This is a genomic window from Paenibacillus glycanilyticus (genome assembly GCF_030161375.1).
Classification (GTDB): domain Bacteria; phylum Bacillota; class Bacilli; order Paenibacillales; family Paenibacillaceae; genus Pristimantibacillus; species Pristimantibacillus glycanilyticus_B.
The window spans coordinates 288,358-346,028 of sequence record NZ_BSSQ01000013.1; the positions used below are offsets into that span (position 1 = coordinate 288,358).

The 57,671-nt window shown below is 48.7% G+C and carries 52 protein-coding genes (2 of these 52 only partly in view); 48 read left to right on the forward strand and 4 right to left on the reverse strand.

The annotated features are described in order from the left end of the window. The 10 genes from pruA to QQK89_RS16045 all read left to right on the forward strand — a co-directional run. A protein-coding gene (gene pruA, locus QQK89_RS16000; RefSeq protein ID WP_284239627.1) for an L-glutamate gamma-semialdehyde dehydrogenase crosses the window boundary here: on the forward strand, positions 1-1,542 show its 3' portion. 6 nt of this gene lie to the left of the window's left edge; 1,542 of the gene's 1,548 nt are visible here — the last part of the coding sequence; the start codon falls outside the window, past its left edge; the stop codon is at positions 1,540-1,542. Between the two features lie 114 nt (positions 1,543-1,656). Continuing rightward, positions 1,657-3,153 carry a glycerol kinase GlpK gene (gene glpK / locus QQK89_RS16005; protein WP_284239628.1) on the forward strand — a complete coding sequence of 499 codons (1,497 nt, stop codon included), beginning with the start codon at positions 1,657-1,659 and terminating at the stop codon, positions 3,151-3,153. 105 nt (positions 3,154-3,258) lie between these two features. Further along, complete coding sequence (locus QQK89_RS16010; RefSeq protein WP_284239629.1) at positions 3,259-4,947, forward strand: glycerol-3-phosphate dehydrogenase/oxidase; 1,689 nt, start codon at positions 3,259-3,261, stop codon at positions 4,945-4,947. A gap of 134 nt (positions 4,948-5,081) precedes the next feature. Beyond that, entirely contained in the window at positions 5,082-6,701 is a 1,620-nt protein-coding gene (locus QQK89_RS16015) for a response regulator transcription factor (protein ID WP_284239630.1), read from the forward strand. A 9-nt stretch (positions 6,702-6,710) separates the two neighbouring features. Further along, entirely contained in the window at positions 6,711-8,501 is a 1,791-nt protein-coding gene (locus QQK89_RS16020; RefSeq protein WP_284239631.1) for a cache domain-containing sensor histidine kinase, read from the forward strand. Next, complete coding sequence (locus QQK89_RS16025; protein WP_284239632.1) at positions 8,498-9,496, forward strand: substrate-binding domain-containing protein; 999 nt, start codon at positions 8,498-8,500, stop codon at positions 9,494-9,496. The genes QQK89_RS16020 and QQK89_RS16025 overlap by 4 nt, the downstream gene beginning before the upstream one ends. A 123-nt stretch (positions 9,497-9,619) precedes the next feature. Then, positions 9,620-11,119 carry a sugar ABC transporter ATP-binding protein gene (locus QQK89_RS16030; RefSeq protein ID WP_284239633.1) on the forward strand — a complete coding sequence of 500 codons (1,500 nt, stop codon included), beginning with the start codon at positions 9,620-9,622 and terminating at the stop codon, positions 11,117-11,119. A gap of 108 nt (positions 11,120-11,227) precedes the next feature. Beyond that, positions 11,228-12,187 carry an ABC transporter permease gene (locus QQK89_RS16035; protein WP_284239688.1) on the forward strand — a complete coding sequence of 320 codons (960 nt, stop codon included), beginning with the start codon at positions 11,228-11,230 and terminating at the stop codon, positions 12,185-12,187. Between the two features lie 125 nt (positions 12,188-12,312). Next, positions 12,313-13,275: an ABC transporter substrate-binding protein gene (locus tag QQK89_RS16040; RefSeq protein WP_434481698.1), complete on the forward strand. Its 963-nt coding sequence runs from the start codon at positions 12,313-12,315 to the stop codon at positions 13,273-13,275. A 131-nt stretch (positions 13,276-13,406) separates the two neighbouring features. Further along, on the forward strand, positions 13,407-14,273 hold the full coding sequence (locus QQK89_RS16045; protein ID WP_284239636.1) for a YitT family protein: 867 nt from the start codon (positions 13,407-13,409) through the stop codon (positions 14,271-14,273). Between the two features lie 4 nt (positions 14,274-14,277). Here the strand turns inward: QQK89_RS16045 and QQK89_RS16050 are convergent, their stop codons facing one another. Further along, a complete protein-coding gene (locus tag QQK89_RS16050) occupies positions 14,278-15,009 on the reverse strand; it encodes a glycerophosphodiester phosphodiesterase (RefSeq protein WP_284239637.1) in 732 nt (243 codons plus the stop codon). A gap of 170 nt (positions 15,010-15,179) precedes the next feature. On the opposite strand from QQK89_RS16050, the gene QQK89_RS16055 reads away from it, so the two are divergent. The 11 genes from QQK89_RS16055 (at position 15,180) to QQK89_RS16105 (ending at position 28,131) form a co-directional block, all read left to right on the forward strand. After that, positions 15,180-15,518 (forward strand): metal-sensitive transcriptional regulator, encoded by a 339-nt coding sequence (locus tag QQK89_RS16055; RefSeq protein WP_284239638.1) that lies wholly within the window; start codon positions 15,180-15,182, stop codon positions 15,516-15,518. An 18-nt stretch (positions 15,519-15,536) separates the two neighbouring features. Then, a complete protein-coding gene (locus QQK89_RS16060; protein WP_284239639.1) occupies positions 15,537-15,737 on the forward strand; it encodes a copper ion binding protein in 201 nt (66 codons plus the stop codon). A gap of 378 nt (positions 15,738-16,115) precedes the next feature. After that, positions 16,116-17,003 (forward strand): hypothetical protein, encoded by an 888-nt coding sequence (locus QQK89_RS16065; RefSeq protein WP_284239640.1) that lies wholly within the window; start codon positions 16,116-16,118, stop codon positions 17,001-17,003. A 65-nt stretch (positions 17,004-17,068) separates the two neighbouring features. Beyond that, complete coding sequence (locus tag QQK89_RS16070) at positions 17,069-17,824, forward strand: GTP cyclohydrolase II (protein WP_284239641.1); 756 nt, start codon at positions 17,069-17,071, stop codon at positions 17,822-17,824. 67 nt (positions 17,825-17,891) lie between these two features. Beyond that, positions 17,892-19,265 (forward strand): AraC family transcriptional regulator, encoded by a 1,374-nt coding sequence (locus QQK89_RS16075; protein ID WP_284239642.1) that lies wholly within the window; start codon positions 17,892-17,894, stop codon positions 19,263-19,265. Between the two features lie 192 nt (positions 19,266-19,457). Continuing rightward, entirely contained in the window at positions 19,458-20,993 is a 1,536-nt protein-coding gene (locus QQK89_RS16080; protein ID WP_284239643.1) for a response regulator, read from the forward strand. Then, positions 20,990-22,780 (forward strand): sensor histidine kinase, encoded by a 1,791-nt coding sequence (locus tag QQK89_RS16085; RefSeq protein WP_284239644.1) that lies wholly within the window; start codon positions 20,990-20,992, stop codon positions 22,778-22,780. Before QQK89_RS16080 ends, QQK89_RS16085 begins: the two co-directional genes overlap by 4 nt. Positions 22,781-22,798: 18 nt before the next feature. Next, positions 22,799-24,352 carry a response regulator gene (locus tag QQK89_RS16090; RefSeq protein ID WP_284239645.1) on the forward strand — a complete coding sequence of 518 codons (1,554 nt, stop codon included), beginning with the start codon at positions 22,799-22,801 and terminating at the stop codon, positions 24,350-24,352. Between the two features lie 90 nt (positions 24,353-24,442). Further along, entirely contained in the window at positions 24,443-26,173 is a 1,731-nt protein-coding gene (locus tag QQK89_RS16095) for a sugar ABC transporter substrate-binding protein (protein WP_284239646.1), read from the forward strand. A 79-nt stretch (positions 26,174-26,252) separates the two neighbouring features. Then, positions 26,253-27,212 (forward strand): ABC transporter permease, encoded by a 960-nt coding sequence (locus QQK89_RS16100; RefSeq protein WP_284239647.1) that lies wholly within the window; start codon positions 26,253-26,255, stop codon positions 27,210-27,212. A 16-nt stretch (positions 27,213-27,228) separates the two neighbouring features. After that, positions 27,229-28,131, forward strand: coding sequence for a carbohydrate ABC transporter permease (locus tag QQK89_RS16105; RefSeq protein WP_284239648.1), 903 nt, complete (start codon positions 27,229-27,231; stop codon positions 28,129-28,131). Between the two features lie 285 nt (positions 28,132-28,416). On the opposite strand, the gene QQK89_RS16110 is transcribed toward QQK89_RS16105, so the two are convergent. After that, positions 28,417-28,539: a DUF6254 family protein gene (locus QQK89_RS16110; protein WP_284239649.1), complete on the reverse strand. Its 123-nt coding sequence runs from the start codon at positions 28,537-28,539 to the stop codon at positions 28,417-28,419. Positions 28,540-28,668: 129 nt separating this feature from the next. Here QQK89_RS16110 and QQK89_RS16115 point away from each other — a divergent pair, with 129 nt between their 5' ends. From QQK89_RS16115 to QQK89_RS16130, 4 genes are read left to right on the forward strand one after another with little or no spacing between them, the layout of a single operon-like run. Further along, entirely contained in the window at positions 28,669-30,201 is a 1,533-nt protein-coding gene (locus QQK89_RS16115) for a spore germination protein (protein ID WP_284239650.1), read from the forward strand. 20 nt (positions 30,202-30,221) lie between these two features. Continuing rightward, positions 30,222-31,400, forward strand: coding sequence for a Ger(x)C family spore germination protein (locus tag QQK89_RS16120; protein WP_284239651.1), 1,179 nt, complete (start codon positions 30,222-30,224; stop codon positions 31,398-31,400). Then, a complete protein-coding gene (locus tag QQK89_RS16125) occupies positions 31,401-31,628 on the forward strand; it encodes a hypothetical protein (RefSeq protein WP_284239652.1) in 228 nt (75 codons plus the stop codon). Between the two features lie 11 nt (positions 31,629-31,639). Continuing rightward, complete coding sequence (locus QQK89_RS16130; RefSeq protein ID WP_284239653.1) at positions 31,640-32,935, forward strand: GerAB/ArcD/ProY family transporter; 1,296 nt, start codon at positions 31,640-31,642, stop codon at positions 32,933-32,935. Positions 32,936-33,365: 430 nt separating this feature from the next. On the opposite strand, the gene QQK89_RS16135 is transcribed toward QQK89_RS16130, so the two are convergent. Then, entirely contained in the window at positions 33,366-33,698 is a 333-nt protein-coding gene (locus tag QQK89_RS16135; RefSeq protein ID WP_284239654.1) for a winged helix-turn-helix transcriptional regulator, read from the reverse strand. Between the two features lie 125 nt (positions 33,699-33,823). Here QQK89_RS16135 and QQK89_RS16140 point away from each other — a divergent pair, with 125 nt between their 5' ends. Then, a complete protein-coding gene (locus tag QQK89_RS16140; protein ID WP_284239655.1) occupies positions 33,824-34,978 on the forward strand; it encodes an MFS transporter in 1,155 nt (384 codons plus the stop codon). Positions 34,979-35,032: 54 nt separating this feature from the next. Here the strand turns inward: QQK89_RS16140 and QQK89_RS16145 are convergent, their stop codons facing one another. After that, complete coding sequence (locus tag QQK89_RS16145) at positions 35,033-35,782, reverse strand: hypothetical protein (protein WP_284239656.1); 750 nt, start codon at positions 35,780-35,782, stop codon at positions 35,033-35,035. A 370-nt stretch (positions 35,783-36,152) separates the two neighbouring features. On the opposite strand from QQK89_RS16145, the gene coxB reads away from it, so the two are divergent. From coxB to QQK89_RS16255, 22 genes are all read left to right on the forward strand, one after another. Then, positions 36,153-37,199, forward strand: a complete 1,047-nt coding sequence (gene coxB / locus QQK89_RS16150) for a cytochrome c oxidase subunit II (protein ID WP_434481697.1) — start codon at positions 36,153-36,155, stop codon at positions 37,197-37,199. 67 nt (positions 37,200-37,266) lie between these two features. Beyond that, on the forward strand, positions 37,267-39,111 hold the full coding sequence (gene ctaD, locus QQK89_RS16155) for a cytochrome c oxidase subunit I (RefSeq protein WP_284239689.1): 1,845 nt from the start codon (positions 37,267-37,269) through the stop codon (positions 39,109-39,111). Beyond that, positions 39,108-39,722, forward strand: coding sequence for a cytochrome (ubi)quinol oxidase subunit III (locus tag QQK89_RS16160; protein WP_284239658.1), 615 nt, complete (start codon positions 39,108-39,110; stop codon positions 39,720-39,722). The genes ctaD and QQK89_RS16160 overlap by 4 nt, the downstream gene beginning before the upstream one ends. A 3-nt stretch (positions 39,723-39,725) precedes the next feature. After that, on the forward strand, positions 39,726-40,046 hold the full coding sequence (locus tag QQK89_RS16165; protein ID WP_284239659.1) for a cytochrome C oxidase subunit IV family protein: 321 nt from the start codon (positions 39,726-39,728) through the stop codon (positions 40,044-40,046). A gap of 80 nt (positions 40,047-40,126) precedes the next feature. Beyond that, positions 40,127-41,056 (forward strand): cytochrome c oxidase assembly factor CtaG, encoded by a 930-nt coding sequence (gene ctaG, locus QQK89_RS16170; RefSeq protein WP_284239660.1) that lies wholly within the window; start codon positions 40,127-40,129, stop codon positions 41,054-41,056. A gap of 58 nt (positions 41,057-41,114) precedes the next feature. After that, entirely contained in the window at positions 41,115-41,579 is a 465-nt protein-coding gene (locus tag QQK89_RS16175; protein ID WP_284239661.1) for a DUF420 domain-containing protein, read from the forward strand. Between the two features lie 146 nt (positions 41,580-41,725). Continuing rightward, positions 41,726-42,271, forward strand: a complete 546-nt coding sequence (locus QQK89_RS16180) for a GrpB family protein (protein WP_284239662.1) — start codon at positions 41,726-41,728, stop codon at positions 42,269-42,271. Positions 42,272-42,411: 140 nt separating this feature from the next. After that, positions 42,412-43,137: a hypothetical protein gene (locus QQK89_RS16185; RefSeq protein ID WP_284239663.1), complete on the forward strand. Its 726-nt coding sequence runs from the start codon at positions 42,412-42,414 to the stop codon at positions 43,135-43,137. Between the two features lie 18 nt (positions 43,138-43,155). Next, complete coding sequence (locus QQK89_RS16190; protein ID WP_284239664.1) at positions 43,156-43,545, forward strand: GntR family transcriptional regulator; 390 nt, start codon at positions 43,156-43,158, stop codon at positions 43,543-43,545. Positions 43,546-43,548: 3 nt separating this feature from the next. Continuing rightward, complete coding sequence (locus QQK89_RS16195; RefSeq protein ID WP_284239665.1) at positions 43,549-44,457, forward strand: ABC transporter ATP-binding protein; 909 nt, start codon at positions 43,549-43,551, stop codon at positions 44,455-44,457. A 28-nt stretch (positions 44,458-44,485) separates the two neighbouring features. After that, positions 44,486-45,391: an ABC transporter ATP-binding protein gene (locus QQK89_RS16200; RefSeq protein ID WP_284239666.1), complete on the forward strand. Its 906-nt coding sequence runs from the start codon at positions 44,486-44,488 to the stop codon at positions 45,389-45,391. Then, positions 45,384-46,697: an ABC transporter permease gene (locus QQK89_RS16205; protein WP_284239667.1), complete on the forward strand. Its 1,314-nt coding sequence runs from the start codon at positions 45,384-45,386 to the stop codon at positions 46,695-46,697. The genes QQK89_RS16200 and QQK89_RS16205 overlap by 8 nt, the downstream gene beginning before the upstream one ends. Positions 46,698-47,085: 388 nt before the next feature. After that, positions 47,086-47,511, forward strand: coding sequence for a MarR family winged helix-turn-helix transcriptional regulator (locus QQK89_RS16210; RefSeq protein WP_284239668.1), 426 nt, complete (start codon positions 47,086-47,088; stop codon positions 47,509-47,511). A 139-nt stretch (positions 47,512-47,650) separates the two neighbouring features. After that, positions 47,651-48,766 carry a Gfo/Idh/MocA family protein gene (locus tag QQK89_RS16215; RefSeq protein ID WP_284239669.1) on the forward strand — a complete coding sequence of 372 codons (1,116 nt, stop codon included), beginning with the start codon at positions 47,651-47,653 and terminating at the stop codon, positions 48,764-48,766. 21 nt (positions 48,767-48,787) lie between these two features. Next, positions 48,788-49,822, forward strand: coding sequence for an LLM class flavin-dependent oxidoreductase (locus QQK89_RS16220; protein WP_284239670.1), 1,035 nt, complete (start codon positions 48,788-48,790; stop codon positions 49,820-49,822). Next, the gene (locus QQK89_RS16225) at positions 49,819-50,955 is read left to right on the forward strand and encodes an NtaA/DmoA family FMN-dependent monooxygenase (RefSeq protein WP_284239671.1); all 1,137 of its coding nucleotides are present in this window, start codon (positions 49,819-49,821) and stop codon (positions 50,953-50,955) included. The genes QQK89_RS16220 and QQK89_RS16225 overlap by 4 nt, the downstream gene beginning before the upstream one ends. Before the next feature lie 52 nt (positions 50,956-51,007). Next, positions 51,008-51,742, forward strand: coding sequence for an NADPH-dependent F420 reductase (locus QQK89_RS16230; RefSeq protein WP_284239672.1), 735 nt, complete (start codon positions 51,008-51,010; stop codon positions 51,740-51,742). Positions 51,743-52,089: 347 nt separating this feature from the next. Beyond that, positions 52,090-53,073 (forward strand): LacI family DNA-binding transcriptional regulator, encoded by a 984-nt coding sequence (locus tag QQK89_RS16235; protein ID WP_284239673.1) that lies wholly within the window; start codon positions 52,090-52,092, stop codon positions 53,071-53,073. A gap of 103 nt (positions 53,074-53,176) precedes the next feature. Then, positions 53,177-54,151 carry a LacI family DNA-binding transcriptional regulator gene (locus QQK89_RS16240; RefSeq protein ID WP_284239674.1) on the forward strand — a complete coding sequence of 325 codons (975 nt, stop codon included), beginning with the start codon at positions 53,177-53,179 and terminating at the stop codon, positions 54,149-54,151. 199 nt (positions 54,152-54,350) lie between these two features. Continuing rightward, positions 54,351-55,259 carry an ABC transporter permease gene (locus QQK89_RS16245; protein WP_284239675.1) on the forward strand — a complete coding sequence of 303 codons (909 nt, stop codon included), beginning with the start codon at positions 54,351-54,353 and terminating at the stop codon, positions 55,257-55,259. 13 nt (positions 55,260-55,272) lie between these two features. Beyond that, positions 55,273-56,178 (forward strand): carbohydrate ABC transporter permease, encoded by a 906-nt coding sequence (locus QQK89_RS16250; protein WP_284239676.1) that lies wholly within the window; start codon positions 55,273-55,275, stop codon positions 56,176-56,178. Between the two features lie 123 nt (positions 56,179-56,301). Then, positions 56,302-57,671: the 5' portion of an ABC transporter substrate-binding protein gene (locus tag QQK89_RS16255; RefSeq protein WP_284239677.1), read on the forward strand. The gene runs 250 nt beyond the window's last position; the window shows 1,370 of its 1,620 coding nt (coding positions 1-1,370); the start codon lies at positions 56,302-56,304; its stop codon lies off the right edge, out of view.

The following is a 57,671-nucleotide window of genomic DNA, read 5'->3' on the forward strand; positions in this document are numbered from 1 at the left end:
GCAGCATTCAGGAATGAACCGTTCACGAACTTTGGGGCGGAATCTAACAATAAGGCGTACGATGCGGCGTTGGAGCTAGTAAGATCGAAGCTGGGCCAGGAATATCCCCTTGTCATCGGCGGACGACGGATTTCAACGACGCGTACTTCGTTATCCATAAATCCGGCATCCAAAAACCAAGTCATTGGCGTGGTCTCTCAAGCTGATACCAAGCTTGCGGAGGAAGCCATTCAAACGGCCGCGCGCACCTTCGAGAGCTGGAGGTTTACCGAGCCGAATGAACGGGCCAGGTATTTATATAAAGCGGCGGCGCTGCTGCGCCTTCGAAAGCACGAATTCTCCGCATGGATGACGCTTGAAGCAGGCAAGACTCGCGCGGAGGCCGATGCGGATACGGCGGAAGCCATTGACTTTATGGAATTTTATGCGCGCGAGCTGCAGCGTATAAGCGAGCCGCAGCCGCTGACTCCGCTTGATGAAGAGGAGAATCAACTTTATTATATTCCGCTTGGCGTCGGTATTGTCATTCCGCCTTGGAATTTCCCTCTCGCTATTATGGCGGGCATGACTACGGCCGCGCTCGTGTGCGGGAATACGGTCGTTCTGAAGCCGGCGAGCCCGACCGCGGTCATTGCCGCGCAGTTCGCCCTGCTGCTGGAAGAAGCCGGCGTTCCTTCCGGCGTAGTTAATTATTTGCCGGGTCCGGGCGGCGAGGTTGGTGATTATCTAGTCGACCATCCGCTGACGAGATTCGTTAGCTTTACGGGTTCCCGCGAGGTTGGACTCCGTATCAACGAGCGGGCGGCGAAGACGAGGCCGGGGCAAAAATGGATCAAACGCGTCATTGCCGAAATGGGCGGAAAAGACGCGATTATCGTAGACGACGATGCGGATCTTGATCTGGCGGCGGATTCCATCGTCGCTGCCGCTTTTGGGTTTTCCGGGCAGAAATGTTCCGCCTGCTCTAGGGCGATCGTTCACGAGGCGGCGTACGACGAGGTGCTTGCAAAGGTGATTGAGCGGACTCACCGGCTAGCGGTCGGGGATCCTGCGGAGGCTACGACAAATGTCGGAGCCGTTATTGATGACAAGGCGTTTCGCAAAATCCAGGAATATATCGAGATCGGCAAAAGCGAAGGACAACTTGTCCTCGGCGGCGCTTCCGACGATTCGGTGGGATATTTTATCGAGCCAACGATATTTGCGGATGTCGACGAGAATGCCCGCATCTCGCTGGAGGAGATTTTTGGCCCCGTGCTTGCCTTTACGAAAGCCCCCTCGTTCGAGGAAGCTCTCCGCATGGCGAACAACACCGAATTTGGCCTGACGGGTGCGGTCATATCGAGGAACCGGGCGCATTTGGAGCAGGCGCGGCGCGAGTTTATGGCGGGCAATCTGTATTTGAACCGCAAATGCACGGGGGCGCTTGTGGGCGCTCATCCGTTTGGCGGCTTCAACATGTCGGGTACGGATTCCAAAGCTGGCGGGCGCGACTATTTGCTCCTGTTTACGCAAGCAAAAATCGTATCGGAACGCTACTAGTCCTTTGCAAAAAAACAAGCGAAGGGAGTTTGGCTCTGCGCAGCGAATAGAATACAATAGTGAAAGCGAGTACTTGGGAAATGCAGGATTTGTTGAAGAAGGGGATCGATGATCATGACGCAGCAGGAAACCTATATAATCGCGCTTGACCAAGGAACAACCAGCACGCGTGCGATTCTATTCGATAAAGCGGGAACTCCCCGCGCGGTTGCGCAGACGGCGGTAGATTGCTCGTTCCCGCATCCGGGCTGGGTAGAGCAGGATGCTGAGCAGCTTTGGGAGACTTCATTGAAGGTGATACGCGAGCTGCTTGAGAGAGAAGGCCTAAACGCTGAAAGCATCGCAGCCATCGGCATTTCGAATCAGCGGGAGACGACTATCATCTGGGACCAGGCAACGGGGAAGCCTGTCTATAACGCGGTCGTATGGCAATCGCGCCAGACGTCGGGTATTTGCGAAGCTTTGAAGACTTCCGGCCATGAACTTGCCATCCGGCAGAAAACGGGCCTCCTGATCGATCCGTACTTCTCCGGCACAAAAGCGAAGTGGGTGCTGGATGAGGTAGACGGAGCGCGGGAAAAAGCGGCAGCCGGCGAGCTGTTATTCGGCACGGTGGACACCTGGCTGATCTGGAAGCTGACAGGCGGAGCTGTCCACGTAACCGATTATTCGAACGCTTCGCGAACGCTGCTATACAACATTCACGAGCTGAAGTGGGATGCCGAGCTGCTCGAATGGCTGGATATTCCCGCAGCCATGCTGCCGGAGGTCCGCTCGTCTTCCGAAGTGTACGGAACAACGGAGCCGGCTTTGTTCGGCGGGCCAATCGCGATCGCGGGCGCCGCGGGCGATCAGCAAGCCGCTTTGTTCGGGCATGGATGCTTTGAGCGGGGCGAAGCGAAAAACACGTACGGCACCGGCTGCTTTATGCTTATGAATACAGGCACGGAGCCGATTCGTTCCGAGCATGGACTGCTGACGACGATTGCCTGGGGCATTGACGGGCAAGTGGAATATGCGCTTGAAGGAAGCGTCTTTGTTGCGGGATCGGCCGTGCAGTGGCTTCGCGACGGCATGGAGCTGATCGAAACCTCGGAAGAGAGCGAACGGCTTGCCTCATCCGTCGATTCCACGGAAGGCGTCTATGTGGTACCGGCTTTTGTTGGGCTTGGCACGCCTTATTGGGACAGCGAGGTCCGCGGCGCGGCATTTGGCATGACGCGCGGGACGCGGCGCGAGCATTTTGTCCGGGCAACGCTGGAGTCGATTGCGTATCAGACGAAAGACGTGCTGGACGCGATGGAACAGTCGGCGGGCATTCCGCTTCAGTCGCTTTGCGTGGATGGCGGCGCCATCCGCAACAATCTGCTCATGCAATTCCAAAGCGACCTGCTTGGCGTGCCGGTTGAACGGCCGGTCATCAGCGAGACAACCGCGCTTGGCGCCGCTTATTTGGCGGGACTAGCGGTTCAGTATTGGCAGGGCCGCGAGGAGATTGCGGAGCAGCGCTCCCTGGAGAGCATTTTTGAACCGTCCATGGCGGTGGAGAAAGTGGATGCGCTCTATGCCGGCTGGCAGAAAGCCGTGCAGGCAGCGATGGCTTTTCGATAAGCAGATATAAAGGACCGTGTCCGTTCTTCCTTGTGCTTAATAGCATAATGGAGAATGGTTCGCGGTTTTTTTCACATTGAGTATGAGCGATAGGAGCTGTTTCTAATGGCAAGCCGGAAGGAACACGGGGGAGAACCAAACTTATTTAACGCGTTAAAAAGAGAGGAGCAGTTCGCGAAGCTGCAGGCTGAGGAGTTCGATTTGCTCATTATCGGCGGGGGCATCACGGGGGCGGGCATTGCTCTTGATGCGGTTTCGCGGGGAGTGAAGACGGCGCTGGTGGAGATGCAGGACTTTGCGGCTGGTACGTCGAGCCGTTCCACGAAGCTGGTGCATGGCGGTCTGCGGTATTTGAAGCAGCTCGAGATTGGCGTTGTGGCTGAGGTAGGCAAAGAACGGGCTATCGTATACGAGAACGGGCCGCATGTAACGACGCCGGAATGGATGCTGTTGCCGATTTATAAAGGAGGCACTTTCGGGAAATTTAGCACTTCTCTCGGGCTGCGGTTGTATGATTTTCTAGCCGGGGTCAAACGCGCCGAGCGGCGGAAAATGGTAGATGCCAACGAGGCTATCCGGTTAGAGCCGCTGCTCAAGAAGCAAGGGCTGAAGGGCGGCGGTTATTACGTCGAGTACCGGACCGACGATGCCAGACTAACGATCGAAGTCATGAAAAAGGCCGTCGAGCTCGGAGCATGCGCTATTTCCTACGTCAAGGCGCAATCTTTGCTGTACGAGGATGGACGGGTAGCCGGAGCGGAGCTGCGCGATCAACTGACGGGCAAGATCGGACAAGTGAAAGCAAAGGTTACGATTAATGCAGCCGGGCCTTGGGTGGATACGATCCGGGAGATAGACGGCTCCAAGTCGGGCAAGACGCTTCATCATACGAAAGGTGTCCATCTCGTATTTGACCAGAGACGGTTCCCGCTTGGCCAAGCGATCTATTTCGATTCGGCGGACGGAAGGATGTTGTTTGCGATACCCCGCGACGGGAAGACATACATCGGCACGACCGATACGGATTATCGCTCCGATCTTGCCCATCCGCGAATGACGGCGGAAGATCGGCAATATATTCTGAAGGCGGCAAACGAGATGTTCCCCACCCTTGCGCTCAAGGCCGAGGATGTGGAATCCAGCTGGGCAGGCGTGCGGCCGCTTATCCATCAGGAGGGAAAAAGCCCTTCCGAAATTTCGCGTCGGGACGAGGTGTTGACCTCGCCATCGGGCTTGCTCTCCATGGCCGGCGGGAAGTTAACCGGTTACCGAAAGATGGCCGAGACCGCGATGGATCAGGCAGCGGCGCTGCTTGCGAAGATGGGGAAAGAAGGGATCGGAGAGAGCCAAACGTTGACATTGCCGATCTCTGGCGGCGACGTTGGCGGTTCGGATGGTTACCCCAGCTTCGTGGCGGAGCATACCTCCGCGGCCGTTGCCGCGGGACTTGCCAAGCTGGATGCGGAACGTCTTGTCCGAAGGTATGGGTCGAACATGGCTGCCGTTCTCCGTCTTATGCCGGAAGCGCAGGAAGAGGCGATCCGCAGGCAGCTGCCCGTTACGCTTCTCTTGGAGCTGCTCTACGCGATCCGTTATGAAATGGCCTGCAAGCCGGCCGACTTCTGGATCCGCCGGAGCGGCAGCCTCCTGTTCGACCGCAGCCGCGTAATCCGCTGGAAGGATGGCGTCCACCGCTATATGGCGGAGCTGTTCGGCTGGTCGGCCGGCCTCAGCGCTGCCTACAAGGAGGAGTTGGAGCGAGAGCTCCAGCTTGCGGTGACTCCTTCGGAGTGAGGATGACGCATAAGTGGTCCGTTAGAGTGGTTCCGGGTTGGAGCTGCTCTATTTCCCGTTGCCTGCGCTAGAGTCTCTGACTATAATAAAAGCGCATACAATTCCAATTCTCGTAAGTACTAGGGGGAACCGCCTTGTATACGATAGTGCTGGTGGATGATGAAGCGGTCGTGAGGGAAGGCATCAGGGAACGTATACCATGGGAGGAGCTTGGCTTTCAGTGCGTGGCGGATTGCGAGAACGGAGTGCAGGCACTGGAGGAGATTGAACGGCTGAAGCCGCATATTGTGCTGACGGATATTAACATGCCGTTTATGGACGGGTTGGCTTTGTCCCGGGAAGTGATGGAGGGATACCCGGATACAAAGGTCGTTATTCTGACGGGCTACGATGACTTCGAATATGCGCAGCAGGCGCTCAAGCTGAAGGTGAAGGATTTCATCCTGAAGCCGGTGACGGCCGCCGAGCTATCCGCGATGCTGCGCAAGCTCCGGCTGGAGCTCGATGAGGAGAAGAAAGAACGCGAGGATTTGGCCCGGCTGCAAAGCCAGCTGCATGAGAGCATGCCGCTGCTTAAGGAACGTTTCCTCGAACGGATGTCGACGATGGCTTTAAGCGAGAAGGAGATCACTTCGCGTCTTCGTTATTTCCAGATTCAACTGGCGGGACCTTGTTATGTTGGGCTGGCGATTGACGCCGACCGGCTGGAAGAGCAGGCCGGAGCGGATACGGATAGGGAGCTTCTGAGGTTTGCGGTGTACAATATCGCGCATGAAATAATAAGCGGCGAACCCTGGGATGCCGTTATATTTCGAAGCCGCGAGGAGCGGGTCATGGCGATTCTCGGCGGAGATCGCGAGGAGCCGCTGCAAGAGAAAGCGCAGGAGCTGGCAGAGCGGATCCGGCAGTCGTCGGTGCAGTTCCTGCGGCTAACCGTTTCGGTGGGGATCGGGATGAACGTTCACGGTTATACCCGGATCAGAGAAAGCTGCAAGGCTGCGGCGGCTGCTCTCGACTACCGGCTAGTGCTTGGCGACAACAGCGTTATCAGCATTCTGGACATGGAACAACGCCGAAGCGCCCCAGCAGGACACCCGGCAGAGTTCGACCGGGAACTAATTGCCGGCATTAAGACCGGAACGGCTGATGAAGCGGATCGTGCAATCGAAGCGCTGATTCGGCATAACAAAGCAGAGTTAACGAGCATCAACCATTGTTATTTGCGCATGCAAAGAACGATCCTTGCCGTCATGCAAGCGCTTGGCGATATCGGCTGCAAGGAGTCCGAAGTATTCGGAGAAGGCGTGAACCCGATGACCGAGATCTACCGGTTCAGGACGATGGACGAGATCGGGGAGTGGCTGAAGACGGCCTGCCGAAGGGCGGTTCACAGCGTTGCGGCAACCCGCCACGACCAGTGCCGTTCTCAGATCGAAGAAGCCGTCGCTTATCTCGAATCCCATTACGAGGATGAGAATCTATCCGTAAAAGGCGTCTGCAAGAGGGTTCATATGAGCGTCAGTTATTTCAGCGCGGCCTTTAAAGCCCATACCGGAAGGACGTTTATCGAATACGTCACCGCCGTTCGGATGGACAAAGCGAAGGAACTCTTGAAATTCACCGGCCTTAGAACCTATGAGATCGCGGCCAGAACCGGTTATGGGGACGCGCAATATTTCAGCGTGTTGTTCAAGAAGCATACCGGGGAATCGCCGACCGATTACCGTCACCGCACGGCAGCGGAACAGGCATGAGGCGCGCTTATGGAATTATTTAAATTCAAAAGCATTCAGACTAATATCGCTGCCGCCTCCGCTTGCCTCATTCTATTAACGGCTATTCTGCTTGGCGTGATTTCCTATCAGCTGTCAGCTTCCTCCGTCCGCGAGACGGCCCAGGATTATACGGCGGAACTGATTCAGCAAGTGAACGCCAACATTCAGACCTATATCACCAGCATGGAAAATATATCGGTGCTCGCGCTCAGCAACGACGATGTGCGCGAGCTGGCAAGCGAAGACGGCCAGGACGGGACAAGCGCGGTGGAGCTGGAGCGCGAGCAGCGGATCTCGGCGTATTTCCACACGATCATCGCTTCCCGCAAGGACATCGCTTCGATTAACGTCATTGGTTATAACGGCCGGTTCGTCTCGGACCGGGAGCATGCGGAGCTGAATCCCAGCATCAAGCTGGCGGATCAGCCCTGGTACAAAAGCGCGCAGGAGGCATCCGGCCGGATTGTTGTCTCTTCCTCCCACGTCCAGCATATGTTCAAGGACGAATACGACTGGGTCGTATCGCTTAGCCGGGAGCTGTGGAGCAAAGATCAGACGGAGCCGCGCGGCGTGCTGCTCGTCGACCTCAACTTTAGCGTCATTAACGATACGCTCAACAATATTGACCTGAGCAAACGAGGTTACGTGTTTATCGTCGACGAAGACGGCAATATCGTGTACCATCCGCAGCAGCAGCTGATCTACAGCAACTTGAAGTCGGAGAAGATCGACGAGGTCCTGGCGAAGGGCAGCGGCAGCTTTATGACCGACGAAGGGAAAACAAGCCGCATCTATACGATCCAGGACACCGGCTTTGGATGGAAAATCGTCGGCGTATCTTACGCGAACGAGCTGATCGGGAACAAACGCGAGATGCAGCTGTCGATGGTGGCGGCGGGGATCTTTTGCCTTATCGTGGGCTTATTGCTCGCGGTGTTTGTATCGCGCAACTTGTCCCGCCCGATTAAGCAGCTCCAGGAGCATATGAAGAAGGTGGAGAAAGGGAGCTTTCATATACGGGTGCCGATCGGCAATCCCCGCGAAATCGCATCGCTTGCCCGAACGTTTAACCTGATGGTCGTCAAAATCGAGGAGCTGATGAGCCAGGTCGTCCGGGAACAGGAGATTAAGCGGAAGAGCGAGCTGACGGCGCTGCAGGCGCAGATTAATCCGCATTTTTTGTACAATACGCTGGATTCGATTATTTGGATGGCCGAGGGGAAAAAGACGGACGAGGTTGTGCTCATGACCTCTGCTTTGGCACGGCTGTTCCGCTCATCGATTAGCAGAGGGCAGGAACTGGTCTCCATAAGGACGGAGATTGAACATGTCGCGAATTACCTTACGATTCAGAAGATCCGGTACAAGGACAAGCTGGATTTCCACATTGACGTCGACCCGGATATTTATGCTTACCGGACGCTGAAGGTTCTCTTGCAGCCGCTGCTTGAGAATGCGATTTATCATGGCATCAAGAATAGAATCGGAACGGGAACTATTCAGGTGACCGGAGGCAAACGTGACGGCTATATATGGCTTGAAGTGAGCGATAACGGCGTTGGGATGGAGGCGGAAGCGCTCCGGACGATCCTTGAGCCTAGACGGAGCGACCGGGACAGCAAAGGAGTTGGAGTGGTTAACGTTCACGAGCGGATCCAGCTTTACTTCGGGAAGGAGTATGGCTTGTCTTACCGGAGTTATCCCGATGAAGGAACAACCGTTACGGTTCGCATTGCGGCCATCCAGGGCGATGAATTTGGGGGAGGTGCTGGCGCATGAGCGAATACCGCCGCCGTTCGGCCTCTGCGGTCTTCGCCGCGATTGTTATTGTAATAGCGGCATTCGGCATTTACAAATGGGCTGCGAGCCAGCGGGCAGAACGGCCCGCCGATATCATTGTCACGGTAAAAGCAAAAGGACAAGTCATCGATTTCTGGAAGGTGCTGATCACCGGCGTGGAGGATGCGGCGCGGGAATACGGCGCGAACGTAACCGTTATTGGCCCTCCCACCGAGAGGGAGATTGATCTGCAGATCGAGCAGCTGGAGCAGGCGATTCGGGACAAGCCGGATGCCATTGTAATGGCGGCAACGGACTATAACCGGCTTGTTCCGGTTGCGAAACAAATCCGAAAAGCCGGCATCAAGCTTATAACCGTAGATTCCGGCATTAACAGCCGCGATTCGCTTAGCTTTATCGCAACGGATAATGTCGAGGCCGGGCAAAAAGCGGCCGCACAAATGGCGGGGCTGCTCCCGAGCGCGGATACGGCCAAAATCGCCATAGTAAGCTTTGTATACGGCACTTCCTCGCAAATGGAACGGGAACAGGGAGTCCGCGAATGGCTGAACGGCCATACGAATATTAAGGTCGCAAGCACGTTATACAGCGAAGGTCTGCCGGACAAAGCCTATGAGCTGACAAAGGAACTTCTGTCTTCCGATCCTGGCATAAAAGGAATTGTGGGATTAAACGAGCCTTCAACGGTAGGCGCAGGCCGGGCTATTGAGGAATTGGGGCTTAGCGGCCAAGTCAAGCTGGTTGGCTTCGACAGCTCGGTTGACGAAGTGAAGCTGATCGAAGGCGGCGTCCTTCAGGCAACGGTCGTTCAGAAGCCGTACAACATGGGTTATCTGAGCGTGAAGACGGCCATCGAAGCGGTCCGGGGCAAGAAGATTCCGGAGCGGATCGATACGGAATCGGTCATTATCAACAAGGACAATATGTACACGGAACAAAATCAGAAGCTGCTCTTCCCGTTTGTGGGAGAGTAGCTTCTTTTTTCGTCGTATTCGGAATCAGATGTTTTTCAACTATTCAAATACATTATTCCATTCTGGCCAATCGGAAAGCGCTTTACAATTAGCTTAGTTATAGCGGGATGGAGTGATGCCGGCGTGGAAGAACTACTCGTTCAGATGGAAGGGATCGACAAATATTTTCCTGGCGTTCAAGCGTTGCAGGGCTGCCGGTTTGAGCTAAAGCGGGGAGAGGTGCACGCGCTGGTTGGCGAGAACGGGGCCGGCAAATCCACCTTGATGAAGGTGCTGACGGGCGTATATCAGAAGGATGCGGGAACGATTGTTTATGACGGCGCGGAGGTGGAGATGCTCAGCGCAAAAGCGGCCCAGAAGCTTGGTATTTCCATCATTCATCAGGAGCTGAATTTGGCGCCGGATCTAACGGTTGCGCAGAACATTTATATCGGACGCGAGCCAAGAAGGGGATTTCGGCTGTTCCTGAACGAGCGGGAGCTGAAGCGGAAGGTGGAGCGGTTGTTCGAGCGGCTGAACATGGATCTGGATCCGGATGAACCGGTCTCCCAGATGACGGTTGCGAAGCAGCAAATGGTTGAGATCGCAAAGGCTCTTTCTTACGACGCCAAGGTTCTGATCATGGATGAACCAACCGCGGCGTTAAGCGATTCCGAGATCGATGATCTGTTTGTCATTATTCATCAGCTCCGCAGCAGCGGGGTTGGCATTGTCTACATTTCGCACCGGATGGATGAGCTGAAGCGAATCACCGACCGGATTACGGTTATGCGGGACGGACGGTATATCGATACCGTGCCGACGGCTTCCGTGACGAACGAGCAGATTATCGCGATGATGGTCGGGCGGGAGATATATGACAACACGAAGCAAATCCGGATAGCGGAGAGCAGCGAGACGGTGCTTGAGGTGAAGGGGCTTTGCCGCAAGGGGGCCTTGGACAATATCAGCTTCAAACTCCGCAAAGGAGAGATCGTAGGTTTCGCCGGTCTAATTGGAGCGGGCCGGACGGAGGTGGCGAGAGCTATCTTTGGCGCCGATCCCATCGATGCGGGAGAAATAACGGTCCATGGCCGCAAGGTTACGCTGAAGCAGCCTTATGACGCGGTGCAGGCGGGAATCGGCTATTTGTCGGAGGACCGCAAACGGTATGGCTGTATCGTCGAGATGGATGTAAAGACGAATGTGGCGGTCGCCTCCTTAAGGCAATACGCGAATCGGGTAGGATGGATGAACAGCGGCCAAATCGCGAAGGCGGCCGATCGTATTGTTGAGCTCCTGAAGGTGAAGACGCCCCACATTAACCAGAACGTCAAATTCCTGTCCGGAGGCAATCAGCAGAAGGTGGTCATCGGCAAATGGCTAACCCAGGGCTGCGACATTCTTATCTTCGACGAACCGACGCGGGGAATCGACGTGGGAGCCAAAAGCGAGATCTACAAGCTGCTGAACGATCTTGCCGACAGGGGGAAATCGATCATTATGATCTCCTCGGAGCTGCCCGAGATTATGCGGATGAGCCATCGCATCATCGTTATGTGCGAAGGACGCATTACCGGCGAGCTGGACCGCGAAGAAGCGACGCAGGAGCAAATTATGCGCTATGCCACGCTGCGGGCTTGACGAAGACAAGACCGTTTCAATAAAAGTTCTTACTCTTAGGAGGTAACTTCCATGAAAATGCAGCCAAAAGCCGAAATCGCGCAGCTTGGCGGCAAGCAGGCGGCCCTTATGCTGAAGCCGGGCGTTCTGCAGCAGGTGCTTGCTTTTGCCAGCTTAATCGTCCTGATTCTCGTCTTCTCGATCGCATCGAGCAACTTCTTTCAGTTCACCAATATCGTAGGCATTCTGCTCTCCACCGCGGTGACCGGCGTATTGGCGCTAGGCTCCACGTTTGTGATCATTACGGGCGGCATTGACCTGTCGGTTGGGACGGTCATGACCTTAAGCGCGGTTATGACCGGGGTATTCATAACGTATTGGGGGCTTCCGGTACCGCTTGGCATAATCGGCGGAATTCTGACGGGCGGAATATGCGGTCTGCTGTCCGGCGTTATGGTCGCCAAGCTCAAAATCCCGCCTTTTATCGCGACTCTCGCCATGATGATGATCGCCAAAGGACTCGCGCTTGTCATCTCCGGCACGAAACCGATCTACTTCAATGATCATCCGGTGTTCAGCGAGGTGTCGCAAGGTTCATTCTTTGACGAGATCATCCCGGGTTTTGCGATTCCGAACGCGGTTGTTATTTTCTTTATTGCCGCCATTATAGGAAGCATTCTATTGTCGAGAACAATCGTTGGCCGTTATAACTTCGCGCTTGGCAGCAATGAGGAAGCAACAAGGCTGTCGGGCGTTAACGTGAACTACTGGAAAATCGCGATCTACACCATTACCGGTATTTTCACCGGACTCGCGGGCATTCTGATTGCTTCGCGTCTTAATTCCGCGCAACCTGCGCTTGGTGCCGGCTACGAGCTTGAAGCGATTGCCGCCGTTGTTATTGGAGGTACTTCGTTGAGCGGCGGGAAAGGCACAATCGTGGGCACCGTTATCGGGGCTCTCATTATGAGCGTGCTTACGAATGGACTTCGCATCTTGTCCGTTCCGCAAGAGTGGCAGACGGTTGTGGTCGGAATTGTCATTCTGCTGGCCGTTTACGCGGATATCTTGCGCCGCCGGACTCGTTAGAAACCTTGGGCGCGGAGTTTCTTAGGCAAATCTCGCGACCCAAGCTTCTATATAGGATGGAACGAATTCATATCAAAGGGGAGATTTCGGTGAAAAAGTTTACGGCGGTCGTATTGGCTGTACTGATGACGGTTGTGATGCTCAGCGCCTGCGGTTCGAACAACGACGGCGGCAGCCAATCAAGCGGCGACAACGGAGGAACAAAAGCAAGCGGAGACAAGATTTATATTCCGATCATCTCGAAGGGATTCCAGCATCAATTCTGGCAGGCGGTGAAAGCCGGAGCGGAAAAAGCCGCCACGGAGTTCAACGTCGAAATTACCTTCGAAGGGCCGGAGACCGAAGCGCAGGTGGATAAACAGATCGAAATGCTGCAAGCGGCTCTCGACAAGAAGCCTAGCGCGATTGGGTTTGCCGCTCTCGACAGCCAGGCATCCATTCCGCTTCTGCAAAAAGCAAAAGACGCCAATATCCCGGTTATTGCTTTTGACTCCGGCGTCGACAGCGACATCCCGATCACAACGGCTTCAACCGACAACAAAGCCGCTGCCGCTCTTGCCGCAGACAAAATGGCGGAGCTAATCGGCGGGGAAGGCGAAGTTGGCGTCATCGTGCATGACCAGACTTCCGTCACCGGCGTTGACCGGCGCGACGGCTTCGTGAACCGGATCAAAGAGAAATATCCCAATATTAAGATTGTCGACATTCAATACGGCGGGGGCGACCACCTCAAATCAACCGACCTGGCGAAAGCGATGATGCAGGCGCATCCGAACCTGAAGGGCTTTTTTGGCTCCAATGAAGGCTCCGCGGTTGGCGTTATTAATGCCGTAACCGAGCTGAAGAAGGAAGGCCAAATTACCGTTATCGGCTTCGATTCGGGCAAAGCGCAGATTGATGCCATCAAGAGCGGAGTCATGGCGGGCGCGATTACCCAGAATCCGGTTGGCATCGGGTATGAAACGGTCAAAGCGGCGGTGGAAGCGATCCGCGGCGAGAAGGTCGAATCGACTATTGATACGGGGTTCTATTACTACGATAAGACCAATATCGACAGCGACGAAATAAAAGCGGTGTTGTACGAATAATTCATTCGCAAGAGGATAAAAATAGCAGCCGGGTGTCATTTATAGTGACATAGGCTGCTATTTTTTGGTCCCGTAATTTTGAACAAATCTTAGTATTGTGTTAGGCTTATAAGAAAAGGCTGGAGGTCACGATGGCAAAAGAGCACAAAAAACTATCCGCGCTAGAAATTTTTAAACGCATCATTTTCATTACAATAGGGTCCGTACTAATGGGGGTGTCCCTAGAACTATTCCTCGTACCTAATGACGTCATTGACGGCGGCATCACCGGTATTTCCATTATGGTATCGGAATTAACCCACTTGCCCCTTGGTCTATTCATATTCCTCTTGAACATTCCGTTTCTGTTCATCGGCTTTAAGCAAATCGGCAAAACCTTCGCCATGTCTACCTTATATGGCATCGTGGTCATGTCGATCACCACTCAACTACTCCACCATGTGGATGCGTTTACGGAAGAAAAGCTGCTTGCCGTCTTGTTCGGCGGCATTATTCTCGGTGGCGGCGTAGGTCTCGTTATTCGGTTCGGCGGTTCGCTCGACGGCACGGAGATTGTGGCGATTCTTGCTTCCAAGCGATTCCATATGCCGGTCGGCCAGATCATTATGATCGTCAACGTCTTTATCTTTATTCTCGCCGGATTTGTGTTCGAGTGGGATTCCGCGATGTATTCGATGGTCACCTATTATCTCGCGACAAAAGTCATGGACATTGTGGTGGAAGGGATCGAGGAATCGAAGTCCGTCACCATCATCTCGAGCGCTTACGAAGAGATTGCCGAGACTATCATGACCCGTCTTGGCCGCAGCACCACCTATATTCAAGCACGCGGCGGTTATTCCAGAGAAGAGACCCAGATGGTCTATTGCGTAGTCAGCCGTCTGGAAGTCGCTAAGTTAAGGGCCATTGTGCAGGATATTGATGCGCAAGCTTTTATCGCGATCGAGAACGTAGCCGACGTGCAAGGCGGCGGTTTCACGAAAAAAAGCATCCACTAAATATTTATTGGCCTCGAAGGATGGCGGCAAGGCGTTCCGGGTAATCCGTAATGATACCCGCAACGCCTGCTTGCATAAGGCGCTTCATCTCCGCGGGATCGTTTACGGTGAAGACGTTGTAGATCACGTCATGTTGAGCCGCTTCCGCCACCCATTCCGGCAATACCGCGTAACGGGAAGCATGCAGGGCGGAAGCTCCAACCGACTTGGCATACTTCCAAGGACGGTATAAACCTTCCATATACAAAATGCCGGTCGGAATTTCCGGCGCAATCCGATTGCATTCGATTAAGGAATAATGATTAAAGCTGGATATAATCACTTGATCCGACATGCGGTAGGATTGAACGGTTTCAATCACTTTGCGTTCGAGACCCGGGTATTCGACAATGCCGTTTTTCAACTCGATATTTACGATGGTATGCGTCCGTTTCGCCAGTTCAAGCAGTTGTTCCAGAGTAGGAATCCGCGCATCCTTGAATTCCGGGGAGAACCAACTGCCGGCGTCAAGCTGAAGCACCTCGTCTGCCAACGTTTCCGCTACAAGCGCGTTTACGCCTGTCGTTCTCCGCAACTTCTCATCATGGATCAGTACCAATCTTCCGTCCTTCGTCATCTGCACATCCGTCTCAATTCCCGTTGCGCCAAGCGTGATTGCCTGTTCGAAAGCGATCATCGTGTTCTCCGGATAATTGCCGGAAGCCCCCCGGTGCGCATAATTAACGACTGTTGTCATAACCGTTCTCCCACTCCCATCTCCATCATAAAATTGAATCAATATCACTTTACTTCCGATTTGTTTGCGTTGTATTAAGTTATATTATCCTTATGCTGCATTTACCGATTGAATACCCCTAGGGGGTATGATATGATGAACGTAAGCCATACCCCCTGGAGGTATTCACGATGATCGAACAAGAGAAAACCGAGCATTGCCATACAGCTCAGCCGGACCAGCAGGGCGCCGAGCGCAAGAGCCATCATTCCGACAAGATGAAGTCCAACCTCGTATCGCGCCTCAACCGCATTGAAGGTCAAATTCGCGGCGTGAAGGCGATGATCGAGAAGGATACGTATTGCGATGATGTGCTGAATCAGATTGCGGCGGTGCAATCGGCTCTGAACGGCGTTGGGAAGCTTCTGCTGGAAGGCCACATGAAAAGCTGTATCATCGAACGCATTCAGGCGGGTGAAAGCGAAGTTATTGACGAACTGCTCGTTACTGTAAATAAATTAATGAAATAAGACCGGGAGGGAATTATTATGACAAACGTTACGTTGAAGGTAGAAGGCATGTCCTGCGGACATTGCGTAAGCGCGGTTGAGAAGGCGGTTACCGGTGCGGGCGCAAACGGATCGGTAGATCTGGCGGCGGGTAAAGTTACCGTGTCGTACGATGAGAAAAAGGTATCGCTTGATACGATCAAACAAGCGATTGAAGAGCAAGGCTACGATATCGCATAAGAAAAAAGTAGTAGTACAAACAGCATTTACACATAGAACTCTTAGGACTTTAGTGCTATATTATATGGAACCGGCAAATGGCAATGCAAACAGTTGTCTAACCCTATGAAGACGCTGATCACGTCACTAGACGACTGTGAGCGCCCTGTGGGGGTGAGAGTCCACAGCGTATAGGTTTGTCGGTCTATGCAAGAAAAGCTTTTTTTCATAACGCTTTTTTTCTTGCTTCGGTTGTACACGGTAGCCTTCCTCTACCGTGTCTTACATAACGCCTCCAATCCGTTTCACTATACGGATTTGGAGGCTTTTTTGCGGTTTCCGCCTGTTTAGCCTATACCGCCTAAGGGTATATTGTTAGGGACAATGGAGGGAATCAACATGCAACGAACCATACAACGAAACCGAAAAAATCGCCATCGCAAATTGCAAATTGGATTAATGGCCGTGTTATTATCGGCTGCTTATACAACGAGTCAGACAAGCTGGGCTTCCACAGCTTCGGCTGCTGCTTCCAGCTCCGCTTCCGCGTACGCGCCTGGCCATCACCATATCCATGATGACCATACGGCAAGCGCCTCCGCATCCGTGCAATGGAGCTACATGCCGCTGAAGCCGTTAGCCGGCGAAAGTACGAATATCAGGCTCTCCATTACGGATGAGCATGGGCGTCCGGTTCGTAACTTCTCGCTGAACCACGAGAAGGAACTGCATCTGATCGCGGTACGCAGCGATCTGAGCGAGTTTCAGCATCTCCATCCGGTGGATGAAGGAGCCGGCCGATTTTCCGTGGATACCCGCTTTATGAAGGGTGGATCCTACAAGCTATTTGCCGACTTTACGCCTGCGGGAGAAGGGAATCAAGTGGCTCAGACCATCGTTGAAGTTGGGGGCAAAGCCGCTGCCGCCGAGACGCTGGTGCCGGATAAACAACTGCTGCAGAACGTAGGAGGCACCGAGGTGTCCCTTGTGGCCGATCAGCTGCGGGCAGGCCAAGAAACCTCGCTCCGCTTCTCTTTCAAGGACGGTAAGACCGGCAAACCGGCAGAGGATATGGAGCCTTATCTTGGCGCAGCCGGGCATGTCGTTATCATTAGCGACAACCTTGCCCATTACCTGCATGTCCATCCGAAGGAAGGGCAGACAATTGGGCCGGAAGCGGCTTTTGAAACGACGTTTCCGGCGCCGGGCATATATAAAATATGGGGCCAATTCCAACGGCATGGCGATAATTTCATTGCTTCCTACACGATAAAAGTCGGGGAATAAGCATAGCTGCCGCCACCCTTGCGCAACCTAGTCAATAATGGAAATGAAGGGATGGTTTGTGAGCCATGGATGAGAAGGTTATCTCGATTCTGGAAGGCAAGATCCGGCACGTGGAGAGCGAAGACGGGGAGATTTATTTAGTAGGTCCGATCAAGCTGCCGGTTAATTTGGATGACGAAACGGTTATTTTTCATTGGTATTGCTGGCTATTGTGCAAAGAGGAAGTAGATCGCCTCGAAGATATTGTACATAAGTTGTCCGGTGCTAATCTGGCGGAAATGCAGCAGTCCAGCGTATTGGTATACGGGGATTTCGAGCATGCGGACGAAGCGTTTATCCGGATGCACAGCATCTGCCATACGGGCGATATATTCGGCAGCAAACGGTGCGACTGCGGGTACCAGCTTCATCAATCGATGAAAATGATTGTAGCTAACGGCGCGGGAGCGCTTTTTTATCTGGCCAACCACGAGGGACGGGGCATCGGGCTGTTCAGCAAAGCGATGGCTTATCTGTTGCAGGAGCAAGGTTATGATACCGTCGAGGCGAACCTTAATCTCGGCTTTGTGGACGATGCCCGCAATTACGGGGATGCGATTCGGGTGCTGCGGTTATTACGGCCCAAAAGCAAGCCGGTTACGCTGATTACGAATAATCCGCGCAAGCTGGAGGCGCTGCGTTCCGCCGGGCTAGATGTAGCCGACCGGATTCCGCTCTGGGGCGATGTATCGGAGTACAACGAGAAATATTTGCAGACCAAAATCAACCGTTCGGGCCATCTCGGTGAGGAACATTTCGTCAGCGGCTGTCCGGATCAATAGGGATCGTCCCATTCGCCAATGCCTATGATATAATCCAAGGTAAAAGGGCTGGAAGCGGGGCGGGGACGTGACCTGGCAGAACAATCGGGATGGGGAAGTGCCGGAAGTAAAGCGTGAAATTATACTTGAGAACTTTCGTTTGGCTTTTCAACTCGTTGGGTCGCATTGGCGGACCGTGGATAATGGCTGGACTTACAATGAACATCAGCATCCTTTGCTGGAGCTCAATATCGTGCTGCAAGGCACGCAATTCACCGTTGTTTCGGGACAAGAGTATGTCCAACATGCGGGAGATTTGCTGCTTATCCGGCCGGATGAATCTCATCACAGCCGTCAGGGGTCTGAGGAGCCGATGACCTATTTCGCTCTCCATCTGGATGTGGACGATCCGGATTTGTACGATTTGCTTGGCCGGGTGGATCAGCATTTGTTCCGGGCGGATTCGGCGATTGTTCAGCAGTTAAGACCGCATATCGACGAGTTGATGGACATTTGCTCGGCCGCCGATACGGACAATGACAGGGGAAGACGGCTGGATATCCGGGTAAAGACGATGCAAATTTTGCTCGTTTTGACGATGGAAGCAAGAAGCTTAACCCAGCGGGAGCTAGGCCAAGGCAAGAGACCGCAGGGCGAATATTCGGTTCCCTTATTGCGCCACCGCGAACGGATTTCACTAGAGAAGAGAGTACACGCGTTATTCTTCGAGCCTTATATGCGGGATGTTCAGATGGATGAGGCGACGTTGCCGAGTTTTCGCTGGGCGGGCGTCTTCACGTTTAGAATCGAGGACAAAGCTTTCTGGCAATCGACGGACCGATTTTGGATGAAAGAGCAGCTGACGGCAAATACGGATGAACTAGGTACCGTTGCCGTTATTGAAGACGAACCGTTCATGAGCGCTGCCGTATTAACGACCAAACATGCTGTTCCTAATATGGAAGAGATCGTGCTGAAGAAAAAAAGAATACTCGAGGAGCGGCTTGGAATCCCGATTAAACTTGGAATTGGCGGCATTACCGCATCGGTATCGGAGCTCCGTTCCCTATATCGGAACAGTCTGAGGCAACTTGGCCATGCGGAGGCCGAAGATGATCAAAGTTATGAATTCGTCAGCCGCATTATCCGATCGGCAATGTTGATTATAGAGACCGAGTACGGGAATAAGGAGCTTTCCCTGACCACGCTTGCGAAGCGGCTTGGAGTAACCCCGAACTATTTGAGCGGTTTGTTCAGCTCTCAGACCGGAGCAACCTTTACGCATCATTTGACAAGCATTCGAATACGCCAGGCGATTCGGCTCATGCGGGAGACGAATATGAAAATTTATCAGGTTGGCGAGCGGGTCGGGTACGCGGATCACGCCTACTTCAGCCGTCTATTTAAAATGACGGTAGGCGTAAGCCCGGCCAAGTATCGGAAGTCCGAGCAATTATCGTAATAGAGGTTTATGAAATCTGAAGCAGCTTTCGGGGGATTGATCCGGAGGCTGCTTTTATTGTTTGAAATTCCGTAAACGCTTACATTCTATCGTAAAATAATCCAACAAATCATATTTCCGTCACATTGCTGATGAGTGCACCCTATGTGAAACTGGGGGTAGATGGGAGATGACGTCCAGGGGGGACTGTCCGTGTACAAAGTATTGGTCGTAGATGACGAACCGTTTATGTTGGAGGGCTGGAGGTCGATGGTCGATTGGGAGACGCATGGCTTCCTGCTATGCGGGGCTGTCTCCGATGGCAAAGAAGCGATGGAGTTTATGGAGCAGGAATTGCCCGATCTCGTATTTACGGATCTTCAAATGCCGGTTATGGATGGACTTGAACTAATCGGGCAGATGAAACAAAGCAGCCGGCTTGAGCATATAGCAACGGTTATCGTCAGCGGTTATTCGCGGTTTGATGCCGCCCAATTCGCGATTCGCCACCAGATTGAGCAGTATCTGCTCAAGCCGCTTATTGAAGAGGAGATTCACGAATTGCTCGATCAGCTTCGTGCCGCTTTGGATCAGCGTGAAGAAGCGGAATATCTGGCAGCCGAATCCGAAGCCGCGTCGGCCGCATTTGCAAGAGCGATTCAGGAAGAAAGCGAGGAGACCCGTTCCGCTCTGCTAGAGCGGATACAATGCGCGCCGGATTCTCCGGGGAGATTGATTTTGCTGGATAAGAACAACGGGAAGTTGACCCCGGGGAAAGAGGAATTGGAGATCATGGCGAGCGGGCTGCCGATAGGCTATGCCTGCATCGAAGATCCGGCAGGTTCGATTGGGCTTATGGTCTGGTCCGGGCAGCCGGATGCTTTGGCCTCGGGACTGGATTCCGATATTCGCATTCTTGCGGGAAGACTAGCGGGCGAATGGCCGGCTTGCTCGATTTATATCAGCGGCACAACGCGCGGCTGGCGGCATTTGCGGCAATTGCATAAGCAATTGCTGGAGCTTCGAAGCCGGAGCTTGTACAAAGGGCAGTCCGGCGTCTATTGGCATGAGGCTGTAAGCGAGCAGGCTAGCCGGCGATGGGAAGATGCGGCCGTTCGGGCATCCGTATTATTGCAAGCCGTAGAACGCAATGATGCCACCGCTATTGGCAACTCTGCCCGGGAGCTTGCGGAATATATCGCCGGGAGTGCCGATCCGGCTGACAGTATGGCGGCATGCCTGTCCTATCTCCAGGGCGGACTGCTTCGCGCTTATCATCAAGCCGGCGGTGATCCGCTGCAGCCGCCGGAGTGGCTGCTTCCGCAATACGGGCCGCAAGCTGTTGCCAGGGAGCAGTTGATGGGCGTATGCCTGAAGGCTGCCGGGCAGATTGACGAACTAAATAACAAACGTCCGGAAGGGCGGTTGCAAGAGGCGGTTGCTTACGTGACGGCCCATTACCGGGAGAAGCTGCAGCTTAAGGATCTGGCCGAGCTGTTCCGGTTGAATCCCGTTTATCTCGGCCAGCAGTTCAAACGGGTGACCGGTTATTGTTTCAACGACTATATGCATCTGCTCCGAATCAAAGAGGCGAAGAAGCTATTGCTTCGTACCGATCTGAAAGTATCGGCAATCGCCAATGATCTTGGCTATCACAGCACGGAATATTTTGGCTCCGTCTTCAAGTCCCTTACGAAGATTTCGCCTTCGGCTTATAAATCGACTCAAAAAGGGGATCCGCCAGGATGAGATTTTTTAATAAAATCAATGATATTCCCCTCAACCAAAAGTTGCTTCTGATCTACGTGTTATGCATCCTCATTCCGATTATCGGGATCAACGTTTTTTTCTACCAGCAGAACTCGGACAATATTCGCATACGCGAGCAGGAAAACTTGCGCAAATCGATGGACCGCGCAGCGGCAGAGCTGCACAGCATGATCGACGAAAGCGTGGCGGTCAGCCATTCGATCGAAGGAGACGATTCTCTTAACGAGGTATTGGATAAGACGTATGACAGCCCGGTCTCTTCCTACGACAGTTATGACAGCGTGCTAAGAAACAAATTGAAGCGTTACATGCCCGTCTATCCGAACATTCTTGAAATCCGCATTTATACGTACAACCACTCGATTCAGACCGGAAGCAATTATTACGTCATTAACGGAGCGGAGGAAAAGAGCGCATGGCTCGGGCCGCTATTGACGCAGCCGGGTCACGCCTTCCGCGTTGTTGCTTATACCGAGTCGTCTCTCTCCACGGGTCCTTCAAAAAAAATTAGCGTGATCAGCGATATGGATCAGGGCTTCAGCATCGTAAAGCCGAAATACCGGAAGTTCCTCCGGATCGACCTGAACGCGGACAAAGTTTACGATATTTTGAGCCGGGAAAGCGGCAGTTTGCAGCTCGAGCTTGTGAACGAAGCTAACCAGGTTGTGGCGGAAACCGGGGACGAAGGCAAAGCTTTATACGATGCGGATACATCGGATTGGGACTCGGATAATGTGTTTGTATCCAAACTAGGCACGGTTAGTTATGTACAAGGCTGGAAGCTCGTCGGCCGGGCTAACAATGAACGCATTGCGGGACTGCTGGACGAAGCGCGGAGGTCGATTTTGTGGCTAGCGGTGATCAGCACGTTAATTCCGTCTTTGCTTATTTACATCATACTCCGCTCTTATCATTATCGAATCAAAAAGCTGGCCCGTCATATGGACCGGCTGCGAAGCGAACGGTTCGACCAAATTAATCTGCCTGGCGGCAAGGACGAGATCGGTGGTCTGATTGATGCTTATAACGTGATGACGATGAAAATAAATACGCTTATTAATGATGTCTATAAACTCGAGATTCATCAGAAGAGTCTGGAGGTCGAGCGCGTGCGAATGGAAATGAACATGCTGCAGAGCCAGATGAATCCGCATTTTCTCTTTAATACGCTAAACGCGCTGCTTGTTGTGGCAACCAAAAACGGCTACAAGGACGTTACCGAAATTATAAAAAGCTTGTCGCTCCTTCTCCGAAGGCTGCTAAGGCGCGCGGATGATCTGGTGCCGCTGAAGGAAGAGCTGCAGTTCACGCTCATGTATTTGCAAATCGAGAAGTTCCGGTTTGGCGACCGGTTTGACTATGTCGTCGATATCGATCCGCTGGCTAATGACGTGCGGGTACCGATCATGAGCATTCAGCCGCTTGCCGAGAATGCCTGCAAACATGGGCTGCAAGCGATTAAAGGTGGGGGAGTCGTCCGCATTGAAGCGCGGTTGTCGGAGCGGGGCTTAACGGTCTCCGTAACGGATAACGGAATTGGCATGGAGCAGGCAACGCTTGAACGGATCCAGCAGGCCGTCCGTTCGGAGCAGGCGATGGAAGGCCATGTCGGACTGCGCAATGTGTACCGCAGGCTGGAGCTTTTTTACCACGAGAGCGTTCAATTCCGAATGATGAGCGGCTCTGAAGGCGGCTTGACCGTCAGTTACCAAATTCCGCTCCAACAGCTTGAACTTGCGCAAGCGAAGCCGGGAGCTGCTTCATAATTCGAGAGGGGGAGCAGAATGTATCGCGTGCTGCTTGTTGACGATGAACCGTTTGCAATTGAAGGTCTGCAGTTATTAATCGATTGGGAGAAAAACGGCTTCGAGATTGAAGCGGTATGCGGGGACGGCGAAGAAGCCGCCAGAGTCATTCGCGAGTCGAAGCCCGACCTCGTTGTGACGGATATCCGCATGCCTTCCATGGACGGATTGGAACTCATTGCGCAAATGAGGCTAGAGGGCAATAAACAGACCAAATTTGTGGTGATGAGCGGATACAGCGATTTCGAATATGCAAGAAAAGCGCTTCAGCTCGGCGTATCCCACTATTTGACAAAGCCGATTATGAGCGAAGAAGCCGATGAGGTGCTGGAAAATTTAAACAGCGTGCTGGAAGAAGAGAAGCGGAAAAAACAGGCCATTCATTATACGCAGCGTTTTGCGGTTCGCCGGGCTTTGTCTGCGCTTATACGGAGCGAGGAGTTATCCGCTGCTGATCAGACTGCGGTTGACCGTTTGGCTGAGGAAGCAAGGGAGTGGGCGTACATCCGGGTGGAGCTGGAGGAGGCAGAGCTGGCGGCGGCTGTTGAATCGGCGATAGACCTGCTTGAGGATGGCAAGGGAGGGCGATCCGGTTATGTAGTTGAACAAGGGCCGGCCTCCTTTGGCTTGGTTTATCCGCTTGGGGATGAGGGCAAGCTCGCGCTGCGGGAAACCGCGGAGTTTGTATATGGGCAAATTCAGAGCCGAATTGGCGGCAGCTTCAATATGGCCGTCGGCGGTATTGCCGATGAGCTGTTTTCATTATCCGATTCCTATCGCGAGGCTATGGATGCAACCTCTTATTTCTTTTTCGAGCGGAGGAAGAAACCTCTCTATTACGAGGAGATCAAGGAACAGGTATTCGGGTACGAATCGCAGCTGTGGGAGGCGGCGGAGAAAATAGTCGAGGCCGTTGAAACCAATGACGAGCGTGAAGTAATCGAACGGCTGCAGAAGATCTTTAACCATTTTGCCAAACAGATGACGATGCCGTCTTTGGTCTCTGCTTTCGCGACTTACATTATGGTGCAATGCTCCGGCATTTATAAGGAGCTTGGCGGCGATGCGGATCAATTGCTCGAACGAACCGGTTCTCCGCTTGTGGGCGCTTCCGGCCATTCGCTGCTTAAGCTGCAGGCGTTTATGATGTCCTTTTGCCTGATGTGCCGAGAGGAGTTGTCGTTACTTCGCGGCAGGCAGCAGGGCGGAACCCTTGCCAAGGTTGAAGCTTACTTGCGCGAGCATTACCGCGAATCGGTAACGGTGAAGGAAGTAGCGGAGCTCTATTACATGAATCCGGTCTATCTCGGTCAAGCTTTCTCGCGGAAATACGGAGCAAGCATCCATGAGTATACGCATCGGTTGCGAATGAACGAGGCGAAGGAATTGCTTCATAAGCAGGATATTTCCGGGGCAGCGCTTGCGGAAAGGCTTGGTTATTGCAGCTATCAACATTTCTTGAAGCAGTTCGAGAAGCGTTACGGGATGAAACTCGCCGAATACAAGAAATCGATCATAGACCTTAAATCGTAGGGGGATAGTACTTAATTCTGATTATGATGTAAACGCATACAACTGTTCCATAATGAATAAGCAAGCACACCATTCGTAGGGGGAAAGCAAATGGGGGTTAACGCAAAAAAACCATTATGGACATCCATGGCCGTCGCGGTTGCTCTGAGTTTGACGGTAGCAGCCTGCAGTAACGGCAATAATGGAGGCAATAACAACAGCAACTCATCGACGGCACCATCTTCCAATGCAACGGCCACAAACAGCGGGAACGCGGCAAGTCCGGGGGCGACGGAAGAAGCACTGAAGCCAATCGAGATTTCTGCCTTTATCGGTGCACCGGGACAACAGCCTACACCTGACAACAAGCTGTTCAAGACGATTAAAAACGACCTAGGCATTACGTTTAAACCGGAGTTTCTGGTAGGCGATCTGGAGCAAAAGCTAGGCGTTATGATTGCCGGCGGCGACTATCCGGACCTGATTACGGCGAATCCGAAGCTCGTTACGGCAGGCGCGGTTATTCCGCTTGAAGATCTGATCGAGAAATATGCTCCCAAGCTGAAAGAACATTACGCGAAATATTGGAACCGCATGAAAGATCCTTCCGACGGGCATATCTACTGGCTGCCGAACTACGGCGCATATCAAGGCGACGTGAATGAAACTTATTACAGCGGTCCTGCATTCTGGATTCAAAAAGCGGTCCTGAAGGAGTTCGGCTATCCGAAGCTGCAAACGCTTGACGAATACATGAAGCTGATCCGCGATTACCAGGCGAAATATCCGGAAATCGACGGACAGAAAACGATTGGCTTCACAACGCTTGCTTCCGACTGGCGGACCTTTGGCCTCTTGAATGCTCCTGAGCATTTGACAGGTCATCCGAATGACGGCGGCGTAGTGGTAGACAATGGTGTAGCCAGCGTGTTTGCGACAGCTGACTTCTCGAAAACCTACTATAAAGAATTGAACAGCCTGTATAACGAAGGGCTAATGGATAAAGAGGCATTTACGCAAAACTATGACCAATACCTGGCGAAGCTGACTACCGGCAGCGTACTCGGTATGTTCGACCAGCATTGGAACTTCCAAACGGCGGAAGACTCCTTGAATACGCAAGGCAAGTCGGACCGCACGTACGTAGGTTTCCCGCTGGTGTATGATACAAGCACGAAAGACTACTACCGTGACCGCGCGGTTATCAACCTGAACAATGGCTTTGGCATTTCGGTTGACGCGAAGGATCCACAGCGTATTATCCAGGCGCTTGAGCAACTGATGGACGAGAAATACCAGAAGATGTTCACATGGGGCGAAGAAGGCGTTGACTACCAAGTTGGCGCAGACGGCAAATTTACGCGTACTCCTGAGCAACGCAAAAATTATGAAGACCCGGCTTGGAAGCTTGCAAACCTGGGAGACGGCATTTTCGGGTACCTTCCTAAGCTTGAAGGTACGCTGAGCGACGGCAACGCTACAACGCCAGGCGGTGACCCGCAAGAGTTCTATGACAGCTTGAAGGATGTAGACAAGGAAGTTCTGAACGCTTACGGACATAAAACATGGACCGAATTCTTCTCGATGCCGCAGGATAACCCGGTTTATTACCCGGCTTGGCAAATCGACTTGATTGACGGTTCGGATGCTTCGATCGCCAACAAGAAAATGACGGATGCCTCGCTCAAGTTCCTGCCTAGAGCGATTATGTCGAAACCGGATCAATTCGATAAAGTATGGCAGGACTATGTGAACGAATATAAGAAAATCAACGTGAAAGCATACGAAGACCGCATTAACGATCAAATTCAATGGCGTATTCAAAACTGGGCTAGCCAGTAATACAGACAGCAGAAAGCGGGAGGGATGAAGCAGACTGCCTCACCCCTCCCGCTTTTACTTATGGAGCGGAGGAAGAGAAATGGCCAAACCTGTCGATGCATTAGCTGTAAAGGCTACTGTCCAGGCGAAAAAGACTCGCCGCAAATTTTTTAAAAATCAGAGTCAACTTATGTGGATGTCCCTGCCCGTCCTCCTTTACGTCATGGTCTTCTCGTATTACCCGATTTGGGGCTGGACGATGGCCTTCCAGAATTACCGGCCGGCCAAAACGTTCGCCCAGCAGGAATGGGTAGGATTAAAGCAATTCAAGTTTCTGTTCACCGACGACGGCTTTCTGCGCGTACTTCGCAACACGATTGGCATGAGCGCCATTAATATGGTGCTAGGATTCGTAACCGCTATTATTTTCGCGATCTTGCTCAATGAAGTGAAGAACAAGCTGTTCAAGCGTTCGATTCAGACCATTTCGTATTTGCCGCATTTTCTCTCGTGGATTATTGTGACGGGCATTGTAGCGAGTTCGCTTTCCGTAGACGGCGGTATCGTTAATGAGGTGTTAATGAAGCTTGGCATTATCAACGAGCCTATCCTATGGCTTAGCGAGCCTAAATATTTCTGGGGCATAGTTGGCGCATCGCATGTGTGGAAAGAAGTCGGTTGGAATGCAATCATCTATTTGGCGGCGATTACCTCTATCGATCCTTCGCTGTATGAGGCGGCTGAGATCGACGGAGCTAACCGGTACCATAAGATGTGGTATATAACGCTGCCGGGTATCAAGTCTATCGTTATTATTTTGCTCATCATGAACTTGGGCTGGATTCTCGAAGCGGGCTTTGAAGTGCAATATTTGCTTGGCAACGGGGTTGTTGTGGACTGGTCCGAGACGATTGATATATTCGTGCTGAAATACGGCCTTAAGCAGGGCAATTATTCGCTTGCAACGGCGGCAGGCATATTCAAGACGGTCGTCAGTATTACGCTGATTTATGCCGCGAATACGATTGCGAAACGATTCGGCGAAGAAAGACTAATCTGATCAGGAGGGGATACACATGAGAAAAAGAACAGTCCAGATGGAGCCGGTAGTGTTTGGCACAGTGAATGCCATCATCATGTTATTGCTGGCCGTCGTTACGCTCTACCCCTTCTTGAACACGCTTGCCGTATCGTTTAACGCGGGGCTTGATACGATCCGGGGCGGCATTTACGTATGGCCGAGGATTTGGACGCTTCAAAACTATAAGGCCGTGTTTATTACGGGGACGGTATTTAACGCTTTTTACATTTCGATAGCTCGTACGATTATAGCGACGCTATTAAGCTTGTTCCTTACCACGATGCTGGCTTATACGGTCAGCCGGAAGGAATACGTGTTCCGCAAGCCGATTACGATTATTATCGTTATGACCATGTATTTCAATGCGGGCCTCATTCCGTACTACTTCCTGATCAAGGACCTGCATCTGCTGAATAACTTCCTGGTTTATGTTGTTCCGGGTCTAATTAGCGCCTTCAACATGATTGTTATCCGTACCTACATCGGAACGTTGTCGGAGAGCTTGATCGAGTCGGCCAAGGTAGACGGGGCAGGCGACTTCCGCATCTTCATGCAAGTCATTCTCCCGCTATGCCAGCCGGTTCTCGCGACGGTTGCGTTGTTCGTAGCGGTAGGGCAGTGGAATTCCTGGTTTGATACGTTCCTGTTCGCCTCGTCGAAGCAAGAGCTCAGCACGCTCCAATACGAGCTAATGAAGCTGCTCTCGTCGGCGATGAACTCGAACTCCAATCCGGCCCTTCAGAACGGCGGAGACCCGAACGCGGCCAAAGCGATGGTTACTCCTCTCTCGATCCGCGCGGCTATTACGATCGTCGCATCCGTACCGATCCTGATCGTCTATCCGTTCCTGCAGAAATATTTCGTTGTAGGTATGCAGCTCGGCAGCGTAAAAGAATAGTTGAAATCGTTAGTTTAGTTGTCCCTAAAAAGAACCACCTTCCCATGAGGTGGTTCTTTTTGTATGTAAAAACGCGGCAGTCAGGGTCATCTGACTGCCAATAACGGTCCAAAAAAAATCAGGTGAGGAGCGGAGCGAAAATAACGTACTGGAGAAGCGTTAGCGCTTGCCTTTGCCCGTCAAATTTCATCCGCTGAGCGGATAATAATGAAGAAATTTGAGGGCAACAGCAATCGGAAGGACGTTATTTTTGTGCAGCGGCAGTTCACTTATTAGATCAGTAAATTAAGAATCAGTCCGGCCAACCTTGCTTAGCTCCTCAAATGATTTCACCTTCCCATGACTAGGATGCTGCGTATGCTTACGCTGCTTCCACGCATTCTCGCGACGGTTTTTAGGCGATGACATGATCATTCCCTCCCTTCATAACCAATAGGTTGGCGCTTTCGGAACCGAAACATGCAGCTGAAAGCAGCCATCATAATTTAGGCGATTTAGGAAATGATAACCTCTAATACGAAAGCGGTGGTGACAATAATGCCAACGAAGACAAAAGCGAAAAGCTTGCCCGATGGGCAATTGGATCATCACGCCATTAACGAGTTCAAGGACGTTCCGATCCGGGCAACCATTGAAGAGAATAAGAAGATCATGGAGGAGTTGTTCAAAGACAGCTCCGACATTGTTCTCCGGGAATTCGATATCGAGAATGGTCCTAAGGCAATGCTTTGTTACGTGGATGGAATGGTCACGACAAGCGCCGTTGATGACGCGCTCAAAGCGCTGATGATTCTTGAAGGCAACGCTTTTAGCATAGACCGCATTACCGAACAGACGTTACCCGTAACCCAGGCGTCCAAAATTCAATTCTACAAAGAACTGCTGACCAACCTCTTGTCCGGAGACAGCGTGTTGTTCGTTGACGAGCAAGATACAGCAGTCTGCCTGGGGCTTCGCGGGGGGATTCGCCGCAGCGTTTCCGAGCCGGAGACGGAGACCGTTGTACGCGGTCCAAGGGAAGGTTTCAATGAACATCTTCGCACGAATACGTCCCTGCTGCGTAGCAAAATCAAGTCTCCCCGCTTAAAGCTGAAATCGTTTGTGATCGGGACGGAAACGAATACCAATGTCGTGCTTGCCTACATGGCAGGCATCGTTAACCCGAAACTGCTGGAGGAAGCGGAAAAACGCATAAGCCGTATCCATATCGACGGGGTGCTAGAGAGCGGATATATCGAAGAATTTATACAGGACCAAGGCTATTCGCCATTTCCGCAGGTTCAAACGACGGAGCGGCCGGATACGGTAGCGGCGGGACTCTTGGAAGGCCGTATTGCGATTATGGTAGACGGGACCCCGTTTGCGCTCCTCGCTCCGTTTGGTTTCTGGCAATGGCTGCAGGCAAGCGAGGACTATTACGAGCGGTTTATGGCAACTACTCTATTGCGGTGGCTGCGGCTGGGAAGTTTGTTCGTTGCTTTGCTGGCACCGGCTATTTATATTGCCGTATCCACCTTTCATCCGGAGATGATCCCTACCAATCTTCTGCTCAGCATCGCGGCTTCCCGCGAAGCGATACCATTCCCCGCGGTCGTAGAAGCGCTTATTATGGAACTCTCCTTCGAGGCTTTGCGAGAAGCGGGTGTCCGGCTCCCTAAGATCGTAGGACAAGCAGTCAGTATTCTTGGCGCGCTTGTGGTAGGCCAGGCTGCTGTACAAGCCGGAATTGTATCGGCGGCGATGGTTATCGTCGTGTCCATGACGGGCATCGCTTCCTTTACACTGCCCCGGTATAACGCGGCTATTGCTATCCGGATGCTGAGGTTTCCGATCATGATTTTGGCGTCCATCTTTGGATTGCTTGGCATTATAATCGGCGTCATGGTGGTGGTGGGGCATTTGGCGAAGCTGACGACATTCGGCATTCCGTATCTTGCTCCCGTAACGCCGGTTGATATGTCCGATATGAAAGATGTCATGGTACGGGCGCCATGGTGGAAGATGAAAAAAAGACCCAAATACATGGGGACAAGCAACGTTCGCCGGCAACGACCGGAGCCTGAACAATAGAAAGGAGGCCCTGTACCGATATGAGAATGATCAGCTTGTGGCGAGTGCTTTCATTAAGCGTCTGTGCAGGGATGCTTCTGCTCCTAACTACCGGATGCTGGGATCGCAGAGAAATCAATGACGTGGCGTTTGTCTTGGCCAGCGCCATTGACAGAGAAGGAGACCATATCCGCGTGAGTGTTCTTATTCCGCTCCCAGGCAATATGGGCAGTTCGGGCGGCGGGGGTGGTTCCGGCGGACAAAAGCCATTCTCAATTAAGACGGAGACGGGGCAAACGATCCGTGAAGCCGTCTCGAAACTTCAGTTTCGCTTGCCTAGACATTTGTTCTTTGGCCATCGCCGCGTCATCATCATTGGCGAAGAGTTGGCTAGAACGGAAGGGGTATCCTCCGTAATCGACGCGATTACCCGTACGCCCGAGAACCGGCTAACCGCCTTTATCGCGATTTCCAAAGGCAAAGCGCTGGATGTGCTTAATGCCGATACGCGTCTCGAACGCTTCTCCGCGGAATCTATGAGGGAGCTTCTACAATCCGAAGCTAGCGTCCGCGTTTCCGTAAAGGATGTTACGAGCCAAATCATTGCGGTCGGGGAAGACGCTTTTTTTCCTTATGTCGAGAAAGTGAAGACCAAAATTAAAGGCGTGGAAGCGGAGGATGTACTGATTGAAGGTTTTGTGCTTACTCACGACGGCAAAATGACGGGAGTTGCAAAAGGGGATTCGGCAATTGGGATCCGGCTGCTGAACCAACATTTCCGGAAGTACGACGAGACCATTAACGATGAAGGAAATTATATTACCGTTGCGATTAATCAAGCGACTGTTGATATTAAGCCGGAAATCAGAAACGGACAAATTACTTTTCGCATTCACTCCATGGTCAAAGCGAGCGTTAACGAAGACCGCAACTTGGAGAGAAACTACGATGATTATGCACAAAGGAAGCAGATCGAGGATATGGTAGCTACCCGGGTCGTCCAGAATATCAATAAGGCGCTTGATAATATGCAACGTTCGAACAGTGATGCCGCAGGATTTGGACTCCGCATTTACCGGGCTTACCCGCAAGTTTGGACCAAGCAATACCGCAAAGATTGGGTTACGATTTTTCCTCAGGTCAAATTCGAAGTTACCGCAACGGCGAATTTGTTCAGACTTGGCATGAGCAGCGAAAATCTAGGAAGGAAGGATGATTAGATGGTAGATATCGGCTTCATAGTTGTTGTGCTCTTTCTCATGATCGGATCAGGAATGGTTAAGTGGAAAAATATGAAGAACAATTCGAGCAAGGCGATGTTTTTCACAGTGGCGGGTGTCATTGCTGTATTAATCGTCGTTTGCATAAACCGTAAAAACTACTCCATTATGAATCTCCCCTTCATGCGGGGTATGGTGATGAGTATGTATCATTTGATGAAAGGATAGGTGAGCCTCCCATGCAAGACCGTATGAAAGTATCCTCATTGCAAATGTCGCTGCTTGTCGGCTCGCTGTTAATTGCCTCCAATATGAACACCATGCCAACCGCTATAACGATGGCTGCGCAGCAGGACGCCTGGTATGCTTATCTATTCCCGATCCCTTACGGAATTGGAATGGCTTATTTGATGTGGCGGCTGGCGCGATACAGTCCGGAGAAAAACATGTATGAAATTATGCAGCAGGCTTGCGGCAAATGGATTGGCGGACTGATGAACGGGATATTGATTGCTTACTTGTCCGTGGATTTAATCAGCCAGCTTCGGATTTATAGCGATTTCTTCAACTCCTCGATCCTACTCAGGACACCGCTAATTTACATATTGCTCATGACGATGCTGCTGCTCGCGTATTACGCAGGTGGCTCCATGGAGCATCTGTTTCGGACCAATGTCGTATTTATTACGCTGTTTCTGAGCTTCTATATGTTTATGCCTCTGTTCCTTCTTAACGAGATTGATCTGAACAAGTTGAAGCCTTCGCTTAGCAGCGGTATATTTCAACCCGTAAAAGGCGGCGTGCTTGCTCTAGGATCCTTTACGGATCTGATTATATTCGGTGCATTTCTTCATCATGTACGCAAACCGCGCGATATCTACATGGCGATGAAAATGGGCGTCATCTACTCCGCGTTTATGCTTACCATTTGGCTGTTTTGCGTGGTTAGCGTGGTGAGCCCGATTCTATCTTCGAGACTCATATATATCGGTTGGATTCTTGTTCAGCAGATCCATATTACAGACTTTTTGGATCGAATCGACTTGTTCTTGATTTCCTTGTATGTGCCCGTACTATTGATCAAGTTCGCCGCATTGTATATCGCGATCTTGACGGGAGTTGCTTCTTTTACGAAGCAGAAAAAATTCGATTTCATCAATTTGCCGCTCGGAATCGTATTCACCATTCTGGCCGCGATTACGTTTGACAATACCGATGAAGTATCTTTGTTTTATGCCTTTGGCATATTTCCCATTTCGGTCGTCGTACAAGTCTTGTTTCTTGCGGCTTTGTTTATCGGGATGGCGGCACGCAAGAAAAAGAGCATGCCTGCCGATATGGGGATTACCGGTTACAGCATAGGGGTATGGCTGACGGTGGCAGGGGCGATTGTTACGGTCCTTGCAGGTTCAACTGTTGGCAATATGCATGGATATTACGGTACAATCTGTGCCAGCTTGTTCGTCATTTTGGTTGTTCTATGCGTCTATTTGAGCATTAGAGACTATGGTACGGGGGTGCGGAGAAATGGATAGAGGCACCCGGAAATCCGGATGCCTCTGCAAATGTGTACCTTATATTTAACCTCAGCGGTTTATTATTGATCCAGCATAATGCCGGGCCGCATGGTTCATATCCCTTGTGTTAATTGCAGCAAGATAAGTGTGAGATGGTCATCTTGCGCATACTCTGGGTTGCTTTGTGTAACGGACAAAGCAGCTTGTAAGTCTCTTTAAAACAACGAAAGCCCTGCCTCTCTTCCGTCCTTGCGGCTCCTAGACCGCGCCAGTGTGAATCAAAGTTCTTACTGTTCGTAAGGATTGGAATTAACAGAAAAAGAAAAATCTAAATTCGAGGAAATTGCGAATTTTTCTGTTTTTGGAGGGATATACAGGGGTTAAATATAATACAACTTTTATAGTATAACCGCATTGACCAGAAAAAGCAAGGAAAAGTAAGAAATTACTAGGTCCATTTAGCTGCCCACAGCTTCATTTGCTTCAAAATCGCATGCAAGTCTTCGCCTTTAGGGGTAAGCGTATATTCAACGGTTACGGGTACAGTCGGATAAACCTGACGCTCGAGTACTCCTTTTTCCTCCAAATGGCGGAGGGTGCTTGTTAATGCGCGAGGGCTGACGGCTGGAATCAGGCGTTGCAGTTCTCCAAATCTTTTGGTGCCGCAAAACAGCTCCCGAATGACAAGAAACGCCCACTTGCCGCCGATGACGTCCAATGTTTTCTCAATATTGCATTCAATGGTTTCAGGGTCTTTCGGAATATAGTTATTTGCGTTCATGATCCTTATTACTCCCTTCATGCCTTACTTTACTTACGATCCCAAGTTACTTTCAGTATAGTATATATAATAGAAATAATAAATACGGTATGATGGGTTCAGGCTTTAGCGAGAGGATGTAAACAATGAAGTTGGTTTTGCTTAGAGGTTATAACTTTTTCTATTTTTCGACGTTCGCTATGTTTTTGTCTTTCCTTCCGTTATATTTTGCGGAGAAAGGGTTTAGCGCATCGAAGATTGGACTGATTCTGGGGACGGGGAGTATTGTCGGCGTCTTCTCCCAGCCGTTATGGGGGATGATCAGCGATCGGTTCAAAACCGTCAAGGTCGTTCTGCTTCTATTATTAGCGGCATCATTAGGACTTGGCGTTTGGTTATTCTCGAATTCGTATATGCCTGCAGCTTTTGTGCTGACGGCAGCAATGTATTTCGTCTTGATGCCCGCTGATCCGCTAACGGAAAGCATGAATTACCGGCTTGCGGAGAAAACGGGCGTCAGCTTTGGTTCCATTCGGATGTACGGCGCGCTGGGTTACGCTGTTGCTTCCTATATAATAGGTTATGTTGGCGATCATTACGGGATGGGCAGTTTTATGTATATGTACGCTGCTTATGCCGCCGTTACTTTTTTACTGTGCGTCTTGCTGCCGGAAACGCCGGCAACCGGCAAACCGGTAGCTTTGCGGGATATGTTGCCGTTCTTGAAGGACAAGCGAACCGTTCAGTTTCTTCTGCTTGTGCTGCTCATTGCGATTCCTCATCGAATGAACGACGGTTACGTAGGGTTATATGTCAAAAGTCTCGGCGGCGGGGTAGGCATGGTTGGACAAGCGTGGTTTGTCATGACACTGGCTGAAGTCGCAGCCTTTGCCTTGATCCACCGGTTTATCAAACCGGGCAGAGAGCTTAAGGTAATCTCGATTGCTTCCGGGTTTTATGTGCTTCGGTTTGCTTTGTCGGCCTGGTGGGATACCCCTGCTGCCGTTGTAGGGTTGCAGTTGTTTCAAGGCTTGTCTTTCGTATTGTTTTACGCGGCATCGATCCAATATCTATACACGTTAATACCGGAGCAGTGGAAAGCAACCGGACAAACCATTCTTGCCATGCTGTTGTTCGGAATCTCGAGCATCATTTCCTCCGCGTTAGGAGGATGGCTGTTTGACTGGATAGGGGGACAAGCTCTATATGCATGCATGGCGGTTCTATCCTTGATCGGAATGTGCTGCAGTCTGTTCGTCCAGGGGACTGTCAATCAAATGAAAAGGATCCGACCATCCTAAAGATGGTTGGATCCTTTTTGTATATATAATAGAAGAGATTTTTTTGGAAATGAATTATAGGTTAGGGATAATCGATTGTCCGCCGCGGTTTTTGGCACGGATCTGATCGTAATCCTTAATCTTCTGCGGCATAATCTTGCCGCCTGCGAACTGATACTTCACCAACGTATTAAAGTCTTTCAGCCATGGGGTTAAGGAATGGTTCATCCACGCTTCTTTGGCATATTCATTTAATTCGTTCACGAAATCCATGTTCGCCGAAATATGCACTTCTTGAACGGCTGGCGCAAGCTCTCTTACTTTTACCGCGACGGTCTGCTTCAGTTCATCGGACAACATGCTGTGATCGTTAACCGTAAATAGGGAGTTGTAAGGCGTCACCAACTGGCGGTTATCCCAGCGTTGGCTGCCCGTATCGTGATTGTATACGCCTTCGCTCGATCCGCTGCGGTCCTGTTCATCGGTATGGCCCGCGCTTTTGGTGCCGACTGCCGTCCAATCAAGAGCCAAGCCAACATAAGCATTCTTGTCGGTAAGCATAACGATCGCGGAACCTACTCCGCCAAGCTTGGATACTTCATTAGAAATCGTATTGCTGTATTCGAAAAAGTTGTTGTCGTGCTGGTGAGGATTGTTGGCGGAAGAGGTCCCGTACATTTTGCCGCCAAGCATCTTGGCATCGCCGGTTTTCCTGCTGCCGTAATCATGATCGCTGCTCTGGATCTTCTTCTCATAACCGCAAGCCGCAGTCATGCTTATTAATAAACAAGAAATCATCAGTAATCCGGATACGCGTTTGTTCAAGGTAATCAGCCTCCATTCGGGCAGTTATAGGAATAGGGTTTGTAGGGAACGATGAAATATACGCTTCGGCCTCCATACATAATTGACCATGGGTTTGGTGCACAATGTAGGGTAGGGAAACCATGTTCTGAAGCATGTTTAGAACGGCTTTGTCAAAGCCGGGAAACCGTGAAAAACCTGAGTTTTTGACAGCTTTGAGAACAATTTGTGAACTCTCTGTGGAACATTGACAAATAAGTACAGCAACTTTATATTTAATTAAGTGATTTAGTTCCAGTAGTTGTCATAACATCTGTGAAACACGCAGTTTGCGCATTATTTACAAAGATGTATGCATCTGCGAAAACGTCAAAAGTGGGGTTGATTATTGATGAATCGGTGGCAGTTTTTTAGAAAGCTTGCGCCGCTTCTGGCCTTGATGGTGCTCGTGCTGTCGGCATGCGGACGGAGTGACTTGTCCACGCTGAGGCCCCAAGGTCCTGTAGCGGAAGAGCAATTCGGACTGATGAAGCTGGCGATCTCAATCATGCTCATCGTGATTGTTGTCGTGTTTGCGATTTCTTTCTATGTAATTATTCGTTTCCGCAGACGTCCTGGCGACAAAACGATTCCGAAACAAGTGGAAGGTAACCATAAGCTGGAGATTATCTGGACGGTCATTCCGATTATCCTGCTGATCATCCTGGGTGTACCAACTATTCAATCGGTATTTAACCTCTCAAAGGATCACACAAAAGATCCGGAGGCGGTTAAAGTTGTCGTTACGGCTCACCAATATTGGTGGGAATTCGAATATCCTGAGCTTGGTATCAAGACTGCGCAGGAATTGGTTATCCCGAAAGGCAAGACGATTTCCATCGAAGCAAAATCCGCAGACGTTATTCACTCGTTCTGGATTCCGTCTCTGGCCGGTAAAACCGATGCAAACCCTGGAGCTAACGAAAACATCATGTATTTCTCAGCTCCAAAAGAAGGCGTTTACTTAGGTAAATGCGCCGAGCTTTGCGGCCCTTCGCACGGCCTTATGGACTTTAAAGTAAAATCGGTGGACGAAGCTTCGTTTGACCGCTGGACTGCAGCATTGAAAGCGCCAACTTCGCTTCCGAGCGACCCAGCTATCAAAGAAGCCTTTGTAAGCAAATGCTTGACTTGCCACGCTGTAGGCGATCAAGGCGGTCCTGCATTCCCTAACCTGACTGGTATCGGCAGCCGTGAGACTGTTGGTGGTATCCTCGTGAACACTGATGATCCGAAATATTCCAATGAGGGCTCGACTTACGATAACCTTCATCGCTGGATTAAAGATCCGCAGGCTGTTAAACCGGGCACGCTTATGCCTCAGGTTGACTTGACTGAGCAGGAGCTTGACGGAATCGCGAAATATTTATCGGAACTTAAACTCGACTACGAACAATAATCATCGGTGATTAGAGGAGGTACCTACCTTGGCTCATGGACATGCGGTTAAACGTTATTCCGGCCTGATGGATTGGCTGACAACGGTTGACCACAAAAAAATCGGTATTTTATATTTAATCGCCGGAGGTTTTTTCTTCCTTGTCGGCGGTTTGGAAGCACTTCTTATTCGGATTCAGCTTTGGAAGCCGCTTAATGATTTCGTTAGTGCGGATACATATAATGAGCTGCTTACGATGCACGGTACTACGATGATCTTCCTTGCGGCGATGCCTGTCATCTTCGCTTTGATGAACGCAATCGTACCGTTGCAGATTGGCGCACGCGACGTAGCGTACCCATTCGTCAATGCAATCGGTTTCTGGACATTCTTCGCAGGCGCAGTACTGCTGAATGTCAGCTGGTTTACAGGCTCAGCACCAGACGGTGGTTGGACCGCCTATGCACCGTTCTCGGGTTCGACCTTTAACGGGGACCACGGTTTTGACTACTATGTACTTGGCCTTCAGATTGCCGGTATCGGTACGCTGGTCGGCGGTATCAACTTCCTGGTTACCATCATTAATATGCGCGCTCCGGGAATGACCTTCATGCGCATGCCGATGTTCACATGGTCCGTATTCATTACTTCGGCATTGATCCTGTTCGCATTCCCAGCGCTGACAGTTGGCCTTGCGGCTATGATGTTTGACCGTATATTCGATGCGAACTTCTTCGATCCATCGGGCGGCGGCAACACCGTACTCTGGGAGCATATCTTCTGGATCTTCGGGCATCCTGAGGTATATATCCTGATCTTGCCGGCATTCGGCGTTATTTCCGAAGTTGTCAGCACATTCTCGCGTAAACGCCTGTTTGGTTACAGCTCGATGGTATTTGCTACCATCCTGATCGGCTTCTTGGGCTTCATGGTTTGGGCGCATCACATGTTCACGACTGGTCTTGGACCGGTAGCGAACGGTTTGTTCTCCATCGCTACGATGTTGATCGCCGTACCAACAGGTATTAAGATCTTCAACTGGCTGTTCACCTTGTGGGGCGGCTCGATTACATTCACGTCAGCGAACTTGTTCGCCGTAGGTTTTATCCCAACGTTCGTAATGGGCGGCGTAACCGGCGTCATGCTTGCAGCGGCTCCAGCCGACTTCCAGTATCATGACTCGTATTTCGTCGTAGCGCATTTCCACTACGTAATCGTTGGCGGTCTTGTACTGGGTCTCTTCTCGGGTCTTCATTACTGGTGGCCTAAGATGTTCGGACGCATGCTGAATGAAGGACTTGGCAAGCTGACGTTCTGGACATTCTTTATCGGCTTCCACCTGACGTTCTTCGTACAGCATTTCCTTGGTCTGATGGGCATGCCTCGACGGATCTGGACTTATCTGGACGGCCTGGGCTTCAACGAAATGAACTTGATCAGTACAATCGGCGCAATGCTGATGGGACTGGGTACTATCTTCTTCCTTCTGAACATTGTCATTACGGCTTTCAAACCTAAAACAGCCGCGAATGACCCTTGGGAAGACGGACGTACGCTGGAGTGGACAATCCCCTCGCCGGCACCTGAGTACAACTTCAAACAAACTCCGCTTGTACGCGGTTATGATGCATTCTGGAAAGAAAAGATGGAAGGCCATACCGAGATGACGCCGGCTGAACCAATTGGTTCGATTCATATGCCATCTCCATCCATTCTGCCAATGATCATGGCGATCGGCTTGTTCATAACAGGTCTTGGTCTCATGTATTCGCATGGCGAATGGGGTAAAATCGCAGGTATTGAAGCAGGCTATGTGGTAGGCGGTATTGGTTTGATTATTACGTTCACTTGTATGATCATCCGCTCCCTGGTCGATGACCATGGCTTCCATATCGAACCGGAAGAACTGCAAGATAAGGGGGTAAAAGCATGAGTGCACATTCCCATGACGGCCATTTGCCTCATGAGCCTGAAAAAGCAACCCTCGAGGGTCGCAATAAGATTCTTGGTTTCTGGTTATTCCTTGGTGCGGAAACGGTCCTGTTCGGAACGCTCTTCTCGGCGTTCCTGGCACTTCGCGATCAAGTGCTTGACGGTCCTACATCGCAAGAGCTGTTCGAGCTTCCGCTCGTTGCTCTTGCAACCGGCTTGCTCCTGACTTCGTCGCTTACGAGCGTATTTGCAACTCAAGCCCTTCATATGCATAAAGTAAAGGCCATGATTGGGTGGCTGCTCGTAACGATTATTTTGGGTCTTGGTTTCCTTGGCCTCGAGATCTACGAGTTCACGCATTACGTTCATGAAGGCCACGGCTTTACGACGAGCGCATTCAGCTCCTCGTTCTATACGCTGGTTGGCTTCCACGGTGCTCACGTAGCGTTTGGTATTGGTTGGATTTCGCTTCTGATCGGACAATTAATGAAGAAAGGCCTGACGGTGACAACTGCACCTAAAGCCTATGTTGCCGGTATCTACTGGCATTTCATCGACGTTGTCTGGGTATTTATCTTCACCGTCGTTTACCTGATGGGAAAGGTGGGCTAGTCCATGGCAAGCAATCATCATTCCGCTGAAAATGAGCGTCCGGTTCGGCACAGAGTTGAAGGACCTAAGAAGCACATCGTTGCTTTTATCTTCTCGATCCTGCTGACACTGATCGCGTTCGCGGCAGTTGCCGGCGGTGAGATTAACACCGACTTCATCTACATCATTCTTATCGGCTGCGCAATCTTGCAAGTATTTGTACAGATGGCGTTCTGGATGCACATGAAGGATCGCGGCCATACTTGGGCGATCATCGGTATTCTGTTCGGCGTATTCGTCGTCTTCACATGTGTTATCATGGCTGAATATTGGGCTTGGTGGTAACATTACCGCATAATTGAAAAGAGGAGGGTTCCCTAATACGGACCCTCCTCTTTTGCAGATATTTGAAAGGAGCTGCATCCATGCTAGGCTTACAGTATTTCAGCTTTGAAGAGTTGTGGACCCCATGGCTTTTGTTCTCTATGATCGCCGTTGTGATTCTTTATTTCTATTTGATTGGACCATGGCGGGAGAAGCATGAGCCACAGGCAGATAAGGCAAACATTTGGCAGAAAATCATGTTCGTGTCCGCAACGATTATGTTCTACCTCGTACAGGGAGGACCTTTCAGTTTGCTTGGCCACATGATGTTCACGTTCCATATGATCGATATGTCCGTCTCTTATTTGATTGTGCCGCCTATGCTGCTGCTCTCGGTTCCCAGCTTCATTTGGAGGCGAATGTTCGCGGCCCAAAGCTGGAAGAAGCTAAGATTTCTGACGCATCCGATTGCAGCGATTTTGTTGTTTAATGTGTTGTTCTCGCTTTATCATATCCCGCTTATCAATGATTATGTGATGACCCATTATTGGTTGCACCGGTTAGTGTATGTGATTCTGCTTATTGCTGCTATGTTGATGTGGGCACAAATCGCGAATCCGGTTCCGGAATGGAACCGTTTGACCGATCTGAAGAAGATGGCGTATGTATTTGCCAACGGTGTGCTACTGACGCCTGCCTGCGCATTTATTATCTTCGCTACTACTCCGATGTATGCGGTTTATAGCGATCCCGCCGTATGGGTGAAGGCGATGGGGTATTGCGTGAGCGATCCGTCGCAGCTTCTTGTCTTGTTTGATGGTCCTCAGTTCTTCAATCTTCTCTCCAGTCCGGAAGAGGATCAGCAACTTGGCGGTATTGTGATGAAGCTGCTGCAAGAGTTCATGTACGGCGTCATTTTGGCTTATATCTTCTTCCATTGGTTCAAACGCGAGCATAAGGACGATGATGTAACAAATGTGACAAATGAAGCGCCAAATGAGTTGTCCAATATGAATAAAGGCACGGTATAATAGAGCAGAAGAAAGCTAGACGGCAACACTCATATAAATCTTTTAGGTGGGATAAGCATTGGACAAGTACACACTTTTTCCTACGATCAGTACGAGCTTTATCGTCATAAGCGCGATTCTGGTCGCGATCGGCTGGAATCTGGCTATTAAGCGGAAGCTCGATCAGCATAAGAAAGTAATGATTGCAGCGGCTATTGCTGCGCTCATCTTTTTCATCATCTACTCGTCCCGTACCGTTCTTGTCGGCAATACGGAGTGGGGCGGACCGGACAGCCTTAAGCCTTATTACTTGACGTTCCTGTTATTCCACATCGTGCTGGCTACGGTCGCAGCGGCATTTGGCATAACGACGCTGGTGCTTGGCTTTAAAGAGAAATACTCGAAACACAGAAAATGGGGACGGGTCACTTCGATGATTTGGTTTTTTACCGCGATCACGGGTGTTGCCGTATATATTCTGTTGTACGTGATGTATCCGGGCGGCCATACCAAACCGGTTATTGATGCGATTTTTGGTTGGTAACCACAAAGCGTAGATCTCAAGGGAGATATTATCCCGCGGGCTCTACGCTTTTTTTTAGGCTATGTTAAACCGTGATTTTTGTTGAAACAGGAATTGATATATTGATCTGGAATGTTATTACTAAGTAAATTATAAAGGAGCCAGTTATGAATAAAGATGAGCTTGGGAGATTATATCCGATCACAGTTGTTCCTTACGATGCCAATTGGACATCACAGTTTAAAAATGAAAAACAAATCTTAATGAACATGCTCAGTTCTGAAATAGCTTTAAGAATAGAACATATCGGCAGTACGGCGGTACCTAATTTATCAGCAAAGCCGACAATTGATATCTTTGTGGAGATTCCAAAGGAAAATAAAGTACGTGAATTGATAATTAGTAAGATGACCCAAAATAATTATATACACATGACAGAGCAAAACAATTATCTAATGTTTGTTAAAGGATATTCTCCAAAAGGATTAGAAAAAGAGTCTTTCCATATACACATGGATACAAAAGATTCAGACTTTTTTTCGGATAGAGCGTATTTCCGGGATTATCTACGGGCGAATCCTACTGTTGCCAAACAGTATGAAGAACTAAAGTTTAATTTAGCGGAAATCTATAAGTATGATAGGGAAGCCTATACTGATAATAAGGCGGATTTCGTTAGTAAAATAACCAAACTGGCGAAAGAGAAATTATAAAAGTTTATCGACATAAGTATTTAACAGAGGCTTACTTTAAATAAAAAATGGTAAAACTGTTGACTCTCGGTTATGCTGTGTATATACTGTGCTTATGAATATACACAGTATAATGACTGTGCTTGAAGGGAGAGGGGCTTTTGAATATAAGGCAAGGTGCCTGGCATATTGCCAAACATGAGCTGTCGCGCGATTGGCTTGGAATTGTGTTTACCGTATTGTTTAGTCTTTATCTCGCTTTTATTACGATTGCCGTGTACAACGATACGGAACAAACGACTTCATGGCTGCTCGATCTGCTTTTTATGGTTGCTTTTCCGAGTCTAGCGTTTGTCATGAACAAGACTACGTTGCATTTCTGGCGAGAGGATAACTTCACGGGCAAACTAGCTGAATGGCGGACGCTGCCGATTCCATTATCGCATCTCGTAATAGGAAGAATGATTCAGCTTGTTATCGTACTGACTTTGGTACTAACGATATTTTTTACGATCCAATACGTATTAGTTGACCGGTTGCATGAGCACTTATCCGTTGGCGCGTATCTCTTATACGTTGTATTCTGGTACTTCTACGCACTGTCAATGGCGGTGCTGTATGCATACTTCGAAATCGGGCATTCCGGCAAAACATACGCGGTATTCTGTTTCATATATGTCGCTGTATTTGTTCTCATCTGCGTGGGATTTGGTCTCACCCATGTTGGCATAGTGGATGGCTTGCTTGATGAAGCGGAGAAGGGGCATTGGTGGTATTCAGCAGCGGCGTTAGTTGTATGTATATTAACGATGTATACGGGCTACTGGATAATTAAACGACGTCTGAAGCAACGCCATTATACTAAAAAAATGCCGGTTAGCTCCTGATTGGAAGAAGGTGAAGTTGTGTGGCTGCCAATACAAATTAACGAACAAAGCGCGGAACCGCTCTATTATCAGATTGAAGTGCAATTAAGAGCGCTGATCGTAAGCGGGCAGCTGGAAGAAGGAACCTTATTACCTTCGATCCGGGAATTTGCGCAACTGCTGAAGTGCAGTGTCATTACGGTGCGCCGGGTCTATCAGGATTTGGAGAATGAAGGACTGCTTCGGACGAAACAAGGAACGGGTACTTATGTAGCCCGCATCGAACAAAATGCGATGGAAAGTTATCGGCTGGATGCCGTTACGGAAGCGCTTGAGGCGGCCGTTGATGCCGGGAAGCTGGTCCAATGCACAAGGGAAGAGCTGGCGCAGCTGTTCCAGGACGTATTAGAGCGGAAATTTGGAGGGTGAAGGATGACCGATACTGCAGTAAGTTTGGCGGATGTTGAGCTGCGGCGGCCGCATTTTCAACTGGGACCCATCGATCTTGAAGTGCCAAAAGGTTATGTAACGGCCATCGTAGGGCCAAACGGCTCGGGTAAAAGCTCAACCTTCCGGCTAGTTCTGGACTTGATCAAACCGGACAAGGGTGAAATTAACCTCCTAGGGCAGAGCACGACTCAGGAGGAAGATTGGAGAGTCAAAAGCAAAGTCGGTTATTTGCCGGAGCTGTTCTCTCCGCATGATGATAAGCTGAAAGCTTCGATCAAGACCGGTTTTGTGAAGAAATGGTATCCAGAATGGGACGTGAACCGTTACCAGGAGCTGCTCCGGCTCTTTGAAGTGGATGATCATATCAAGCTTGGCAAAATGTCCAAGGGGATGCGCCGCAAATATGAATTCGCCTTAACTTTGTCGCATCACCCGGAGCTATTGATCCTCGACGAGCCATCATCGGGTCTTGATCCTTTGGCTTGGCGGACGATGATTGAAGTGCTGCATCGCTATATGGAGCCAGGCGGCCGAACGATACTGATGGCTTCCCATATTGTCGAAGAAGTGAAGCGTCTCGCTGATTATATCGTATTTATGATACATGGACGCGTACTTGGCGTGTACGAGAAGGATGAGCTGTTTGGAAGCTGGCATGCCTTTTACGTGCATGGGGAGAAGGTAAGCCGTAAGCTTGTCCAACAGTTGCCGGGACAATGCGGGATTGAAGAAGCCGGTGGAGGCATGCTTCGCGTTATTACGCGGCAGGCTCCCGATGCCGAAACCTGGTGCGGGCAGGAAGGTATCACGATTACGCACCGTCAGGCGCTGCAACTGGATGATATTTTGGCGATACTGGTAGAACAGGAACGGACACGGTTAAGATCATAGCTATTATAAGGAGAGGACGGAATAAAGAATGAATCCATTAGTAGTAGATCGGGTACACAAGCAATACGGGGAGAAGAAGGCCGTAAACGGAATCAGCTTTGAGGTGGAAGAAGGAGAAATCTACGGATTGCTTGGGGCGAACGGTGCCGGCAAAACAACCACGATGCGGATGGTGCTTGGACTAATCTATCCGGATGAAGGTAAAATCCTGTATAACGGCAAGCCATACACGGAAGAGCAACTCAGCATGCTTGGTTATTTGCCGGAGGAGCGCGGGCTGTATCCGCGGGTAAAGATCAGCGAACAGTTGGTTTATCTGGCTCAGCTGAGAGGCATGTCGAAGCATGATGCAGACGCTAATCTGAAGCAATGGCTGGAAAGGTTCGAGGTTCCAGAATATTACAACAAGAAGCTGGAGGAACTGTCGAAGGGCAATCAGCAGAAAATACAGTTTATTGCTTCGGTCATTCATAAACCTCGGATTGTAATTTTGGATGAAGCATTCAGCGGCCTCGATCCCGTAAACGTGGAATTACTGAAGTCTACTGTTAAAGAGCTGCGCAATGCCGGCACGTCGATGTTATTCTCTACGCACCGGATGGAACATGTCGAAGAGTTATGCCGTAATATTACGATTCTTCACCGGTCGAATCCGGTCTTGCAAGGCAACGTTCGCGAGATTAAGAAACGGTTCCCTAGAGAGAAGGTTGTCCTGAATACGGACAACGAAGTGTCAGGGCTTGATGCGATCGCCGGGGTAACCGGTGTTCAACGGCATGAATCCGGATACGTAATCGGGATTACGGATGAAAGCGCGGCAGCAGCTATTTTGCACCAGGCGATGAGTCAGACAACGATTCAGAAGTTCGAGATTATGGAGCCAACGTTGAACGAGATCTTTATTAAAGCGGTAGGCGGTGATCTGCATGAATAAGTTTTGGACGGTTGCTGGATTTACGATGAAGAATAAGATGAAAGGGAAATCATTCCTGATTACGACGCTTATCTTTGTCCTTGTGTTATCTTTAGGTTCAAATTTGCCTTATATTATCTCTTTGTTTGACAAAGATAACGGCAAAGCAACAAACGTTGGTTACGCTATTGATGCCCGAACGGTGGAAGGAACCAAGATTGCGGAACAGCTTCGGGCTACGTATGCGGGCCTGGAGAAGCCGGCGATTAAGATGGTTGAGTTCCCGGATGCAGGTTCAACAGAGGCTAATGAAAAGGAATTAAAGAAGGCGATTGCCGAAAAGAAAATCAAAGGGTATCTGTTATTTGGACCGGCAGACGCCACGGGAATGCCTTCCATTGCTTATAAATCGGAAAAGCTGAACGATCATAACACAACGCAATCCCTTCAGCAAACGATCCAGATCGTGAAGACGGATATGATACTGAAGGATAGCGGTTTAACGGCTGAGCAGAGAACGATGCTGGTTACTCCGGTTACGCTCGACGTCATGCAGATTGCCGCAACAGATGGGGCAGGCGGTGTCGGCAACGGCAAAACGGAAGACCAGCGCGGAGTGGATATGGGCTTTGTTACTTTCCTGTTGCTGCTGCTATTCTTTGGTATTATGGTCTCCGGTCAAATGATTGCCTCGGAAATTACGGCAGAGAAAAGCTCGCGTGTCATGGAGATTATCATAACGAGCGTATCGCCGCTTACGCAAATGTTCGGCAAAATCTTTGGTATATTCGTTGTGAGTCTTACGCAAATGGTTGCTTACGTGGTTGTTGTGTTTATTAACATCAGCTTGCCGCACAACGATTCTGCCTTCCAGCAATACAATATTGATCTAACGAAGGTTGATCCGCTGTTACTTGTTTACGGATTGCTGTTCTACGTAATGGGCTTCCTGCTCTATGCGTCATTATTCGCTGCGGTAGGCTCGATTGTTAGCCGTACGGAAGATCTGGGCCAAGCCGTCATGCCTATTACGCTGCTGTCGCTGGCGGGCTTTTATATTACGACCTTCAGCATTTCGGCACCAGACACGATGCTTGTCAAAGTAACGTCGTTTATCCCGTTCTTCTCGCCATTCGTCATGCTGCTGCGAGTGGGCCTCGCCAATCCGCCATTCTGGCAAGTTATTGTATCCTTCGGGATCCTGCTTGTGAGCATTTATGCGGCAGGTTGGCTATCGGCGAAGATTTACCGTACCGGCGTCTTGCTCTACGGCAAACGTCCAAGCTGGAAAGAGCTGCGGAAGGCTATGAAGGCTTATAAGATTTAGGGGTTATCTTTTAAAAAAATGTGAGTAACGGTTATAGATTAGACAGATTACAAGATAAAACTAGACAATTCACGGGATAAAACAAGACAATTCACAGGATAAAATAAGACATTGGACAGTATAGCTTCAGCACAAATGCGCTGATTGATAAAACTTTAAGGGTAAGCAACACTACAGCAGCCGGCGTATTTACGTTCGGCTGCATTTTTATTGAGGTAAAGTTTAGCTTGGAAAATAATCACTTGTGAATAGCCGAAGACACAAGGAAGAACACTAATGATTAGGTGATAAGGTGGTAAGTCTCTATAGACGAGCTTGTTGACTGATAAAAATAATCATGATATATTTAGCCTGCTAAATAAATTGAAAAAGGTAGAGGAAAAGCAATATGGAGACATCAGTTGACTGTGAGATTCGTGAGTTGTTCGATAAACTTTCCGCAAGGATGAGACGAGATTACGGTGAGAGTCTAAGGGAACTAAACTTGCATGTCGGACAAGATAACCTTCTATACCGTTTATGGTCAGGTGATGGAATTACGCAAATGCAGTTAAGTGAATATTTGAAATGTGAACCGCCTACCATTACGAATATGGTGAAATCACTTGAACAAAACGGATTTATATATCGAAAACGTGATGAGAAGGATGCACGAATTATGCGCATTTTCTTAACCGAAAAAGGGAAGGAACTTGAAGAGCCCGTACGTATCATATGGCAAAAGCATCAAGATAAGTTGCTAAATTTGATTTCAACAGATGAACGTCTCCTTTTAAGACGGCTAATGAAACAAATGGAGAGTAATTTGTTTTAAGAAACTCTCCTTTTTTTTTAAATTTATTTAGCAGACTAAATAAAAATTTAATGAAATCACATTAATTATCTCGTTTTAATTACAAGAATATATTTAGCAAGCTAAATAAAAAGAAGGCTGATAAAAGGAGGAATTAATTATGATGAATAAACAAAAAATTGGTGTTGGTATTATTGGTGCAAGCCCTTCTAATCCGTACAGTTGGGCCGTTAATTCGCACATACCTTCGATTAAAGCATTAGCGGATGAATACGAATTGCGCGCTGTTAGCACAAGCCGTCAATCAACTGCAAAAGATGCCGAGAAAAAGTATGGTGTACCCGGATTTGATAATCATCTGGATTTAATTAACCATGCTGGCGTTGATCTGGTTGTTGTTACGGTTAAGGTTCCCTATCATCATGAAATCATTACTGCCGCACTTGATGCGGGGAAAATGGTCTTCTCGGAGTGGCCACTCGGCAATGGCCTAGATGAAGCAAAAGAATTGGCTAAATGCGCAGAAACAGCAGGAACACGCACAATCGTGGGCTTGCAAGCACGTTATAGTCCAGTCATTCGCTATGCAAGAGATCTAATTTCAGAGGGCTACGTTGGAGATGTTCTTGGTACCACGCTTGTTGGATCAGGTATGGGTTGGACGGGAGTTACCGATCGTTTGAATTCGTATGTGTATGATAAGGCCAATGGGGTAACAGTTCTCTCAGTTCCGATCATGCACACTCTTGATGCCCTCCAGTACGTGTTAGGGGATTTCTCCACGATTTCGGCAGAAATGGTATCCAATCAAACAGAGTCCTTAGTAGCAGACACGAATATAATAATTCCCTTTACTTCACCCAACCATGTATCAATTGTGGGGACGTTGACAAATGGCACGGCTGTGTCTGTATTTTATCGAGGAGGAACATCCCGTGGTGAAAATATGCGTTGGGAAATTAATGGTACAAAGGGCGATCTGGTAATAACTGCTCCAAGTGGTCATACCCAATTAGCTGAATTAAAGTTGCAAGGTGGACGAAATCAAGAGCACCGTGTAGAAGATCTAACTGTTCCGGAATATTACTATGGTCATCATCTTCCGACTGGTATACCAAGTAATACAGCGCGAATTTATGAACATTTCGCTAAAGACTTGCGTGATGGCACATACACAACTCCGGATTTTGCACATGCATTACGCCAACATAAGCTTCTTAGCGTTATTGAAACAGCTTCGCAAACAGGAATGAGGCAAAATTTAAGCTTTTATTAATTAAGGGTAGGAGTAATTCCAATGATCTCAACTATGAATGAGCAAAATATAAAATTATCGGTTTTAGATTTCGTTCATGTATACAAATACTCGAACCCAATTGAAAGCCTTCAAAATACAACTGAGGTTGTTAAATTGGCGGATCAACTGGGATATACCAGGTATTGGTTTACTGAACATCACAATACAACGAGTCAAATTAGCACTTCTCCAGATTTGTTAAGTTTGCATGCAGCTTCTCAGAGCCGGCATATTCGTGTTGGTTCTGGAGGAATTATGCTCCCCAATCATAGTCCATTGAAGGTGGTAGAAAACTTCACTCTGCTTGAAGCTCTTCATCCCGGAAGAGTAGATCTAGGCTTAGGCAGAGCTTCCGGGACAGATGGTTTAACGGCAACGGCCTTGCAGGGATCGCGAGATGATTTCTCTGTTCAATTGAATAATTTACTTTCATTCTTCTCACGAAGCTTTCCAGAAGAACATCCTTACCGTAGGATTAAGCCCTCAGGAGGACTATCATTGATACCCGAACTCTATATGCTGGGTTCCAGCCAAGGCGGGGTTCACTACGCAATTGAAAGAGGTCTCGGATTTGCATTTGCTGCACATTTGGCTCCGAAACTGGCCGTACCGACATTACGCGCATATCGTAAAAACTTTGTGCCTTCGTCGTACCTAAAGGAGCCTAAGAGTATATTAACTATCGCCGTAATTACTGCGGAGATTGACGAAGAGGCACAGTACTTGAGCGGTCCTTTAGAACTCATGTGGGCAAGGATGGCAACAGGATCAATAGATATTTCTTTCCCTACTGTAGAAGAAGCAGCATCTCATGTGTATTCACATGAAGAAGAAAGAGCTAGGGAATACAACCGAGACCGATTTGTCATTGGGAGCATTGAAAATGTGGCAAAAAGGCTAAGAGGAATAGCGAAAGAAGCATGGGTTGACGAAATTATGGTAGCCGATTTTTACCCCGAACAGGCTGCGCGATTAAAAGCCCTCGAGTTATTGGCAAAAGAATTTGGACTTAACAGAAAAAGAGGGGCAAAATGAAAAATAAAAGACAACTAAAGATCGGCGTTATAGTTGATGGTGTTGGTTGGAGTTATAATGCATGGCGACATCCTAATATGCCTGCTAATGCAAGTGAAAGTGTGGATTTTTATGTCAAGAAGGCAAAACGAGCTGAAGAGGGCAAGTTCGATATGGTTTTCTTGGCAGATGTAAGCCATATAGGGCCCGGGAACATTCCTCATTACCTAAGTATGTTTGAAGGTGTAACGATACTATCCGCGCTAAGTATGGCAACTAGCCACATCGGGCTTGCCGCAACTATAGCCACCTCTTACGCTGATCCTTTTACAGTGGCTAGACAGATGGCCTCTCTCGATAAAATTAGCAATGGGAGAGCGGCATGGAATGCTATTACTTCTAATCCAGGAGGGTTGGCTAACTATAGCAGAAGGCATTTGTCTAAAGATGATTTATACCCTTTAAATAAAGAGTTCATCGAAATTGTGGAAGGTCTGTGGGATTCCTATGAAGACGATGCTTTTATTCGTGATAAAAAGAGCGGTATCTTCTTAAATTCAAGAAAGATGCATTCATTGAACTATAGAGGTGAGTATTTTTCTGTAGATGGACCACTTAATATTAGTCGTTCTTCACAAGGCAGGCCTGTCATTTTTCAAGCAGGTACTTCTGAAATGTTTATGAAAATTGCTTCTAAACATGCTGAAGGTATACTTGTAAATGGGGATGATTACAATTACGCCAGACAATTTAGTGAGGAATTTAGAAAAAGAGTAATTCTTGCAGGACGGGATCCTGAAGACCTATTAATTATGCCGACTCAACATGTAATTGTTGGAAGAACAGAAACTGAGGCAGAAGAAAAGTTTCAGGAGTTAATAAGTTTATCACCTCCGGGCTATCATATACGTAAGCCTCAGTTTTTCGGATCTGCTGAAACTGTTGCTGATATGATTGAGCATTGGTATCAGACAGGTGCAATGGACTTATTACTACTCAGACAAGAGCATCCTTCAGGAATTGATGATTTTATAGACTTAGTCGTACCTGTTTTACAAGAAAAGGGCATATTCCGAAGAGAGTATGAATCTCAGACGTTGAGAGGTAATTTAGGGCTGCCATACCCTCAAAATAGATATACACAAGTACAATAACTCTGCAGTAGAGAAAACTCATCAGAATAAGATAACATTTAGGAGGATTTAAATGAGATTTGGAATTATAGGAGCAGGGCCAATTGGGTCTAATATTTCTAAAAAACTAGTTAATAATGGGCATGACGTTAAAATTGCGGATGCACGTGGGAGCGAACGTTTAGAAGGAAAAGCACTTACGGGAGCACCTGTGAGCATAGAAGATGTGATTAAAAATATTGATGTTCTTATAATATCTATCCCTTCGCATGCGTTGCCAAGTATTCGCAAAATTGTAGATCAAGTTGGGGAGGAAGTAGTCGTTGTAGACACTTCAAATTATTATCCTCAAAGAGACAGTAAAATTGATGAGATTGAGAACGGCATGGTTGAGAGTGTGTGGGTTTCCAAACAATTAGGTAGGCCGATAATTAAAGCCTTCAATAATCTACTAGCTTATTCTTTGGAACATGAAGGAGCACCAGAAGGTACTACTGGACGCATTGCTATAGCAGTTGCTGGTGATGATCAATCGCAAAAACAAATTGTCATGAATATAGCAAACGAATTGGGCTTCGACACAATAGACAGCGGTTCTTTACTAGATTCATGGAGACAACAGCCAGGAACTCCTGCATACTGCACAGAACTAACTAAAGAAGAACTAACCAAATCATTACAAAAAGCGAATAAAGAAAAAGCCCCGTTCCTACGTGATAAGGTAATAGAAAAGCTATCTGTGGCTCCAGTTGGATATTTTTCAAATAAAGATATAGTTAATCTAAATAGAGAAATATATAATTCCTAAGTTGTTAGACGTTAAGTTAGCGGAAAACAATTGAGCAACAACACTAAATACTACAGCTGCCGACAATTAATCGGCAGCTGTTTCTCTGATTAGAGGTTGGACGATAAAGATTAATTTACAATGGAATAAGCCTTGCTCAAGCCATGATCTTCTATTCAAAGCCTTAATCCCTGTAGGTGTTTGTTGTCGGGGCATCGCAAGATTCTGGAAAAGGTTCAATTAATAACGTGCGTATAATACGTTTAAAGTAAATTTGGCTAGCTAAATCAAAAGAGCTGGATTAATATTTAGTCTTGGATGTGGGTTTAAGATTACTATTGTCCTATATAAGCTAAGGTGGTCAAATTATGCCGAAAATTAATGATGTAGCTGAAAATGCAGGGGTATCCATTACCACTGTTTCTCGTGTTCTGAATAACCGGGGCTATATAAGTGAATCAACACGAAACAAGGTATTTCTCGCTATGAAAGAATTAAATTATCAGCCAAATGAAATGGCACGTTCTTTGTATAGAAAAAAATCAAATATGATCGGGCTTATTATCCCCACAGTTACTAATCCATTTTTCAGTGAGCTAACTTATCATTTAGAGTACTTTGCAAATTTAAAAGGGTATAAATTAGTGCTATGTAATTCTATGAAAAATATACAAAAAGAACACGATTACATCGATATGTTAAAGAAGAATCAAGTAGACGGCATCCTTGTGGGTAGTTCAGTTTTGGATGTCGAGCACTATCTTAATTTGAATTTACCCATTGTTTCATTTGAACGGACCTTAGCAAATATCCCAACCGTAACATCTGACTATATCACAGGAGGAAAACTTGCTGCACAATTGTTACTCGATAAAGGATGCTTGAAGCCTGCTCTGATATTTCAGGCGGGTGGTGGACCTCACCACCAATCACTATTAACTGCTGGGATAGGACAGGGGTTTGAGGATGTGCTGAAAGGTACAGCGATAAGACCAGTTTATATGGAGTTAGATCCGGACATTAACATTAATCAGTGTCATGGGAATGAACTACTACGGATCTTTAATGAGCATCCTGAAATAGATGGTGTACTGACCGAGGATTTGCTAGCTGCAGAGATCATTCGAATTTGTAACCGCTTAGATAAAAAAATTCCGGAAGATATTAAATTAATCGGGTATGATGATGTTATGATTCCATCATTACTATCTCCACGACTTAGTTCGGTAAGGCAGCCAATTAAGGAGATGAGTGAGTATATTATTGAATCAATTATCAAGCAGATCAAAGGTGAAGTTGTTCCGATGCTTCATACTATACCAGTTACCCTTATCGAGCGGGAGACGACTTAAACTTCTATAATGTTGCTCTAAAAATAATTATTGAAACGTTTCCAAAATGGTGATACTATATTGTTATCAGGTAAAGATGCAGTATGCATCAGGAGGTATCAGATTGTCAAATTTGAAAGATGTGGCCGAATTAGCTGGCGTTGGGGTTGGTACCGTATCGCGGGTCATCAACAACCAGGTATCGGTCAAGCCAAAGACTAGGGAAAAGGTCCTAGCAGCAATAAAGCAGTTAAATTATGTGCCCAATGAAATCGCCAGAAACTTTAAAATGCAGAAATCAAATTTAATCGCACTATTGCTTCCGAGCATATGGAATCCATTTTTCTCCGAACTTGCTTACTATATTGAAGATGAACTGGATCGCGAAGGCTACAAATTAATTCTGTGTAACAGCGGTGGCAAGCCTGCGAAAGAATTGTATTACTTCGATATGTTGAGTCAAAATAAGGTTGCAGGAATTCTGGGTATTACTTATAACGATATTGAGAGCAGTCTGGATACAGAGATTCCGATTGTTAGTATTGACCGTCATTTTTCAAAATCAGTTCCGTGCGTAACGTCGGACAATTATACCGGAGGACGGATTGCAATGCGGGAGCTGTACAAAGCTGGTGTTCGTAAGCCTGCATTCCTGGGAGCCATAACATCCGTGTTCAGTGAAACAATGCTTCGGAAAAAAGGATTTATTGACGAGGCAGAGACACTGGGTCTAGACTATATTATTTATGAAGAGCCTGATCCCGTATTAGACGATTTGAAATACTTTGGAAATTTCTTTAAGGTTAGGGAGCACCGCGAGGTTGATGGCGTATTCGCCATTACAGATCTTTTTGCTGCCAAATATATTGATCAAGCACAAAAACACGGAATACGAGTTCCTCAAGACGTAAAGGTAATTGGTTTTGATGGCATTCAAGATAGTACGCTATTTCATCCAATACTTTCAACAATTCGTCAACCGGTAGAGGAGATGGCACGTACTTCGGTGAAACTACTTTTAACCCAAATCTCTGGAAATGCGATTTCGCAGGATACGATTCGGATTCCCGTACACTTCAGGCCTGGAGAGACGACGTAGAACTTTATACGTTAGGCCTGATTTTTTTCTCACCAATTTGGAAACGTTTCAAAAAAGTAAATCATCAAGGTGTAATTGATTTACAATTTGGAAACGTTTCAAATATAAAATATGTAACCGTTTCCTATTGTTGAAAAGGGGGATAATCTAAGACTAAAATGGAAACGTTTCAAATTATTCGAAAGTGAGGCAAACCCAATTGAATTCTAGCCGTTTAAAATCAATTCTGAATAATTATCAGCTTTACCTTTTTTTGCTGCCCACTCTTTTGTACTTTGCTATTTTCGCTTATTGGCCAATGTATGGGGTCATTATCGCTTTTAAAAACTTCTCCGTTACGAAGGGAATCTTAGGAAGTCAATGGGTAGGGTTCGAGCATTTTGAGCGATTCTTCACTTCCTATAACTTTAAAGAGTTGATTGCCAATACCCTCGGACTAAGTGTGCTTGGTCTGATTGTGACCTTTCCGCTGCCCATAATTCTTGCATTGATGTTGAATCAAGTTACGAATTTGCGGTTTAAAAAGTTCGTTCAGACAACAGTTTATGCTCCGTTCTTTATTTCGACTGTCGTCTTGTCTGGCATGATTCTGGTATTTCTCTCACAGACGGGGATTATCAATCAGGCGATCGTGCATTTGACTGGTAATCAGCCGATTTTGTTTATGACTCAACCAGAGTATTTTAAAGCCATCTACATTTTATCAGATGTCTGGCAAGGGACAGGCTTCAGTGCCATTGTTTATCTAGCGGCACTGGCAGGGGTGAATCCGGAAATTCATGAAGCGGCTATTGTGGATGGTGCGACTAAGTGGCAGCGCATCTTGAATGTCGATTTACCTTCAATAATGCCTACGGCAATTATTCTGTTAATTCTCGCAGTAGGAAATGTAATGGGTGTTGGTTTCGAAAAGGCGTATCTATTGCAGACACCGACCAATTTACCGAGCTCTGAAATCATATCGACCTATGTTTACAAGGTGGGTCTGAAGCAATCTCAGTATAGCTTCTCTGCTGCTGTAGGTTTATTTAACTCAGTTATTAATCTTGTACTACTCTTAGCCGTTAACAAAGCAGCCAAAAAAATGTCCAATACAAGCTTATTCTAGGGAGGGACGAACCGTGTCCGTCGGTCAGACAAAATCATTAAGGTCTCGAAACGATCTACTATTTGACATCTTGAACTATTTCGTTCTATCGGTAATCGCGTTAATTGTGTTGTACCCCTTGTATTTCGTCTTTATCGCTTCCATAAGTAATCCCACAACGGTCCTAAATGGTGAGATGTGGATTTGGCCAAAAGGCATTACGATGGAAGGCTACTTGCGCATTTTTAAAGAGGATAGCATCTGGAGAGGGTATGAGAATACCCTTTTGTATACGAGCGTAGGAACCATTATTAATGTTACGTTCACAGTCCTTGCAGGATATGCTTTATCGCGTAGAGATTTATATGGGCGTAATACAATTATGGTTTACCTACTTATCACGATGTTCTTCTCTGGTGGGCTTATTCCCACTTATCTGGTTGTAAAAAAATTGCACTTGGTCAATACGATGTGGGCACTAATTTTACCTAAGGCAGTTTCCCTCTTTAATGTCATCATTGCACGGTCTTTTTTCCAAGATACGATTCCGAATGAACTTCTAGAGCAAGCTAAGATTGATGGGTGTTCGGATTTTACCTTTTTTGCCAGAATCGTACTTCCGCTTTCTAAGGCTATTATTGCTGTGTTGGCGTTGTTTTACGCCGTCGGTTACTGGAATTCGTTCTTTGATGCACTTATTTATTTGGGAGACGAGAAAAAGTATCCGCTGCAACTGGTACTACGCAACATACTTGTCATTCAAAATGAACTGGCAAGCCAATTTGTTACTGATGTTGAATCGGCTGAAGTACAGCAGCGTGTAGCTAGCTTGCTAAAGTATGGCGTTATCGTTATTGCGTCACTGCCGTTGCTAGTCGTATATCCTTTTATCCAGCGTTATTTTGTCAAAGGCGTTATGATCGGTAGCGTGAAAGGATAGTTAAAGTAAAGCCGACATTAATGAAGATCATCACGCTAAAGGAGGTGGTCAATGTAAGAATAACTTTGGCGAGCGAATTCTAAGGGCGGTTGTTTTAAAAAAGAAAAAACGGGAGGAATTGAAATGAAAAGAAGGTATGCTTCAACCTTATTTCTGTTAGTTTCTGCAAGCCTGGTATTTACAGCATGTGGCAAGTCTTCAAATGATCCGGAATCATCTTCGTCCAAAAATGGCAATGCAACCACAGTGAGTGATATTAACTTGACAGGGTATCCAATTGTGCAGGATAAAGTTTCACTCAAATTTGTATCTCCTAAAAATCCGTTAGCCCCAAGCTTCGGAGACATGACGTTTTTCAAAAACCTTGAGACGCAATCCAATGTTCATATTGATTGGAATAATATTGCGAGCGACGGCTACCAAGAAAAGAAGAATCTGCTCCTCGCTACGGATGATCTTCCAGATGCATTCTATAATGCACAGTTCTCTGACTACGACTTAATTAAATATGGCAGCGAAGGAACCATAATTCCTCTGGAAAATTTGATTGAGAAGTACATGCCTAACTTGAAGAAGTTGTTCGAGACTCGCCCTGATTTGAAAGCTGTGGTAACGGCACCTGACGGGCATATTTACTCCTTGCCATATGCTGAAGAAATGAACCTGATCGGCATGCCTAATCAGATGTTTATTAATAAGAAATGGTTGGATCAGTTAGGTCTCCCGGTACCAACTACGCTGCAAGAGTATCATGATGCTTTAAAGGCGTTCAAAGACAACAATGTAAACGGAAAGGGAACAGTAATCCCTCTCTCTTGGTGGTTCCAAGGCTGGTGCGGGAATGAAGGAGACCTGCTGGGCATGTTTGGAGCGCCAGACGTGACGACGGAAGATCACCGTATTGTAAAAGACGGGAAGGTTCAATATTCGCTGGCACTTCCAGAATATAAGGAAGCTATTGCGTACTACCATGAATGGTATGAAGAAGGATTGATCGATCCGGAGATCGCTAGTATGGATGCCGAGAAGTTGAAAGCCAAAGGTAAAACCGCTGACGAGACGCTTGGTTCTTTCATATGGTGGGAAGGTCCAGAAGTTGTTGGTGAAGATCGAATGAAAGATTACGTTTTGATGCCACCTCTCAAAAACAACGAAGGCGAAGTCGTCATCGGCAAAACGAACTATTCGGAGTATTCCCGCGATTCTTTCGTTATTACAAAAGCGAACAAGCAACCGGAAATTACTGCGCGTTGGGCTGATCAGTTGTATGATCCAAAAACGGCTATTCAAGCACATTGGGGACCGATTGGAGAAGTATACAAGGAAGAGAACGGTAAACTAGTAAACCTGCCGGTTCCAGCTGGCACGACAGCTGGTGAATACCGCATTAAAGTGGCACCAGGCGGACCGACTGTAATTACGAACGATGAATTTGGTACACTCGTCGATATGGAGCCGCGTGCTAAGCAACGGCTGGACGAACTGAAACAGTA

What these genes read in the sequence shown, in the direction of transcription:
- QQK89_RS16130 (WP_284239653.1), top strand. Translation starts at nt 31,640, where the DNA reads ATGCAAGACCGTATGAAAGTATCCTCATTGCAAATGTCGCTGCTTGTC.
- QQK89_RS16115 (WP_284239650.1), top strand. Translation starts at nt 28,669, where the DNA reads ATGCCAACGAAGACAAAAGCGAAAAGCTTGCCCGATGGGCAATTGGAT.
- coxB (WP_434481697.1), top strand. Translation starts at nt 36,153, where the DNA reads ATGAATCGGTGGCAGTTTTTTAGAAAGCTTGCGCCGCTTCTGGCCTTG.
- QQK89_RS16040 (WP_434481698.1), top strand. Translation starts at nt 12,313, where the DNA reads ATGACGGTTGTGATGCTCAGCGCCTGCGGTTCGAACAACGACGGCGGC.
- QQK89_RS16140 (WP_284239655.1), top strand. Translation starts at nt 33,824, where the DNA reads ATGAAGTTGGTTTTGCTTAGAGGTTATAACTTTTTCTATTTTTCGACG.
- QQK89_RS16010 (WP_284239629.1), top strand. Translation starts at nt 3,259, where the DNA reads ATGGCAAGCCGGAAGGAACACGGGGGAGAACCAAACTTATTTAACGCG.
- QQK89_RS16025 (WP_284239632.1), top strand. Translation starts at nt 8,498, where the DNA reads ATGAGCGAATACCGCCGCCGTTCGGCCTCTGCGGTCTTCGCCGCGATT.
- QQK89_RS16125 (WP_284239652.1), top strand. Translation starts at nt 31,401, where the DNA reads ATGGTAGATATCGGCTTCATAGTTGTTGTGCTCTTTCTCATGATCGGA.
- QQK89_RS16110 (WP_284239649.1), bottom strand. Translation starts at nt 28,539, where the DNA reads ATGTCATCGCCTAAAAACCGTCGCGAGAATGCGTGGAAGCAGCGTAAG.
- QQK89_RS16225 (WP_284239671.1), top strand. Translation starts at nt 49,819, where the DNA reads ATGAAAAATAAAAGACAACTAAAGATCGGCGTTATAGTTGATGGTGTT.
- QQK89_RS16220 (WP_284239670.1), top strand. Translation starts at nt 48,788, where the DNA reads ATGATCTCAACTATGAATGAGCAAAATATAAAATTATCGGTTTTAGAT.
- ctaD (WP_284239689.1), top strand. Translation starts at nt 37,267, where the DNA reads ATGGATTGGCTGACAACGGTTGACCACAAAAAAATCGGTATTTTATAT.
- QQK89_RS16065 (WP_284239640.1), top strand. Translation starts at nt 16,116, where the DNA reads ATGCAACGAACCATACAACGAAACCGAAAAAATCGCCATCGCAAATTG.
- QQK89_RS16120 (WP_284239651.1), top strand. Translation starts at nt 30,222, where the DNA reads ATGAGAATGATCAGCTTGTGGCGAGTGCTTTCATTAAGCGTCTGTGCA.
- QQK89_RS16050 (WP_284239637.1), bottom strand. Translation starts at nt 15,009, where the DNA reads ATGACAACAGTCGTTAATTATGCGCACCGGGGGGCTTCCGGCAATTAT.
- QQK89_RS16095 (WP_284239646.1), top strand. Translation starts at nt 24,443, where the DNA reads ATGGGGGTTAACGCAAAAAAACCATTATGGACATCCATGGCCGTCGCG.
- ctaG (WP_284239660.1), top strand. Translation starts at nt 40,127, where the DNA reads ATGCTAGGCTTACAGTATTTCAGCTTTGAAGAGTTGTGGACCCCATGG.
- glpK (WP_284239628.1), top strand. Translation starts at nt 1,657, where the DNA reads ATGACGCAGCAGGAAACCTATATAATCGCGCTTGACCAAGGAACAACC.
- QQK89_RS16200 (WP_284239666.1), top strand. Translation starts at nt 44,486, where the DNA reads ATGAATCCATTAGTAGTAGATCGGGTACACAAGCAATACGGGGAGAAG.
- QQK89_RS16085 (WP_284239644.1), top strand. Translation starts at nt 20,990, where the DNA reads ATGAGATTTTTTAATAAAATCAATGATATTCCCCTCAACCAAAAGTTG.
- QQK89_RS16165 (WP_284239659.1), top strand. Translation starts at nt 39,726, where the DNA reads ATGGCAAGCAATCATCATTCCGCTGAAAATGAGCGTCCGGTTCGGCAC.
- QQK89_RS16210 (WP_284239668.1), top strand. Translation starts at nt 47,086, where the DNA reads ATGGAGACATCAGTTGACTGTGAGATTCGTGAGTTGTTCGATAAACTT.
- QQK89_RS16090 (WP_284239645.1), top strand. Translation starts at nt 22,799, where the DNA reads ATGTATCGCGTGCTGCTTGTTGACGATGAACCGTTTGCAATTGAAGGT.
- QQK89_RS16105 (WP_284239648.1), top strand. Translation starts at nt 27,229, where the DNA reads ATGAGAAAAAGAACAGTCCAGATGGAGCCGGTAGTGTTTGGCACAGTG.
- QQK89_RS16060 (WP_284239639.1), top strand. Translation starts at nt 15,537, where the DNA reads ATGACAAACGTTACGTTGAAGGTAGAAGGCATGTCCTGCGGACATTGC.
- QQK89_RS16135 (WP_284239654.1), bottom strand. Translation starts at nt 33,698, where the DNA reads ATGAACGCAAATAACTATATTCCGAAAGACCCTGAAACCATTGAATGC.
- QQK89_RS16035 (WP_284239688.1), top strand. Translation starts at nt 11,228, where the DNA reads ATGCTGAAGCCGGGCGTTCTGCAGCAGGTGCTTGCTTTTGCCAGCTTA.
- QQK89_RS16180 (WP_284239662.1), top strand. Translation starts at nt 41,726, where the DNA reads ATGAATAAAGATGAGCTTGGGAGATTATATCCGATCACAGTTGTTCCT.
- QQK89_RS16020 (WP_284239631.1), top strand. Translation starts at nt 6,711, where the DNA reads ATGGAATTATTTAAATTCAAAAGCATTCAGACTAATATCGCTGCCGCC.
- QQK89_RS16100 (WP_284239647.1), top strand. Translation starts at nt 26,253, where the DNA reads ATGGCCAAACCTGTCGATGCATTAGCTGTAAAGGCTACTGTCCAGGCG.
- QQK89_RS16230 (WP_284239672.1), top strand. Translation starts at nt 51,008, where the DNA reads ATGAGATTTGGAATTATAGGAGCAGGGCCAATTGGGTCTAATATTTCT.
- QQK89_RS16195 (WP_284239665.1), top strand. Translation starts at nt 43,549, where the DNA reads ATGACCGATACTGCAGTAAGTTTGGCGGATGTTGAGCTGCGGCGGCCG.
- QQK89_RS16160 (WP_284239658.1), top strand. Translation starts at nt 39,108, where the DNA reads ATGAGTGCACATTCCCATGACGGCCATTTGCCTCATGAGCCTGAAAAA.
- QQK89_RS16235 (WP_284239673.1), top strand. Translation starts at nt 52,090, where the DNA reads ATGCCGAAAATTAATGATGTAGCTGAAAATGCAGGGGTATCCATTACC.
- QQK89_RS16215 (WP_284239669.1), top strand. Translation starts at nt 47,651, where the DNA reads ATGATGAATAAACAAAAAATTGGTGTTGGTATTATTGGTGCAAGCCCT.
- QQK89_RS16045 (WP_284239636.1), top strand. Translation starts at nt 13,407, where the DNA reads ATGGCAAAAGAGCACAAAAAACTATCCGCGCTAGAAATTTTTAAACGC.
- QQK89_RS16055 (WP_284239638.1), top strand. Translation starts at nt 15,180, where the DNA reads ATGATCGAACAAGAGAAAACCGAGCATTGCCATACAGCTCAGCCGGAC.
- QQK89_RS16070 (WP_284239641.1), top strand. Translation starts at nt 17,069, where the DNA reads ATGGATGAGAAGGTTATCTCGATTCTGGAAGGCAAGATCCGGCACGTG.
- QQK89_RS16205 (WP_284239667.1), top strand. Translation starts at nt 45,384, where the DNA reads ATGAATAAGTTTTGGACGGTTGCTGGATTTACGATGAAGAATAAGATG.